Here is a 57,671-nt window from a genome sequence, read left to right on the forward strand (position 1 = left end):
TGAATTAGCAGAAGAACGGCGTGCGCCTATTGAGCGCTTTATTGACCGTTTCAGTCGAATTTATACTCCGGCAATTATGTTTCTCTCGGCGCTGGTGATGTTGGTTCCACCTTTGGCGTTCGCCGAGCCTTGGGAGACCTGGATTTACCGTGGCCTGACACTATTGCTCATTGGTTGCCCATGCGCACTGGTTATTTCCACACCGGCGGCGATTACCTCGGCATTAGCGGCGGCAACTCGCCGTGGGGCATTGATTAAAGGGGGCGCGGCATTAGAGCAACTTGGCCGAATTCAAACCGTCGCCTTCGACAAAACTGGCACTCTCACTGAGGGTAAACCGAAAGTTACCGATATCCTGCCCGCATCTGGCGTGAGTGAAAGTCGCCTGTTAGCCATGGCCGCAGCGGTCGAGGCTGGGTCACATCACCCATTGGCTATCGCTATTATGCAATCAGCTAAACAGGGTAGCACGCAAATGCTACCGCTAGCGGAAGATCGCCGAGCCCTGGCAGGGGTGGGCGTTGAAGGTGTGGTTAACGGCCTAATTGTTCGCGTCAGCGCGCCAGGGAAAATATCACCGGCATTATTGACTGCCGAGTGGCAAGCTCAGCTCGATCTGTTGGAAAGCAGCGGTAAAACCGCGGTCGCGGTGCTGGAAGATGAGAAACTCATCGGCTTATTGGCACTGCGAGACACTTTACGTGCCGATGCCAAACAAGCTATTGATTCGCTGAAAACGTTAGGTATTCAAGGTGTCATGCTCACTGGCGATAACCCACGAGCCGCAGCGGCAATTGCCAGTGAATTGGGGATTGATTACCGCGCCGGATTGCTGCCCGCCGATAAAGTACAAGCGGTTATGGCACTCAATGAGGCGCAACCAACCCTGATGGTTGGCGACGGTATTAATGATGCTCCGGCCATGAAAGCCGCCAGCATTGGTATTGCCATGGGTAGCGGCACGGATGTCGCCTTGGAAACCGCCGACGCCGCACTGACCCATAATCGGCTTACCGGACTGGCCGAAATCATTCTGCTATCACGAGCAGCTAACGCTAATATTCGCCAAAATATTACTATTGCCCTAGGGCTAAAAGGGATTTTTCTGGTGACCACATTGCTCGGCTTAACCGGTTTGTGGCTAGCGGTATTAGCTGATTCCGGTGCTACCGCCTTGGTCACCGCCAATGCCTTGAGGTTACTGCGCAAAAGAGAGGTTTGAGTCTCAGGGCAAAAGCGGCGGATTACTCGGCTTTTGCCCCTTTTTTAACCAGATACCGATAGGGAGTCTGTGTGGTGTCTTGCGCCAGCAACTGGTGATCCATAAAGCGACAAAAACCGGGGATATCACGAGTGGTGGCGGGGTCGTCAGCAATAATTAGCAGCGTTTGGCCATCTTCCATATGCCGGACAGTTTTACGCACCATCATCACTGGCTCCGGGCAGCGCAATCCCAATGCATCAAGGGTTTTATCCGGATTGGCAAAAATATCGGTCATTACGGTTCTCTTGTCAGTCAGTAGCAATATAAAAGAGGTTCGATAGTTTACTCTGCTGTTTTTCAGGTGCAAGCCGCGCTAACGTTTGCGTTAAAATTAACCATTGCATTCGTTGCGCAAACGCGTATTATGCCGCGCGTCGCAGAAATTGCGGCACATTCTGTTTGGGTTCCCTCACCCCAATAACCAAAAAGGTCACATTTATGTTTTCGTTTACTGCCCAACAGCGGATGACCGCTTTGGTATGGCTGTCGCTATTCCATATTGTCATCATTACCTCCAGTAACTATCTGGTGCAATTACCGATCGCTATCTTCGGTTTTCACACCACTTGGGGGGCTTTTACCTTTCCGTTTATCTTCTTAGCCACTGACCTAACAGTGCGAATTTTTGGTGCCCCTCTGGCGCGCCGGATTATTTTGTCGGTCATGGTGCCTGCGCTGCTCATTTCGTACCTTATTTCAGCCCTGTTTTATCAGGGAAGTTGGCAAGGATTCCCGGCGTTAACCAGCTTTAATTTGGTTGTGGCGCGCATTGCAGTGGCTAGCTTTATGGCCTATGTGCTTGGACAAATTCTTGATGTTCAAGTATTTAACCGCCTACGTCAGCGCAGTGCTTGGTGGGTCGCCCCGACTGCGGCGATGTTCTTCGGCAATATCAGTGACACCATGGCGTTCTTCTTTATTGCGTTCTATCGCAGCACTGACCCGTTTATGGCGGCAAACTGGGTGGAAATCGCCTTAGTAGATTATAGCTTCAAGCTACTGATCTGCATGTTATTCTTCCTGCCAGCCTATGGCGTGATGCTCAATGTGTTACTGAAATATTTTGCCCGGAAAACCAGTCAGCAAGCGCTAAATCAGATGAGTCCCGCTGAACAATAGATTGCTTTTGGCGTCTGAATAAGGTGCGATAAGACGATTAATCATCAATAAGGGATTCTCATGCATAAAATAACCAAGTTTCTCGCCGTCGGCCTGCTAGTTGCCGGATTAAGTGCCTGTGATGGTAACAGCAATAACAATGTAGGCCAGCCAGTCAGTCTGTTGGAAGGCAAAGTTGCTTTTAGCTTGCCAGCTGATTTATCAGACCAAAGCGGGAAAATGGGCAACCAAGCTAACAATATGCACGTTTATGCCAATAAAACTGGCGATAAAGCGGTTATCGTGATTTTAGGTGATAACACCGATGAAGGTTTGGATGTCCTGACTGAGCGCCTGGCTGAACAGCAGCGCGCCCGCGATGCCAATCTTCAGGTTGTGACGAATAAAGCGATTAAAGTTGATGGACAACCCTTCCAGCAACTGGACAGCATTATTACCAGTGGTGGTGATAAAGCCTATTCATCAGTATTGATGGGGAAGGTTGATAATCATTTGATAACAATGCAAATTACGCTGCCAGCTGAGAACCAGCAACAAGCGCAAACTGAAGCAGAGTCCATCATCAGTACCTTGAAACTGAAATAATCGACCTCAATAGCGCGCGGCTAAACCGCGCGCTGTCTGCATCATCCGATAAGGGATTGTGCCAGCAACGTAATCGGATGCTCACATTTCTTACTCGTCGACATCTCAATCTGCCATTTGCAGGTTTCGCAGTCGGTAATCACCAGATCAACACCACTCTCCTCAATCTGCTGGAATAATGTTGCCCCAATTCCTTGAGCTGTTGCGTAGTTCTCTGATTTAAAACCATAAGTCCCAGCAATCCCGCAACATTGGGAATCTAAGACCACCAGCTCAATACCTGGAATACGCTGCAACAATGCCAAGGTATAAGCCGTCCAACCCATTTTCTCCATATGGCAAGGAGTGTGATAAGCAATGCGCAATGGTTTGTTTTCTTTAGAGAATAAAGGTTTTAGCGGTAACTCTCGTCCTTGATCCAATAAGCGGTAAATGTAGCGAGTCGCCAGTTCTACTCTGTCACGCACTGGGGCAGTATCCACATCCAACAAATGTGGATACTCATCTCTCAAGGTAAAAGTACAGCTTGAAGAGGTGGCTACCACCGGGATATCCCGACCAATTACCGCATCAGTCAGTGACTCAAGATTCACTCGCGCCTGTTTTTTTGCCTGCTCGATAAATCCATTCGCAATCAGCGGCACACCACAGCATTTTTCCCGCTTAAGTAATTGGACACCAATGTTCATCGCGTTGAATACGCTGACTAAATCCTTGCCTAGCTGCGGATGGTTATAGTTAACAAAGCAACCATGGAAAAAGGCTACTTGTTCAGCATATTGCTGCTGTTTTTGCGCTTGTTTGTGATACCAGCGGCGGAAGGTGCCAAATGAGTATTTAGGTAATTCGCGCCGATGGTCAATTTTCAGTGCTTTATCCAGCAAGACCCGCACCGGTTTTAAACCCGTAACCGCATTAATCACCGGGGCAAAAGGTGTCGATAACGTGCCCATGATGTCGGTATGGCTGAGAATAGCATCGCGCAGTTTGGGTTTGTGGCTGCTGTAACTGGCTTTCGCGCGCTGGATGATGTCACCGATTTTCACATCTGACGGGCATGCTACTTCGCAGCGTTTGCAGTTAGTGCAGTATTTCAAGGCATCGTCATACAGTGCCGGATCTTTCAGGCGCAGACGCTCACCATCAGGACCGGCCTGTTTTGGCCCCGGATAAAGCGGATTAACCTTGGCTACCGGGCAATAAGTGGTGCAAACCGTACATTTTATGCAGCTTTCAAAACTGTTATCACGTGCCAAATGCTTATCCTGAATGTCTCCGTCCTGTGGTAACCATGTCATAGTGTCACCTCCATAGCGCTGACAATTTGCTCTGCAACGAACAGGGCGCTGGTCAGAGAAACTCCGGCCCCGCAGCCTTGTTGCAGCGGATCGTAACCACCCAGTACTGCGCCAATAACATGCAAATTATCCAGTGCAATGCCGCCACGTAGCGCCCGGAGTCGGTTATCGGTATTCACGCCAAACTGCAAATAAGGTTGTGGCGCAAACATATTGCTGTGGCTCCAATCGGCACGGTTTGGCAGCGATAAAATATCCAGATCCAATATGGGCTCATAGACATGCTCAAAGGTCGCCACCAACCCATTACTGAAGAAGCTGCCACTGGCCAGAACCATCTGGGCAGCACGCAATGGAATATCCCCGTGGTTACGGCTATAAAGTCCGGTAATTCGGTTCCCCACCAGTTCGGCACGTAATACCGCATCCCCCGGCATCACAATGCCGCCAAGTTGCTGAAAACGCTGGCGCAGGGCTTGATGCAGGCGCATACCAAGTAACGACGGTGGTAATGTCGGTAGCAGTTGAATGGGTTTACCCACGGCGGCTCGTAGCGCTTCCAGTGGCGCTGACTCATCCAGACCAATACAGGCAGGCAGTAAAATCATTTCCGCCGCGGATGACAAACGCGCTAACTCGTCGGCCAGCGGTTGCAGATTTTCTGGTTGGTCCAATACGCGGGCAATGTTTACCGCACGGAATTCACTGGGGTTATCCCGCAGGCGATCCAATGCAGGCAGATGCAGATAGTCCGGAGTGGCCTCGACACCTTGCTCTTGCAAGGCACTGGCGACCATTTGTGGCTGAAAATCGAGGAACCCCTCAATACCAATCACCGCGACGTTGTGCCATGGCAGTGGGCCTTCCAGTGGTGCAACCGGGATATCCACCGGGCTGAGCCAGGTGGGGCGGCAACTGCCCAATGGGGTAAGGCGTAAATGATTTTTAGCCGCACTGCCAACCAGCTCCAGACCACATCGTTGTAATAGGGATTCCGCTTGTTGCGCCAGTTCCCCCACCTGCCCGATTTGCCCCATCTTGCTGTAAGGATGTTCGGGCGCTAATTCAACTAATGCTTCAAGCGCGCTGAGGGGTTGGCTAACCGCCCGCCCGTCCGGTAATTTTGCCAATAGATCCAAGGAACCGGAGGAAAAATGCAGCGCATTTTGACCGGCGCTGACGATGGCACAATATTTACCTTGCTCAGCCAGACGAATACCGCAGGCCAGCCCCGCTAACCCACCACCGATGATAATCACATCAAATTTCATCTGGTTTCTCCTGAAGATTGGCCGCACGCGGGGTATCATCCAGACCGCAAAGCCCTTGATAAACCCAATGAGTAAACTCACTTTCCCGTAAAGCATCACCCCAAGCTATCGGGCGCACACCTTTCCAGCGCTCATTAAGGAATTGCACCAGCTGTTCACGGGATTGTTGCGGTGTCGTCACCTTAAAACGGCTGAGTAAACCTGCCGCCCGGCAAGCACAAAGCTCCCCCTGACAGGTGCCCATACCAACACGAGTGCGGCGGCGCAAATCCAATAGGTTATTAACTGAAAGAGATTCAATGGCATAGCGCACTTCACCGGCCGTCACCGCCTCACACTCACACACCAAGCTGTTATCCAGACGATTACCCGCCAACAATTGTGTCGCGCGGTCGCCATGGCGATAAACCGCCGAGCCGCGAATACTGGCTGGCAAGGAAATCACTTTGCTGAGAGTCTGTTCTGCTGACTGCTGTGAACCGGGCAGTGGTTCTTGCGCTGTGGTACAGGCTGCCGTCACGCCAAGCTTTTCACAGACTTTGTCTGTCGCCCATTGCGCCATCAGCCGGTAAGTCATCAATTTACCGCCAGTGATGGTAATGAAGCCCTCCAGCCCATCCCGGCTGGCGTGGTCCAGCAGTACAATGCCACGGCTGACATTTCGCCCCGAAGGGTCATCATCACTGGCAACCAAAGGTCTAACCCCAGCATATGCGCGTAAAATGCGCGTTTGCGCCAGTTGTGGTGATAATTTTGATCCTTCGCGAATTAAGGTGTCCACCTCTTGTGGCGTGACAACCATGTTATCTATCTGATCGTATTCAATATGTGTGGAGGTGGTGCCGATCAGTGAGATGGTATCGCCTGGCACCAGAATGTCGGCATCCGCCGGTTTACGGCAGCGGTTGATCACCATGTTATTGATCCGATGGCCCAGGATCAGCAGCGCACCTTTGGCTGGGAACATGCGGATCCGCAGATCGGCGTATTCCGCAATATGTTGCCCCCAGATCCCGGCAGCATTTACCACGATCTGTGCATGAATATCATATTGTCGCTGATTCTTATGATCGAAAACGCGCACACCAGTGACGCGATCCCCCTGGCGTAATAACCCGATAACCTCATGATAAGTCAATACATTAGCGCCGTGCTCGCGGGCATCCAGCATATTGGCAGCGGTTAAGCGGAAGGGGTCAACAGTACCGTCCGGGACTCGGACCGCAGCGATGAGTGAGGGATTGGCGGCGGGCTCTAGGCGCAAAGCCTGCTTCGGATCAATAGCTTGCGCTGCTATTCCGGCTTCCTGACAGCGGGCAATAAATTGCTCCTGATAATCCAGAGAGTCTTCCGGCAAGGTGATAAACAAACCATCCGTTTGCTCAATACAATGGCGGGCAATACGTTTCAGAATTCGGTTTTCTTCAATACATTCACGGGCGGACTCACCATCAGTTACGGCATAGCGCGCACCACTGTGTAATAAGCCATGGTTACGGCCGGTAGCCCCGGTGGCAATGTCATGCCTTTCCAGCAGTGTACAAACCAAACCGCGCCGGGCGCAGTCTCGGGCGATCCCCGCCCCGGTTGCGCCACCACCAATGATGATGACATCCGTTTCTGTGTAAGGAGAACTGTTCGTCATGAAAGACCCCACATTATCAGACAGCCGTCTGGCGGCTAGTTATGAGTCTATTGAGCCACAGTCTTTATGGTTATTGTTTGATAAGGAACAAAAACGAACTAAAAACGAAAACGAAATGGTGTTTAAAAACCATGATTGTGATCAAAGTCACAGGTAATTTATGATTACAGGTTTCAAAATGTTAACCAATCGCTCAAAATTGCCGCCGCTTTCATATAACTGTAACAAATGCGCCATCACTCACAGATAAGTAGCAAGAATTTATCTAGCATGGCGCTCGTTATGGAACATAAACGACAGTAGCTTCGCTGTTTAGCTACCGGACGCCGTTTAACTACCGGATAGATACCAGGCTATACCGGAGTCAAAAACAACAAAAAAGCCATCGGAGGCACTCATGTTGAGTATTTTTAAGCCCGCGCCACATGTGGCACGGCTTCCCGCAGACCAGGTTGATCCCACCTACCGCCGCTTACGCTGGCAAATCTTCATGGGTATCTTCTTCGGTTACGCTGCCTACTATCTGGTACGTAAAAACTTTACTCTGGCCATGCCGTATTTGATCGAACAAGGATTCTCTCGCGGGGATCTCGGCTTCGCATTATCCGGTATTTCAATCGCTTACGGTTTCTCAAAGTTCATCATGGGTTCGGTTTCTGACCGTTCCAACCCACGAGTATTCCTCTCCGCCGGTTTGATTCTCTCTGCGGCCGTGATGCTGTTTATGGGCTTTGTACCCTGGGCAACATCCAGTATCGCCGTAATGTTCGTGCTGCTGTTCTTGTGCGGCTGGTTCCAGGGTATGGGGTGGCCGCCATGTGGCCGTACCATGGTGCACTGGTGGTCGAAGAAAGAACGTGGCGGGATTGTTTCTGTCTGGAACTGCGCCCATAACGTGGGTGGTGGTTTGCCACCATTGCTGTTCCTCCTCGGGATGGCTTGGTTTAACGACTGGAAAGCGGCGCTATACATGCCAGCTTTCGGTGCCATTTTAGTGGCATTAATTGTCTTTGGTCTGATGCGTGATACTCCTCAATCCGTGGGCTTACCGCCAATTGAAGAGTACAAAAACGATTATCCAGATGACTACAGCAAAGAAGCAGAAGAAGAGCTAACCGCCAAGCAAATCTTCATGCAGTATGTGTTCCCGAATAAATTGCTGTGGTATATCGCCATTGCTAACGTTTTTGTTTATTTGTTGCGTTACGGCATCCTCGACTGGTCACCGACCTACCTGAAAGAAGTGAAACACTTCGCACTGGATAAATCGTCATGGGCTTATTTCCTGTATGAATACGCTGGTATTCCAGGGACGCTGCTGTGCGGTTGGATGTCCGACAAAGTGTTTAAAGGCAACCGTGGTGCCACCGGTGTGTTCTTTATGACGTTAGTGACTATCGCCACCATTATTTACTGGCTGAACCCGGTCGGTAATCCAGGTATCGATATGGCTTGTATGATCACTATCGGCTTCCTGATTTATGGTCCAGTCATGTTGATTGGCTTACATGCCCTTGAATTAGCGCCGAAAAAAGCAGCAGGTACCGCGGCAGGCTTCACCGGTCTGTTCGGTTATCTGGGCGGCTCGGTCGCAGCCAGTGCCATCGTAGGTTATACCGTTGACTACTTCGGTTGGGACGGTGGCTTTATGGTGATGATTGGCGGCAGCATCTTGGCTGTGCTGTTGCTGCTCGTGGTGATGTTTAGCGAGAAAAAACATCACGAAGAGATGGCGAGAAAGCAAGACTTATAAGTCTGGCTAGTTAAGTTGTTCTATAGGCTGTGTCGTTATCTATGGATGTATAGCGCCACAGCCTTCATTCTCTACCCAATAGATTTCAAGATGCAGGAAGGCGGCAAACGAATGAATCCCGATGAGCTTACATCAGTAAGTGACTCGGATGAGTGAGAGCAACCAACGCAGCTGCGTCTTGAAAGGCTACGAGTAAATGGAGCACAATCAATGCTAATTCATATAAAAACCCTGGCAGCGAGCATCATTTTGGCATCTTCGGTAGCGGGTATGGCGCACGCGGCAGAGTCATCTTCCTCGGACAAATCCACAGTCACCAAACCTTCAGCAGACAAAGTCGTGATCGCGCATCGTGGCGCCAGTGGCTATTTGCCCGAACATACACTGCCAGCCAAAGCTATGGCTTATGCGCAGGGTGCTGATTATCTTGAACAAGATCTGGTGATGACCAAAGATAATGAGCTAGTGGTTCTGCATGACCATTATCTGGATCGGGTGACGGATGTTGCCGAGCGCTTCCCGGATCGCGCACGTAAAGATGGTCGCTATTACGCCATTGATTTTACGCTGCCGGAAATCAAGTCACTGAAATTTACCGAAGGATTTGATATTGGTAAAGATGGTAAAAAAGTGCAGAGCTTCCCGGGTCGTTTCCCGATGGGCAAATCTGACTTCCGGGTACATACTTTCCAGGAAGAGATTGAATTCGTTCAGGGGCTGAATCATTCGACCGGTAAAAATATCGGTATCTACCCTGAAATCAAAGCGCCTTGGTTCCATCAGCAAGAAGGGAAAGATATTTCCACCAAGGTGTTGGAAGTGCTCAAGCAGTATGGTTACACCACCAAAGCCGACAAAGTTTATCTGCAATGCTTTGATGCGAATGAATTAAAACGTATCAAAAATGTGCTGGAACCGAAGATGGGCATGGACCTGAAATTGGTTCAACTGGTGGCCTATACCGACTGGAACGAAACCTACGAGCAAAAACCTGATGGCAAATGGGTTAATTACAGCTACGACTGGATGTTCAAACCAGGCGCAATGAAGCAAGTCGCGCAATATGCTGACGGCATTGGCCCTGACTACCATATGCTGATTGTCGAAAGCTCCACGCCAGATAACATCAAGCTGACCAATATGGTGAAAGAAGCTCATGCCAGCAATATGATGGTTCATCCGTACACCATCCGTGCTGACAAGCTGCCTAAATACGCCACTGACGTTAATCAGCTGTTCGATATTATTTACAATCAGGCGCAAGTTGACGGTGTGTTTACTGACTTCCCCGATAAAGGCGTGCAGTTCCTGCAAAAACAGGGGCAGCATCAATAAGTTGATGGCCTGACATTAACGAGAATAAGAAAATGGCGCACTGATAATTAAGTGCGCCATTTTTTCTCATAAATGAAAAGTCAGTTACTTATCAGTACCTAAAAACATTTTGCGCAGATAGTGCGGCACCGCATCATCAACATTCGAGCCAATCACTTCCAGATTCGGCAACATATCTTTCAGGCGCTGATGAGCATCACGCATGATGCAGCCTTTGCCAGACATGGACAGCATTTCCAAGTCATTCATCCCATCACCAAACGCGATACATTCTTTCAGTGAATAACCAATGATCTTGGCAACTTGTTCAAGTGCATGGCCCTTAGAGACACCTCCGCCCATCACTTCCAGACAAGTTGGGAAGGAGAAACTGACATTAACCCGATCGCCCCAACGTGCATTGATGGCTTCTTCTAAAATCAATAACTTGTCGTGATCTTCGCAAGTGAAATAGACCTTACACACCCCTTCGGTCGGCAGCAGAGCGGGTTCGAACACTTGGTAGTTGAACACAGATTCACGGAAAAACTCTTTCTGCGCCGGGCTTTCACGGTTCATATACCATTCATCGTTCAAATAGACGTTGGTTAAGATATCCGGATTATGGTGTTCAATATTGTACAAATCACGGGCGATATCAGCATCAAGGTTATGGCTGAAAATCAGTTCCCCTGCGGTGTTGTGCACACGCGCGCCATTGGAGGTGATCATAAAGGCACTGATCTCCAGGCTATCGCGGATCTGCGCCACATCGATATGATGGCGGCCAGTTGCAAATACAAAGTGCACATCACGTTGCGTCAGCAACTTAAGTGTTTCTTTGGCATACGGCGTCAGGATGTGGTCGGGTGACAGTAAGGTGCCATCTAAATCGGAAGCAACAACATGATACATAGCGGTATGTTCTAACCTCTGGTGACGTCGGGGTCTAATGGCCGACTGATTGTTTTATGCTGCAAGAAGGGTGAGGTTGCGCAAAAAAACGCAATATGGCGCTTAGCGCCTCGGCACGCAGCTGGTCCTGCTCGAACAGGATCTCATGGCGTGCCCCTTGAATGACCATAGGTTGCCCCCCTTCGCAAGGGTGCCCCGCCAGAGTCATAGCCTGAGAAAAAGCATTGTGGGCCGGGTTATGGACTACCCGATCCTCACTGGCCTGCAATAGCAGAACCGGCGTGGTGATTTTGTCTGCTTCGGCGATAATTTGCTCCCCCACCAGCAGACTTTCACGGATCCAGTGATATGTTGGCCCGCCGACTCGGATTTCCGGCGTATCAGCATATTGACGCAAATAGCGGCGATAGCGCTCGCGACTGTGGGTCAGCATATTGACCAGATAGGGCAATGGCCGCCACTGACCAGTTCCGATAGCGTAATAATCCCGCAACTTTTGGTGCCCTTCGGCCCAATCGACAATCCGGTGGGCCAGCCAACCCGGCATCGGCAAATGAATACCAAACATCGGCGCACAAAGTGCAACAGCATCAAAGGCGTTAGGTTCTCTGGCCAGAAAACGCGTCAGAATGGCGCCGCCCATGGAATGGGCCAAAGCAAAACGCTGCTGATAACGGCTATTCGTGATTTCACGCTGCACTAACTGCGCAAAATCCTCAATATAATCATCGAATTTGATCACATGGCCGCGATTGTGATCCTCAAGCATGCGCCCGGATTTACCCTGCCCACGATGATCCAGCACAATAACATCATAGCCTTGCTGGAAAAGATCATAGGCCACTTCAGGATATTTAACGTAACTTTCAATGCGGCCGGGCACCACAACCACTACACGAGTATGTTGCGGGGCACAAAAGCGGACATAGCGGATAGGAATATTATCGACTCCCATAAACTCGTCTTCATCGCGCTGCTGCCAGAAATCTAGCAATGGGCCGTTAACAAAGGCAGCAAACTGCTCTTCACGGGTCAACCAGCTAGTCATATGATTATCTAACGGCATAACGTCGCTCGCTGTTCAGTGAACAAATAGTCATTCTGTGAGCCATAGCACAACTATTAGCAATAGAGTATTGTGGCATAAATTTGCGCATTCCGGGAGCTTTGCCGATGACCTTAGACTGGTGGTTAACTTATTTGCTGACAACACTTATCCTCAGTCTGTCCCCCGGCTCTGGTGCCATTAACACCATGAGTACCGCTATCAGCCATGGTACCCGTGGGGTGGTTGCCTCAATTTGCGGATTACAGCTTGGGTTAGCGGTACATATTGTGCTGGTTGGTGTCGGTCTTGGCGCACTGATTTCACAATCGCTATTGGCATTTGAAATATTAAAATGGCTCGGCGCGGCTTACCTAATCTGGCTCGGTATCCAGCAATGGCGTGCCGCCGGTGCGCTGGATCTGCATGCATTAGCCAACAGTATGCCTCGGCGCAAACTCTTTAAACGCGCGGTATTTGTTAACCTGACCAACCCGAAAAGCATTGTGTTCCTGGCCGCATTATTCCCGCAATTTGTGCTGCCAAATCAACCACAAGTGGCGCAATATCTGATTCTCGGCTGTACCAGTGTGATTGTCGATATCATCGTGATGATTGGCTACGCCACTCTTGCCACACGAATTGCTGGCTGGATTAAATCACCACATCAAATGAAATTACTGAACCGGATATTTGGCGGCTTATTTATGCTGGTTGGCGCATTATTGGCAACCGCCAGAAAAGTATAGAGTTTGTGGTCCCAACCGGACAAAACGGTTGGGATTATCCATTAGCGGGACAAAATCAGATGAATGCCAAAACCGGTGAATAACACCCCAGCCAAGCCATCAATCCATTTGGACAACCGCTGATAGCCACGGCGCATCACTGGTAACGCAAATATGCAGGCGACCACGCTGAACCAGACGAACGTTTCCCCAACAATCAAGACAAACAGTCCCCAGCGCGCGCCCGCGCTAACATCATCACCGACAAACAATGAAAATACGCTACCGAAATAGATAACGGCTTTGGGATTCGAGAGGTTGGTCAGAAAGCCGCGCAGGAAAGTCCGGCCACGCGCGGGCAGCACAACCTGTACTTCAGTTTCTGTGGTATCACGTTTGCTGCGGGCAGATTTTAGCAACTGCCAGCCCATCCAGCACAGATACAAGCCGCCACCGACCATAATAATCTGATGCAACCACGCCATTTTCTGCAAGATCAGATTCAGCCCCATCAGCGCGACACCGGCCCAGATAACAATACCGAGTGAAATCCCCACCACCCCCATCATCGCCTCGCCACGTGAACGACTGACAGCAGTTTGGGAGACAAAGAAGAAATCAGGCCCCGGGCTCATCAGAGCCACTAGGTGTACCAGTGCGACCGTCAGAAATAGCATTAGCATGGATAGGTTCTCATCGACCCTGCGGGCTTGAAACCGCAGCGGCGTTAGTCATCATTATTGTCTACATGGTCACGGATCATGGCCATAAAGGGTGCGCCAAAGCGCTCCAGCTTGCGCTGCCCGACACCATTGACACTCAGTAGCTCGCTGGCAGTAATTGGCATCTGCTCAGCCATCTCCAGCAACGTGGCATCGTTAAACACCACATAAGGCGGAATATTGCCTTCGTCGGCGATAGATTTGCGTAACTTACGTAATTTGGCGAATAACTTGCGATCGTAATTGCCACCATAAGATTTTTGATTGGCACTGCTGCGCACTTTCAGGCTCTGAATACGTGGCACCGCCAATTGCAGTGGCAATTCAGCGCGCAATACCGGGCGCGCCGCTTCCGTCAATTGTAAGGCGGAGAACATTGCAATATTCTGGCTCAATAATCCGAGGTGAATAAGCTGGCGCAATACACTGACCCAGTGTTCATGACTTTGTTCGCGACCAATGCCATACACTGATAGCTTGTCATGACCAAATTCACGAATGCGCTGGTTATTGGCCCCACGCAGCACCTCAACGATATACCCCAGACCAAAGCGCTGTCCAACCCGATAAACACACGACAGCGCTTTTTGTGCATCAGCTAACCCATCGTAGCGCTTGGGCGGATCAAGGCAGATATCGCAGTTGCCGCATGATTGCTGTTTGCCCTCGCCAAAATAGTTGAGCAAAACCAACCGGCGGCAGGTTTGCGCTTCAGCGAAAGCCCCCATCGCATTGAGTTTATGCCGCTCAATATCCTGTTGCGCACCCGCGGGCTTCTCTTCCAGACAGCGGCGTAACCATGCCATATCTGCCGGGTCATACAGCAGCATGGCCTCGGCGGGTAAGCCATCACGCCCGGCACGGCCGGTTTCCTGATAGTAAGACTCGATAGTACGCGGAATATCAAAATGCACCACAAAGCGGACGTTGGGTTTATTAATCCCCATACCGAAGGCTACGGTGGCCACCACGACTTGCAAGTCATCGCGCTGAAAAGCCTCTTGCACTTGTGCGCGACGCTCATTATCCAACCCGGCGTGATAAGCAGCAACACTCAGGCCACGGCTTTGCAAACGGGCGGTGGTGTCTTCCACTTTTGCCCGGCTATTGCAGTAAATAATGCCACTTTTGCCGCGTTGGTCCTGCACAAAACGCCACAGTTGATCGAGCGGTTTAAACTTCTCGACCAGGGTGTAGCGGATATTGGGGCGGTCAAAGCTACTGACCTGAATCAATGGCTGATCCAGATTGAGCAAGCGCACGATATCACCGCGCGTCGCTTCATCCGCCGTGGCGGTCAGTGCAATAACCGGCAAATCAGGAAAACGTTGTTTTAACTGACCAAGAGCACGGTATTCCGGGCGGAAATCATGCCCCCATTGAGAGATACAGTGGGCTTCATCCACGGCCAATAGCGCAGGTCGCCACTGATGCAGTTGATCAAGAAAGCTCTCCATTACCAGACGTTCTGGCGCGATGTACAGCAGCTTAATCTGGCCGCTGCGACACCCATCCATCACCGCCAATTGCTGTTCGCGGTTTTGCGACGAGTTTAAGCACCCCGCCCCCACGCCATAGGCCAGCAGTTGGTCAACCTGGTCTTTCATCAACGAGATTAAAGGAGAAACCACCAGTGTCAGCCCATCCGTCACCAGTGCCGGAATCTGATAACACAAGGATTTACCCCCACCCGTTGGCATCACTACCAGGCAATCTTGTCCTGATAGGGTGGCGTTGATAATTTCCTGTTGTCCGGGCCGGAATTGCTGATAGCCAAAAGTATCGCGCAATACTTGCTGTGCCAGTAATTCCCTATTTATCACTGCTGCGGTTGACACACTCTTCCCCAACTATTAGATCTGCACAGGCCGGTTAGCCGGCCTGTGTCTGAAACTTTTCTAACGCCGGATGACGTTAAAGGACATCATTCAACATGATACCCACACCCACCCGTGTTTGCCTAAAGTTATAGTCAATCATTGACTCACCATAGCCACTGAACACTTGGGTATAGAAACGGACATGTTTAGTGATTGGGTAGCTCCAGCCCATTTCAGCGCCGCCGTAACCGGTATTCCAGTTATAGCGCCCATCAAGACTGAATACGCTGTCACCCAAGGCATAACCGACTTTCAGACGATAATAACCCATGTATTTATTGATATCTGGGTTGTCATCTTTTGCGTCACTTTCAGGAATACGATACCAAGGCTTCAGGTCAATTTCCAAGTTACCGCGCTGAGCCATCAAACGAGTATAAACACGATCCCAGCTACGTGAAGTTGGGTCGGCTTTACCATTCGACTGGTGGTTATAACCAAATTCGACCTCACGAAAAGTCCAACCCGCTAACTCATAATCGGTTGCCCACGCCAGGAATATCTGTGGTTCGTAGTTGGTTTCACGGAATGGCGAGGACTCGTCGCTGTTAGATGCCTGCCACCAAGAGCGCTGGGTATAAGACGCCCCCAGTAATGAATTATCACCCGCAATACCACGCCAGATAGGGAAGCCCAAACTCAGTTGGAACTTAACTTCATCTTTCTTCGCATTTTCAGCCCAATCATAAGAGCTGATCGCATCTTTATTGATATCGCTGGTGTAGGTATATAGCAGATAGTTAGTTTCATACGGATAAAGCAGGAATGGATTATCGTGATCCTGCAACATTGCCGCGATAATACTGCCACGCACCGCTGGTGCATCGTGAATCTTCTCAACCGTCGCAACATCTGCCTGTGCCAAGGTTGGCGCCAGTAATAGCGCTATTAATATCTGCCAAAATCTACCCATAACTCCCCCATCCCCTTACGAATTATTTCTATTTGTAATGAAAACAGCTCATTCTACACACAAATGTTATCTTGGATTAGTGTTGTTTATATTTATGATTTAACGACTGGAAAACAACAAAATAGGAGCATAAAATAAACAACTCATTAACTTGTGGGATAATTGCCCATAAATAGTCACTAAGAGAACAGACTGCAATGTCAGTTACACCGTTAACGCTGGAAGGTGCTCGTCAAGTCATCGGGGAAATCTTTGTCTATCACATGCCTTTTAATCGTGAATTAGGCCTAAAATTAACCCGCTTCGAGCAAGATTACGCTGAAATTACTTTTGATAATAATGACAAATTAGTCGGTAATATCGCACAAAGGATCCTGCATGGCGGGGTTATCGCCGCAGTACTGGATGTCGCTGCCGGTTTGGTGTGTGTCGGTAACAGCCTGGTTCGTCATGAGCCCTTGATTCAAGAACAACTGCAAATGAAGCTAGCTAAAATGGGCACTATCGACCTACGAGTCGATTATTTGCGCCCGGGCCGTGGCGAGCATTTCATCGCCAGCAGCAGTATTTTACGTAGCGGTAATAAGGTCTCAGTTGCCAGAGTTGAGCTGCATAATGAAAAGCAAATTCATATCGCCAGCGCCACAGCGACCTATCTGGTGGGGTAATTAGACTTTAAGCGGTGATGATTAGTCGCTCGAAGTTAAGTACACTCACCGCATCTCCTTTCTTGTTCCGAGCCACACCATGGATAAACAACAAACTCGTCAGGGCATTTTCTTTGCTCTGGCTGCCTATTTTATTTGGGGTATTGCCCCTGCTTATTTCAAGCTAATCCAACAGGTGCCGGCTGATGAAATCTTGACTCATCGCATTATCTGGTCATTTTTCTTTATGCTGATACTGCTGACTGTCAGCCGTAATTGGCCACAAGTTCGCAGTGCCTGTAGAAATCGTAAGCGCCTACTTTTACTGGCAGTGACCGCCGTATTGATTGCCTGTAACTGGCTATTGTTTATCTGGGCGGTGAACCATAACCATATGCTGGAAGCCAGCTTAGGTTACTTTATAAACCCGCTGGTCAATGTGCTATTTGGCATGCTGTTTCTGGGTGAGCGTTTTCGCCGTATGCAGTGGGTCGCGGTAGCACTGGCTTTTGGTGGTGTATTAATTCAGCTGTGGCAGTTTGGCTCACTCCCCGTTATCGGCTTAGGTCTGGCGATTACTTTTGCCCTATATGGCCTGATACGTAAAAAACTGGGAATTGATGCCCAAACCGGGATGTTGGTGGAAACCATGTGGTTGCTGCCCATCGCGGCGGTCTATCTGTTCTTTGTTGCCGACAGCCCAACCAGCCATCTGAGCGCCAATACCTGGTCGCTGAATGTATTGCTCGCCGCTGCCGGGGTGATAACCACTATCCCGCTGCTATTCTTCACCGCTGCGGCCACTCGTTTACGGCTATCGACATTGGGCTTCTTCCAGTATCTGGGGCCGACATTGATGTTTATTCTGGCGGTGACCTTCTACGGCGAGACTATCGGCAACGATAAAATGGTGACTTTCGCCTTTATCTGGGCGGCATTGTTACTGTTCACGCTAGATGCGCTCTATACCCAACGCAAGCTGCGGGCCTAACCATCACAATCCCCCCACAACTGGAGTTGCAGCTAACCCCTGCAACTCCAAGCCCCAAGACTAGAGCCAGTTTTTGCGCTTGAAATAGAGGTACGGAGCCAGGCCAGCAATAATCATCAAGCTAATTGCTCCCGGATAACCAAATGACCAGCGCAGCTCTGGCATGAATTCAAAGTTCATCCCATAACTAGAAGCCACCAGTGTTGGCGGCAGGAAGACCACCGAGACAACTGAGAAGATCTTGATGATGCGGTTCTGCTCGATGTTGATAAAACCCATCGCAGCCTGCATCAGGAAGTTAACTTTCTGGAACAAGGATTCATTGTGTGGCAACAGCGATTCGATATCGCGTAGGACTTCACGCGCCTGTTCCAACTGGCCGCTGGGCAAACGCGCCTTACGTACCAGAAAATTCAGCGCCCGCTGGGTATCCATCAGACACAGTCGCACTTTCCAGCCGATATCTTCCTGCTCCGCCAAGGTCGACAGCGCGGCATCATATTCATCACCTTGCTGGCCTTCCATGATAACCCGGCTTAATGCTTCCAAATCGCTGTAAATATTCTCGATTTCATCAGCCAGCTGTTCAATTTTAGTCTCAAACAGATCCAGCAGCAGCTCATAGGCATTGCCATCAACCAGTGTCTGGTTGCGCGCGCGCATACGGTACAAACGAAATGCCGGTAATTCACGTTCACGCAGGGTATAAAGGCGACCATCACGGATAGTAAATGCCACGGTTGAGTTACCGGCGTGATCTTCGGCATCTTCATAATAGAAGAAGGAGTGAATATGTAGGCCATCTTCATCTTCAAAGAAGCGTGCGGAGGCCTCGATGTCATCTAGCTCTGGCCGAGTCGCCAGACTTTGCCCTAGTTCAGACTGGACGCGTTCCCGCTCCCCCTCTTCTGGCTCGACTAAATCGACCCAAATTGAGGTAGTCAGGTCATCTGATTCATCCAGCTCCAAACGGGATAAGCGATTGTTACTTAATTTAAATGCGCTCAGCATGTGCCAAAACTCCCTTGCGGTGTGGATAGGGGAAACGCATTGAAGCACAGAAACAGGTGAGTATTGAAATACCGTTTGTTTCAGACCATAAGGAGATCTGACTCACAGCGACGGTTTAGCGGGGTCGCTGACAACCACGAAGGCTATCAGCAAAGATGAGGATAGCCTTAGAAGTTGCACCATATGAACAGGTTATTGAGCCAGTATCTACTGGGTGTGTCCAAGGCGAATGTCCTCATCAAGAATAGTGCGCGCATGTTACGCCGAGAAGAAAAAGACTGTCAACCGGTTAAAAGTTGCTACTCCACAGCCCAAATGAGAAAGCACGACATTTGGATGATGAGAGTAAAAAAAACCGAAGCCAACTTCGGCCTCGGTTTTGCGTATCCTGCGTATTCATTTAACCAATAATCAGGTGAAATTCACAAACAGGCTTTCCCTTTGGTATTGGCAAAATATCAACGCTTTATGTTTTTAAACTGTTTAGTAGTGTCGGTCAGTGCAATCTCTGTCGGCAGTCGTTCCATAGAACTGGCACCGTAGAAACCATCACATTGCGGGCAATTATCCATGATGTATTGCGCATCTTCAGGCGTCGAAATTGGCCCGCCGTGGCACAGGACAATAATATCCTCACGCACGGCTTTCGCCGCCGCCGCCCACTCATTAATCAATGGCACGCAGTCAGCCAGCTTCAGTGCAGTATCAGCACCAATGTTACCGCCGGTCGTCAGCCCCATATGAGGAACAATAATATCGGCTCCTGCTTGGGTCATAGCAACGGCATCTGCGGCACTGAAGACATAAGGTGTCGTCAGCAAATCTTTCTCATGGGCCAGGCGGATCATATCAACTTCCAAGCCATAACCCATGCCGGTCTCTTCAAGGTTGGCGCGGAAGTTACCGTCAATTAAGCCGACAGTAGGGAAGTTCTGCACACCAGAGAAGCCCAAGTCTTTCAAATGGTCCAAAAAGTGATCGAACTGACAGAATGGGTCGGTCCCATTAACCCCGGCCAGCACCGGTGTTTTCTTGACGACTGGCAGCACTTCTTTAGCCATATCGACCACAATTTCATTCGCATTACCGTACGCCAGCAGCCCTGCTAGCGAACCACGGCCCGCCATACGATAGCGGCCAGAGTTATAGATAACGATTAAATCAATACCGCCAGCCTCTTCGCATTTAGCTGACAACCCTGTACCCGCACCGCCGCCGATAATCGGCTCACGGCGGGCAATCATTTCCCGGAATTTAGCCAATATGGCCTGGCGTTGAAATTTTGGCATATGTTTCTCCACAAATTAAATGGCCCTAAACCCGTCATACTTCAAACTGCATGTGCGTTGGCTGCCTTCGCTCACCCCAGTCACTGACTCGTGTAAGCTCCTGGGGATTTACTCAGTTGCCGCCTTCCTGCAACTCGAATTATTTAGGGTTGGATGGGCTCTTTGCTATTTCTTTAAAGTTTTCTACCGCAGCCTGAGCAAATTCCGGGTCGTTAATATTGAACGGATAATGCACCAAGCGGCGTTTTTCGGTTTGAATAACAGTCTCTTCCAGTGTCTGAATAAAAGCTTTTAACGCCTTTTCATCCCAGAATGGCTGGCCGGGCGCATCCAGTGCAGAGAAACCGCCTTCTGGAATTAAGAAGCGGACTTCGCCTTGGCAGCGATTTAACTTCTCGCCAATCCAGCGTGCCATTTGGATGTTCTCTTGCTCGGTGGTGCGCATCAGCGTGACTTGTGCATTATGTTTATAGAACAAGCGATCCGCATATTTCGCCGGAATCGTTGCCGGGCTACCAAAATTGACCATATCCAAAGCACCACAGGAGCCAACATAAGGGATATTGGTATGAGCAATGGCATCGAACCGTTCTGGGCCGCAGGCCAATACCCCATCAAATAACAAATCGCAAACTTCAGTAGTAGTCAGATCCAGCGCCCCGGCCAATAAACCACTTTCGGCCAGTTTCTCCATGGCCTTGCCGCCGCTCCCGGTGGCGTGAAAAACCAGACAATCATATTCTGACGATAATGCTGCACTGACTGCTTGAATACAGGGGGTGGTCACGCCAAACATCGTCAGCCCCAGCGCCGGTTTGTCATCCGTGGCTGTCTCTGCTTTCGCAAAGTAAACCGCACCGGCAATTTGATGGGCGGCATTACTCAATACCCGGCGAGAAATGCGGTTAAGTCCGGCAATATCAGTGACTGAGTACATCATGGCGATATCACTCGCGCCGATATAACCGGAAACATCACCCGAAGCCATGGTAGAAACCATCAGTTTAGGAATACCGATGGGCAAACTTTGCATCGCGGGAGTTATCAGTGCCGTACCGCCAGATCCCCCCAGACCTAACAGCGCAGCGACATCTTCACGGCTATTGATAAAGCACTCAAAAGCCTGCGCCATCGCGCTTATTGCTCGCCCTCGATCACCACAGAAAACCGCCTGACGCCCATCTGGGTGATAGCTCGCCACGGTCTCGGCCGAAATATCCGCACCACCGACCTGCTGACCTTCTTTCGTCGATAAATCAACCGTGACTGTCGTCAAGCCGGTTGCTTTAATCAATGCACTGACATACGCCAGCTCTTCGCCTTTGGTATCTGTCGTGGTAGCAATATAAATATGACGAGGCATCTGAACATCCTTCTATGAATGCGCGAACAACTCACTTGTATGGGAAGTTTGTTTTCTTTTACTGCCGAACAATGAAGCGAGTTGGTTAAGATAGAATCATATTGAGACTGTCGTATCATTTACGCAAAGATCATAGCCCAAATATGAGACGACAGTCTCAAAATTAGTTTGAATGCGGCGTGCTTTCATGGCGATTTGTGCAAACGGTTTGTTATAGTGAGCACAAATACGATCTGTAGCCCTGGAGTGACCGTGAATAATCAGGATAAACAGGAAAGCTCCTCTCCATCATTGACCACCATTAGGGCCAGAACCCGGCGGTTACTTATCGATACCGCGATGTCGATGTATGAACAAGGCGCGTTTCCATCAATCACCGAAGTGGCAAATGCCGCCCAACTTTCCCGTGCTACGGCTTATCGCTATTTCCCGACACAGAGTGCGCTGGTCTCTGCGATGGTTGATGAAAGCCTTGGCCCGATTTTGTCATGGCAGCCGACTCAACCCGATGCACGCCAACGCATTGCTGAATTACTCTCATTTGCTTATCCGCGCATGTTGCAACACGAAGGTGTGTTGCGGGCCGCTCTGCATCTCTCGTTACAACAATGGGCTGATAATCGTAACCACCCCAATAATGAAGAAAAATTAGTTCGTGGTAACCGTAAGCGGCTGTTAAAGCTGGCTGTCGAGCCATTGGAAGGAAAGCTGGAGCCGGAAGCGCTGCAACGGGTGATCCACGCTTTTTCACTCATTTACGGGTCAGAAGTCTTTATGGTGCTGAAAGATATTTGGCATTTAGATGAGGCGGGAATTCAGGATGTCACTCAGTGGATGGGCAAAGCCATTTTATTGCAGGCAGAAACCGACGCACGTCTGGCTGTCCAGGATAAGAGCGAGGGCCGCTAATTCCGCGGCAGCCTTGAGTTATAAGCTTACTCGGGTAGGTGAATGCCGCTAACACCATTGCGGCGTCAAGGCCGCAGGGTAAGTTTAGACGGCTTCCAGACGTGCATATGCCGCCACTAGCCACTTAATGCCTTCACCGGGGAAAGCAATCTGCAACCGGCTGTGCTCACCGCTACCTTCCAGATTAACCACCGTGCCTTCACCGAATTTAGGATGGCGCACTCGCTGCCCCAATGAGAATCCGCTGTCATTTTCGTGCATCGGCGTCCCCATGCGGCGGTGATTGACCGGACGAGAGACTGTCGCGCGTAGCCGCACCTCCTCAACACACTCTTGCGGCAGTTCGCCGATGAAACGTGATGGGCGGTGATTGACTTCTTTGCCATACAGACGGCGGCTCTCAGCATAGCAGAGCGTCAGTTTCTGCATGGCGCGGGTAACGCCAACATAGGCCAACCGGCGCTCTTCCTCCAGACGCCCGCCTTCATCCAAGGACATCTGGCTTGGGAACATCCCCTCTTCCATACCCACTATGAATACCTGTGGGAACTCCAGACCCTTTGCTGAATGGAGCGTCATCAGTTGCACTGCATCCTGATAAGCATCGGCCTGCCCCTCTCCAGCCTCCAGCGCCGCATGAGAGAGAAACGCCTGTAGTGGCATCAGGTCTTGATCTTCGTCCTGATAGCTATATTGGCGGGTAGCATTGACCAGCTCTTCAAGGTTCTCAATACGTGCCTGGCCTTTTTCACCCTTCTCTTGCTCGTACATTGACCACAAACCAGAATCACGAATGACACGGTCGGTTTGCACGTGCAGCGGCATATCGGCGGTTTCATGGGACAGTGAGTCCACCAGCTCGACAAAACGTTGCAACGCAGAGGCGGCACGGCCTGCCAGCACTTTTTCCTGCAACATGGCGCGGGTTGATTGCCACAAGGTTAACTGGCGGTCACGGGCAGTCTGACGCACCACATCTAAGGTGCGATCGCCAATACCCCGCGTCGGCGTATTGACCACCCGCTCGAAGGCCGCATCATCATTGCGATTAGAAATCAGGCGCAAATAGGCCAATGCATCTTTAATTTCCTGACGTTCGAAGAAGCGCTGACCGCCATAAATACGGTACGGCATTGCAGTCTGCAATAAGGCCTCTTCCAGCACCCGCGATTGGGCGTTACTACGATACAAAATGGCACAATCATTCAGCGCGCCACCATTGTCTTGCCAAGCTTTAATGCGGTTAACCACGAAGCGGGCTTCATCCAGCTCATTAAAGGCGCAATAGAGCGAGATAGGCTCGCCTTCCGCCCCTTCCGTCCACAAGTTCTTACCCATGCGGCCATCATTATGGGCAATCAGGGCATTAGCGGCGGTCAGAATATTGCTGGTCGAGCGGTAATTCTGCTCCAGACGGATAGTTTCGGCACCGGGAAAATCTTTCAGGAAGCGCTGGATATTCTCTACTTGCGCCCCACGCCAGCCATAAATTGACTGGTCATCATCGCCGACGATCATCACATTGGAGCGCTCACCTGCCAGCAGGCGAATCCAGGCGTACTGGATGTTGTTGGTATCCTGGAACTCATCCACCAGAATATTGGTAAAACGTTCACGATAATGATTAAGAATATGCGGCTTGTTCAGCCACAGTTCGTGAGCGCGCAGCAGCAGCTCGGCAAAATCCACCAGCCCCGCTCGGTCACAGGCTTCCTGATAAGCTTGATAGATACGCAGCCAAGTGGCTTCGACCGGGTTACCGTAGCTTTCAATATGCTGCGGACGTAGCCCTTCATCTTTTTTGCCATTGATGTACCACATCGCCTGACGCGGTGGCCATTGCTTCTCATCTAAATTCAGAGCTTTAACCAAGCGCTTCAATAACCGCAGTTGGTCATCGCTATCAAGAATTTGGAAATCCTGCGGCAGATTGGCATCCATATGATGGGCGCGCAGCAACCGGTGCGCCAGCCCGTGGAAAGTACCAATCCACATCCCGCCCTGACTGGTTCCAATCAAGTGCTCAATGCGGTGGCGCATTTCAGCGGCAGCTTTATTGGTGAAGGTCACCGCGATAATGGAATAGGGAGAGGCGTTTTCGACCGACAATAGCCAGGCAATACGATGAACCAGCACGCGGGTTTTGCCACTGCCCGCACCGGCCAGTACCAACAGGTTGCAGCGTGGCGCAGCCACGGCTTCGCGTTGTTTTTCATTCAGGCTGTCGAGCAGATCAGAAACGTCCATAGGCACCGTTCATCGGGTAAGAGAAAATAGCTAAATCGCCGGTTATCCGACTATTTTACCAGCATTCCACTGTGAATTTATACAGAGTTATTGCAGAGGATTATAGCAATGCTGTCAGGGAAGCCAACTGCGAAATCTCAATATGTGGCAATAACCGGCTATCACGGGCAGTCATCAAGCTTTGTTGCCGATCGTTAATCCAGCACGCTTGCATGCCGCAACGTAGCGAACCGGCGACATCGGTGGTCAAATCATCACCAACATGCAAGATATGTTTCAGTGGAATATCCAGATGGTTCGCCGCTTTATGGTACATATCGCGGAAAGGTTTGGCGCGGCCATGAGGGCCAGAGCGCAACACAAACTGGAAATAAGTGTCCAGACCGCAAGCTTTAGGATCGGCATTGCCATTGGTAATCGCCACCAGCGGATAATGTTCGGCCAGCGCGCTCAAGGTGTCATGCGTGGCTGGCGGCACATAGATGCGGCTACGCCATACGGCGAAATTTTCCATGGCAGCATCAGCGCCACATTGTGCTTCTGACTTACTCAGGCCATGACGAATCAGGCCCAGCTCGATAGCATGCCAGCGCCACTGGGTGACATCGTGGTAAATATCAGGGTCTTGCGCCAGTAACTCACTGCGAAAACGTTGAAAATCTGTGGCTTGTAGCTGTGCCAAATTGGGATGGTACTGCTGTAAAAATGCCACAGACTCTTGCTCTGTACGGGCTATCACTGGCCGGTTGTCGTACAGGGTGTCATCCAAGTCGAAAGTAATGGCGGAAATCCGCTCCAGTGGACGATAAAAATGCATCAAGATTTGCCTCGTTTGGCCCGTGGATGAGCAGCATCATACACTGTTGCCAGATGTTGAAAGTCAAGATGGGTATAAATTTGTGTGGTGGTCAGATTGGCATGCCCCAGCAGCTCTTGCACTGCGCGCAGATCACCACTGGACTCCAGCATATGAGTCGCAAAAGAGTGGCGCAATTTGTGGGGATGAATATGGCTGCTGACTCCCTGCTTCACGCCCCATTCAGCAAAGCGTTTTTGTACATTACGCGCTGAAATTCGCTTACCGGTATTGGCCAAGAAAATGGCGTCATCTTGCGGTTCAAACAGCTCACGCAGCGCCAACCAATGTTCTAACCAAGTGACTGCTGTTTTGCCAATCGGGACTTTGCGCTCTTTGCTGCCTTTACCCATTACCCAGACTTCGCCGCTGGCTAAATCGACATGTTTGCAGTTCATGCCTACCAGTTCAGATAAACGCAAACCCGCGCCATACATCACTTCCAGCATCGCCCGGTCACGCACGGCCAAAGGGTCATTCAAATCGATATCCAGCAGTTTATCGACTTCATCGACATCAATATTTTTCGGCAAATGGCGGCCAGAGCGCGGGGTACTGATCCCTTTGGCTGGATTAGCTTGCAGTACACCCTGGCTGACCAACCAGTTAAGGAAACTGCGCAATGCCGAGAGCCGCAAAGCAAGGCTGGAAGAGTGCAAACCGGCACGTTTACTGCGGGAAACCAGTGAGCGAACCTGAGCGGCATCCAGCGTTTGCCAGTGCGCAAGGCCCATTTGCTCGCCTATCTCCATCAGTGCCTGTAGCTGACGCCGATAGCTGGTGATGGTCAATGGGCTGAGCTGACGCTCAACTTTGAGATAACGCAGGAAAGCCTCTACCTGCGGGGCAAGCGAGGCACTGAATTCGGTCATACCGGCTCTATCCAGCGCTCCAGCAAGCTCGGCAATAACGTTGATAACTGATTCAGCATCACGGTACCCATACCCTGCTGATAATGCTGTGTATCGCGGCTGCTAAAAATAATCACCCCTAAATCGCCGTCTTTACCCAACAATGACAGCGCCACGGACCCCACTTGCTTAGCTTGCGGCAATAGCAGCAACAGCTCCGGCCCGTTTAGGCTGCCCAGATAGTGCCGTTCATTGCCCAGACGCTGAATACGCATAGGTTCAAAAGCATGGCGAGACAGACCTAAATGGGTGAAATCAGACGGCGCGCCTATTTGCCAACGGTCAGTGAACAGCCGGACATTCGCCCCCGCCAGACCGAAATCTCGGGCCCAGCGCTGCAAACGGTTAAGCATATCTTGCAAGCTACTGGCGGCAGCAAGATTGCTCTGGAGTTGCAGTAAGCGGCTGAACAGCACTTCATTCAGGCCCGCCTGCTCCATCAGCAAAGTGATTTCTTCTTCCAACTGGCCTATCTGATTACGCTGACGCCCCAGTTGCCACTCTACCAGCGAGACTGTGCCTCTCACCGGATGAGGGATATGCATCTGTTCAACCAAACGCGCGTTGCGAATAAAGAAGTCGGGATTTTGCAATAAATACTGCATGACGGCATCGTCATCTAACTCGACACCGGCTAGCGCCTGCTCCTCATAACTTTTCATGTAACACCCGTTATAAATGGATAAATCCGTCGTAAACATGGGTCGCTGGCCCGGTCATATACAATGGGTGACCCGGCCCTTTCCAACTAATATGCAAACTGCCGCCGGGCAGTTCGACATCAACCTCTTCACCCAATAATTCTTGCTGAATCCCGACCGCAACTGCGGCGCAAGCCCCACTACCACAGGCTTGAGTTTCACCGGCACCACGTTCATACACTCGTAGGCGGATATGTTCCCGGCTCACCACCTGCATAAAACCGATATTGGCACGTTCTGGGAAGCGCTCATGGCTTTCTAATACTGGGCCCAGCAACGCAACATTGGCAACTGAAACATCATCGACCTGCATCACACAATGAGGATTGCCCATCGACACCACACCGCAGAGCACCGTGTGTTCTGCCGCGCGTAAAATGTAGGTTTTCTCAGCTTTTGCTGCACGAAAAGGAACGGTTTGCGGATCAAAATTGGGCTCACCCATATTAACGCAAACCAGTTCATCTTCTGTGACACTCAATATCATGCGGCCCGTTTGGGTGCTCACACTGATATCGCGCTTATTGGTCAACCCTTTCAGTCGGACAAAACGAGCAAAACAGCGCGCGCCATTGCCGCACTGAGAAACTTCGCTGCCATCGGCATTAAAAATACGGTAGTGAAAATCCAGCTCAGGATCATAAGGCGGCTCAACCACCAACATCTGATCAAAGCCCACGCCAGTGTGCCGGTCTGCTAATCGGCGGATTAACTCCGGCGAAAAGTAAACATTTTGAGTAACTGCATCGACAACCATAAAGTCGTTGCCAAGACCGTGCATTTTGGAGAACTGCATTTCATACTCCGCTGACTTTCATTTACCTGCTAAATATTCGGTACTGGCTAAATTCGGTACTGACTTTGTCTGGCTGCGATAGGAATAATCACTGAGGCCCGGCGATGCTCTGGTTCTGCGGATTCTGCTGATTACGCTCAATGTTGCCGCTATCTTGCTTGGTTGTTTCTACTTTTGGCTTATCCGATGGTGGGAAGTACAGTGGGCCTTTCAGACCACAACCGGAGAGCGCGAGCACCATCATTGCCGTTAACAGCCAACATAATTTATTTTTCATTTTTTAATGCCTGTAACCTGTTTTGATATCAATAAAGCGTTTTGACGCAGGTATTCGTATTAATGCCTGTAATTCTTGCGCCCAAGGTCTCTATAATCGCAGGTGGATCATGAAAAGCAATAGGAATTGAATATGAACGATAGCGAGTTTCATCAGTTAGCCGATCAATTGATGCTTTGCATTGAAGAGACACTGGATAGTTTTACCGGCGATAGTGATATCGATTATGAAACTAATGGCGGGGTGATGACCCTAACTTTCGAAAATGGCAGCAAGATTGTGATCAATCGCCAAGAGCCATTGCATCAGGTCTGGCTGGCGACTAAAACCGGCGGCTACCATTTTGATTACCGTGAAGGGCACTGGTATTGTTCACGCAGCGGCGAAGAGTTTTTCCACAAATTATCTGAAGCGGCCACCACCCAAGCGGGTGAAGCAGTGCATTTCGGCTAACCACACTAAACCATGCCAGCCCAATCACCGGCTGGCATGGCAACATCTGATATATAACCCCTGCTGCTGCCGAAACTAAATAAGGCAAATACCCGGTATATTGAATAGGAACACCATGGAATAATACCTCCAGAAACTCTTTACTTTCCCTACATATAATTATTTATAGGAATCAGTGTAAATGATATATCCTTCAAATCATATAAATCCGACTTTAAATTGTTATGATACTCAAAGTCATATTTTTAGCGACGCCGAAAAAATTAAAATAATAAATGAAGATATATCAAAATGTCATACAGAGTTAGAACGGAATTCGCTTAGAGCATTAAAAAGAGAGATAATAAAAGAACAATGCGAAAATAATACTGCTGGTAGAGTGACAGTTTATAATGGATGTAATCTTCAAGGTGTGGACCTAAGCAATCTTAATTTATCCGATATTGATTTCACAAATGCTGATCTTCGTTCTACCAATATGACGAACACCAATCTGAGTCATGCTATTCTTTACGGCGCAAAACTAACGGGCATACAGTGGAACAACACTAACATTATTGATACAAGAGTAGATCTGGATAATATCCGTCTACTTCCTCTCTCTGCTGAGGAACAATATGAAAAAATAGTAGAGTGTGTAGGGGAAATTAAAAGTAATAATACTCTTTACCAAGAGAATAATGCCATAAATGCATTCAGAGCCTCTTTGGATACAGAAAGCAAAATGCAAGCAAGATTATCTAAACTAGATAATAAACAATTACAGATTTTGCTTCCTTACTTATATGTTGAAGCCACCCACAAGCTAAATCCTATTATTGCCTATAACACGAAAGATGCTGGTTTTAAGGGCTGCAAGGAAGATGATAATGCCCTTATGATAAAAGGATATACCCTCTTACTTTCAGGGTTAAATGCTATCTACAATGACAAAAATAGCCACTATGAGGATAAAGTAAGAAGAGTGGGTTACAGTATAGAAAACCTTGCCGAGTTGTTAACTATCCAAGATGTCATAAACGTCAAATGTGGCAGCTCATTTATAACAATGAGCAACAGGATTTTTAATGTTAAGGACATCATAGATAACAAGATAGAGAATAAAATATTAACACTCGATACATTAAAATATGAATTAAATATTTTTACTCTTCATAATGATTCTTTAATAAAAATAAATGGAATAACGGATGATTCCGTTGAGAACAGAAGAAACGTAATTCACCAACTTGCACGTAAATTAGTGAATGCTCATGCTGAAGGTGATATTGCTGGGATATTTAAGTTAACATCAGATTTTCAATATCTGCATTTATTGCCAAATGCTAATGGCAGGGTTAGCCAAGTTATTCGGGATTGCTTTGCTCTTCACTTAGGTGAATTGCCTTTTTCAATGTTAACCAATATGTCTCATTATATGTACTTAAGTGAACCTGTTGATCAAAAACATTTAGAATTCATGCTGAAAAATTCACGTTCGGTACTCACTGCTATTGAAGAAAAAAGATTAACGACCAATATTTACAAAGAAATAATTGATAAACAAAAGCCTTTTATAGAAAAGAACTCAGCAACACACTTTGATACTGTTATGTTTTACTCTGAATATTATTGCAATGAAAATGCTAAAAATAATATATCAAAAGATGGAGAATTAATGCAGCACGATTTAGATTAAATTTATTGCCCATCAAACATAACCAATAACACTGTTTTTATTGGTTATGTTTTGTAGACATATCAATGTAACTGAAATTGTTGTGCGGGTGCACTGGCATCTTTATCAACAATATGCAGATGAGATAAGGTATTGCTGCGGAACGGAATTACCTGAGTCCGGCCATCTAACTGCACAATTTGATAGAATTGTGGCAAGTTGAAGTTGATAAAGCTGGAGCCGTAGGTAAAACGATCGTGAGAAGATGAATAGAAACGGCTAACATCCCGCACTAACTCCTCTTTACTGCCCTCACAATGGTGATAAACCTCAACCCGGTTGGTCTCATCCAGGATGTAAATATTAAAGCCTTTTTCATCTGCAGTACCCTCGAAGAAGAACTGAATAATCCCTTCGCTGGCAAAACCGTCAACCACCGGTGGCAGATGAATTTGATCAGTTTCGACCTGAATCGATAACCCATGCAGTTTATTATTGGAAATTGCACCATAGAATTCGACGGCATTTTCCAATTTCTGGACCGAGACACTCAGGCGCTCAAAGAACAGCCCCCAAGTCTGGCCGGACACCCGCACCGCTTTAAAACGGCCCGGTTCCTGACGGGTACTGGACAAGCGCAGATCAATACACTCAGAAACCAGTTGCTGAATACGGGTTCGAATCAAACCACGCAAATGCTGACTATAGCAGAACACATCCACCGACTCTGGCGGAGCCGCATCCTGATGCATTTTGCCTAAAATGGTTTTCAGTGCTTCTAATACCGCCTGCTCACCACTGAAATGCAAGGTTCGCACTTCGTTCCATGAGTTGCGGTACAACAAATCGATACTGCCAACCAGACACTGCTGCTGCTCGCCAAAACTGAAAACATCCAGTTTACGGAAATCAAAATGAACCACTTGATTGCGGAAAGCGGCGGTCGGGTCATTTTCCAGATTGACGATAATCGCTAAATGGCGAATTTCGCACGGGCTGTACAGCGCCTTCGGTGTCGGTGCGGGTAGCCGTAGCGGGAAGTGGTGAGAAATATCAGTCACCAACTCTTGCAGTTTCACGGTATCGCACAGATTGGCGCTTTTAATGTGCAACCGGGTCTTGCTGGTCAACAGGCCGTTGAAATAAGCCCACGACACCAATTTATTCAGATAACGATTATATTCCAGCGGCTGATGGCTGACGATAGCATCCATCGACGGCGCTTGATTATACAAATACCAGCCAGGCCGATTAGCTCGGCCCGCTGGAACATGAATAAAGGTCAAATGCTCTTCAGAAAGGTCGGGTGAAATCTGCGGGTTAACCAGTGTCACTTTACCCGGTAAAGCTTCAAATGCTGCGTACAGTTTACGGGTCAATACCCCGATATCCTGCGGGCTGGCGCTGACGCTTAAGTTGTTGCGGCGCGCAAAACGAATCAAGTTGCGATAACTTTGCATCATCGCATCCAATAACTCGTTATGTGCCTCACGCACACGTTCAATCTTCCAGTTAGCGCGGTTATCTAATACCGCCAAACTCTCGTCACTCCAGCCCCACTCACTGACCAATTGGCTGAGAATTTCACGTCGCCAACCCGCACTCGCTGGCGTGCGCGACAATTTTTCACACACTTTCAGATAGAAACAGCGGCGCACCAGGTTCAACCGAGTGGTGTCATTGATTTGAGTAAGATAGCGAGTGACGCGGTCGAGCATCATGCAGTAAGCATCAAGGCCAAACGCCACGATTTCACCGGCATGCAGGCGCTGTTTGATTTCCATCGCCAATAGTTGGGAGTTGGGGTATTCCCAAGAATAAGCTTCGAGCAGGACGGTTTTCAGTACCGCCTTATAAGGCGAATCGATACTTTTGTACAATTGCCACAAGCTGGCGCCGAAATACTCTTCCGCTGACAGGGTGCTCAAACCGCCTAGATCCAGCCATTCATTCGGCGTTAATACGCCCTGCGCGTAGAGCGACAGCACGTAATCATCGTAATTATTTTCTTCTTCGACCGGAACCATATTCCAAAGAATACGTTTCCCAGCCAGACGCACCGCACTGCGGTAAAATTCGTCCAGTAATAAAATATGTTGGGTTGAACCGCAATCTTCACCGCCCAAACTACCGCTGGCATTGTGGCGGAAGCGGTTTTCATCTATTAGGAAGAAACTCACTTCAACCCCCATTGATGCGGCCCATTTTTCCAGCAGGCTACATTTTTTTTGCAGGCGGTTACGTTCTTCAGAATCAAGCCAGGCTTGGTGACAGACCCAAATATCTAGATCGGATGTATGGCACTGACCAATAGATGAAGTGCTTCCCATAGAATAAACGCCGGTAATCGGCAATTCGCCGCCGACACTCTGCTGCAAAGGCTGGCCCCATTTGGCTTCAACCTCAGACAGATAATCCAGCTGTGTTTCATTAGGCGTGAAAAGGCAGATGCCATGGGGAACGTTACCATCAAGGTAACCCGGCATCAGCGGGTGATGACAATGTAATAGGGTCGGTAGCAGACTGTAGACCTTTTGGAAGGCTGGCCTCATGGCCGCCAAGGCGCGATCGACTCGTAATTGGTTGATCGCATCCAGTCGCTGTTTCAGTGTCTCGATGTAGAGGTACAAGACGTCTCGCCTGATTGTTCCGGTGCTTAGAAAGAAACCCGTGTTCCAGATTCGTTTATTGTTTGTTTGACCTTCACCCAAAGAATGTACATTTTGTTGAAGTGACCAAAAAACATTTTGTTTGAAGAATATTTAACGAATTATTGCTGGAAACGTGATCAATCTAACACCTTGCCGATTGACCGTAAAGAAAGTAAAGCTATCCCAACAATTATAATGCCTATCTATAGCCAAAGTCATCGGTATTGCAGTTTAGTCGCCCGTCAAAGGTATAAACCGCGTATCTCGCCGTGCATTTGTTACAATAGTTGCTTTCTTATGCTCTTACCCGCCCTGCACTTGTGGCTACCGCACTGACAGTATTCATCGGTCGATGGTAGGATGGGCCATAAAATATAAAACGGTAACAAGCAATGTTAGACAAAATTATTCGAATTGCTACGCGACAAAGCCCGCTCGCCTTATGGCAAGCACATTATGTTCAAGATTTATTGCAAGCCAATCACCCCGGCTTGCAAGTTGAATTGGTCCCGATGGTAACTCGTGGGGATATCATTCTGGACACGCCACTGGCAAAAGTTGGCGGTAAAGGCTTGTTCGTCAAAGAGTTAGAACTGGCATTATTGGAAGGTCGGGCGGATATTGCCGTGCACTCTATGAAAGATGTGCCCATTGCCTTCCCTGAGGGGCTGGGCTTGGTCACTATTTGTGAACGTGATGATCCACGCGATGCTTTCGTCTCGACAAATTATGCGCATTTGGACGACCTGCCCGCGGGTAGCATTGTCGGCACCTCGAGTCTGCGCCGCCAGTGTCAATTGCGTGAACGCCGTCCGGATCTGATTATTCGCGATCTGCGAGGTAACGTCGGCACTCGTCTTGCTAAACTGGATAATGGTGATTATCACGCGATTATTCTGGCTGTCGCAGGCCTCAAGCGCCTCGGTCTGGAAACTCGTATTCGCTCTGCAATGCCCGCCGAAGAGTCGCTGCCGGCGGTTGGTCAAGGTGCGGTCGGTATTGAATGCCGCCTGGATGATGATTTTACACGCCAGCTGCTGGTGCCATTGAATCACCGCGAAACTGAATTACGGGTTTGTGCCGAGCGGGCGATGAATACTCGTCTTGAAGGCGGTTGTCAGGTGCCAATTGGCAGTTATGCTGAGTTGGAAGGCGATATATTGTGGCTTCGCGCACTGGTGGGAGCACCCGACGGCAGTGAAATTATTCGTGGCGAACGCCGAGGCCCGGCTGAAAATGCAGAGCAAATGGGTATTGAACTGGCCGATGAGCTGCTATCTCGGGGCGCGCGGGAAATACTAGCTGAAGTTTATCAGGATAATGCGCCGCTATGACGATTCTGGTCACCCGCCCATCCCCTTCCGGAGAGCAGTTAGTCAGCCGCCTGCGTGCGCTGGGCCGGGTTGCCTATCATGCGCCATTGATTGATTTCTCACCCGGTGATGACCTACCCAAATTACCGGCATTACTGCAAGAAATGCAGGCTGGCGACTTGGTTTTTGCCCTATCACAGAATGCCATCCGCTATGCTAACCCGCTGTTAAAAAGAAATAACCTGTCATGGCCCGCGCGGTTATCTTATTATGCTATTGGACGTAACACTGCATTAGCACTACATACGGCCAGCCGCTTGCACGTCACTTTCCCACCAACGGGAGAGACCAGCGAGATGCTGCTGTCATTGCCCGACCTGCAAAAACTGTCCGGTAAAAAGGCACTGTTATTGCGCGGGAATGGTGGGCGCGAGCTACTGGGTGAAAGCTTGGCTGAACGGGGAGCAACCGTCACTTTTTGTGAATGTTATCAGCGCAGCCCGATCTTTTATGATGGCAGTGAACAGAGTGCGCACTGGCAACGCTCCGGCGTCGATATTCTGGTGGTAACCAGCGGCGAAATGTTGCAACAGATCTATACTTTAGTTCCTGATTATTATCGTTCTTCCTGGTTGCTACGCTGCCGCTTGGTGGTAGTGAGTGATCGCTTGGCTGCCTTAGCGGCCCAAATGGGCTGGAGTGATATCCGGGTAGCAGAGAATGCTGATAATGACGCGCTGATCCGCGCGCTACAAGAATTTCAATAAACCTGAAACCTGACTATGGGATGCCCAATATGACGGAACAAAATACCCCATCCGCACCAGTGGAAGAGACAACCACCGCGGCTGAGAGGCACCAACAGCCAGCACCAGAAGTCCGCCGGGAGAAACGAACCGGCCCCATTCTGGGTGCCATTGCTATTGCACTGGCCATCGCGCTAGGTGCCGGGCTTTATTATCACGGACACCAACAGGCTCAGTTACAAGATGCCGCAACGCTCGCGTTGCAAGAACAGTTGGCGGAACTTAAACAGAGCCAATTGCAAGAAAAGCAGCAGCTTGAGTCATTGTTGCAACAGCAGGGTAAAGCGCTGGAAGCCGCCGATCGCCAACAGACTTCGCTGATCCGCCAACTTAATGAGTTGCAGGAGAAAGTCGCCACGATTTCAGGTAGCGATGCTAAAACCTGGCTGCTGGCACAAGCTGATTTTCTGGTAAAAATGGCCGGGCGCAAACTGTGGAGTGATCAAGACGTCACCACCGCAGCGACCTTACTGAAAAGTGCTGATGCCAGTTTGGCAGACATGAATGACCCAAGCCTTATCGAGGTTCGCCGAGCATTGACCGAGGATATCAGTGCCCTTTCTGCGGTCAGTCAGGTCGATTTTGACGGCATCATCCTCAAACTTAACCAGTTATCGAATCAGGTGGATAACCTACGCCTGGCAGATAACAACATTGATGATTCACCCATGGATGCCAATAGCGACGAATTATCCAGCTCGCTATCTGAATGGCGTCAGAATCTAGCCAAAAGCTGGCACAGCTTTATAGCTGACTTTATTACTATTCGCCGCCGTGATAGTAGCGCGGAGCCGCTGTTGGCACCGAATCAGGACGTTTATTTGCGGGAAAATATTCGCTCCCGCCTGCTGGTTGCAGCACAAGCGGTGCCCCGCCACCAAGATGAAGTGTATAAACAGTCGCTGGAGACCATCTCCACCTGGATTCGCGCTTATTTTGATGTAAACGACCCGAGTACCAAGGCTTTCCTGGATGAACTGGAGAGTCTAAGTCAGCAATCAATCTCAATGGACGTGCCTGATCAATTGAAGAGCCAGCCAATGCTGGAAAAATTGATGCAAACCCGGGTCCGTAACTTACTGGCACAAGCGCCAGTTGCTGCTCAGGGGGAATAAGTATGCTGCGAGTGTTACTGTTATTCCTCATTCTGACCGCCGGAATAGTGCTGGGTCCAATGCTCGCCGGGCATCAGGGCTATGTGCTGATCCAAACCGACAACTATAACGTTGAAACTAGTGTGACCGGCTTGGTCATCATGCTGATATTGGTATTGGTAGCCTTCCTGATCATTGAATGGATACTGCGCCGTATTTTCCGTACCGGTGCGCGCACCCGAGGCTGGTTTATGGGCCGCAAACGTACCCGCGCCCGCAAGCAGACCAAAGCGGCATTGATTAAACTGGCCGAAGGTGATTTCAAACAAGTTGAGAAGTTACTGACCCGCAATGCCGACCATGCTGAGCAGCCAATGGTGAACTACTTACTGGCGGCTGAAGCCGCTCAGCAACGTGGTGATGAATTCCGCACTAATCAATATCTCGAGCGCGCGGCAGAAGTCGCCGATACTGAGCAGTTGCCAGTGGATATTACCCGAGTGCGAATTCAACTGGCGCAAGGGCATGTCCACGCGGCACGCCACGGTGTTGACCGTCTATTAGATCAGGCACCGCGCCATCCTGAAGTGCTGCGTCTGGCCGAACTTGCTTACTTGCGTTCTGGAGCTTACAGCTCACTGTTGGAAATTCTACCGGCAATGGGCAAGGTTCAGGTACATACCCCGGATGAGATTGCCGCCCTGGAGCAGCAAGCCTATATCGGCATTATGAATCAGTGTATGGCGGAAGAAGGCAGTGATGGCCTGAAACGTTGGTGGAAAGATCAAAGCCGTAAAGTACGCAATGAGATCCCGCTGCAAGTCGCGTTGGCTGAGCATTTGATTGAATGTGATGATCACGATGTCGCCCAGCAGATCATTCTGGACAGTCTGAAACGCCAGTATGATGAGCGCTTGGTGCTGCTGATCCCGCGTCTCCAGTCTGGTAATCCAGATCCGTTAGAGAAATCATTGCGCCAGCAAATCAAACAGCATGGTGCAACACCGCTGCTCAACAGTACCTTGGGGCAGTTGATGCTCAAACACGGTGAATGGGAGAAAGCCTGTGAAGCCTTCAAAGCTGCGCTTGCACAGCGCCCAGACGGGTATGATTATGCATGGCTGGCAGATGCCTTGGATAAACTGCACCGCCCTGAGGATGCCGCACAGGCTCGCCGTGAAGGGTTACTGCTGACACTGAAGCAAAATGGCGAATCTCTTTGATTGCTAACCCGCGGTGAGCCAAGGAGTGACCGCACCTAAGGGCACGTTTCTCCTTGGTTCAACTTAAACTGCAATATAAAGGCTCCTTCGGGGGCCTTTATGTTATTTACTTTTTGCAAAAAAAAACGCTTGCCGATATGGGCAAGCGTCTAAAATTTTCAGGTCTACAGACAACAATGTCGGTGCCTCACTCAACGTTATGCCCGGTATGTGATGAAGATATTCAACATCGTTTACATGGACAATAGGCACCCTAAAATCGGCTCTGCATCATCCCCGGGTTTATGAAGCACAATTGGTTATAAAAACCAGGCTGTCATAATAAGTGGGATGAGCATCTACATAATAGATATTGCACTTAGCGTGCCAAATCGCATCTTACACAGGAGTTTCACTCAACTAAACATCAACAGACTTTTAATTGGCTGATAAATAATAATTTTATTTTTACTTTTCCCCACCACCCTAGGCACCTCACCTGCGGTACTAAGACATCGACATCTAGAGTGATCTGTCGCTACAAAACGACGTTATAACTGACCGATTATTTTCTTAATATTTATCAGTTGGTTATATGTCACCTATCAGAGACAAAGTATTCATCCTTTGTCGCAAAAAGCCAACACCCACACTTTGGCCCAATAAACCGCAGCTTTGCTCATGCCATCAGGCCAATTTGATCAAAGGGTGCCAATATGGCTTGCGGCTGTCAGGATTTTGGGTTGGCAAGAGATTGCGGATAGACGTTCACAAGAATAGAAGCCCCAACAGGCATACCGCGTAAATCACGGTGATGGAGACAAAATGCAGACGAAAAAAAACCCCGCATTGCGGGGTTTCTTCTGAAATTGGTCGGCGAGAGAGGATTCGAACCTCCGACCCACTGGTCCCAAACCAGTTGCGCTACCAAGCTGCGCTACTCGCCGATTTCTTACTGTTCACTCTACATGGTCTCTCGACCTATGTCCATGTAAATCTTAATAAAATCTACATGTTTTGTGTGGTGCGAAGGGAGGGACTTGAACCCTCACGTCCGTAAGGACACTAACACCTGAAGCTAGCGCGTCTACCAATTCCGCCACCATCGCATGTTCCACAAAAATTTGGGGTGGCTAATGGGACTCGAACCCACGACAACTGGAATCACAATCCAGGGCTCTACCAACTGAGCTATAGCCACCATCACTTCATACAGCTTACTTCGTCCTACGCGGCAATCTTACCACCGCAGCTCTTGCACACAAAATTAATGGTGCGCCCGACAGGATTCGAACCTGAGACCTCTGCCTCCGGAGGGCAGCGCTCTATCCAGCTGAGCTACGGGCGCTTAGCGCCGTTGCGGGTGGGGATACTACGGTTTTAATGCTTGGCTGTCTAGTGCTTTTTTAGAAGAAATGATGCGTTTGCTTACGCTTTGCTCACTCTGCCACAAAAGTCAGCTATTACTAGCCCCCACTCCGCCTTGTTCGCTGGTTTTATAGCCGTTTTGCTTCGAGCGGAGCCTTTTTATGCATTCCCAGCGCAAAATAGCATGCCGTCACCAATCCAAGGAAAATAATCCCGACTAATAAAGATAAGCGGGTATCCGGGTTAATCCCCATGCCGACCAAGACACAAATCAGGAAAGCGATAGTGAGGTAGTTTACATACGGGAACATGATGGATTTAAACGGATGCTGCTTCAAGGCCTCTTTATGTGCCTGACGAAAACGCAGCTGGCTCACCAACACCACAAACCACGGTACCATGCCCGGTAATACGCTGGCACTGTAAACGTAAACAAACACCTGCTGTGGATTAGGAATAATGTAATTGAGGCTAGACCCCACCAACAGGCAGATGATCGTAACGGCAATACAATAAACCGGAACACCACTGGCCGACAGTTTTGTCAGGCAAGCGGGTAGCTGGCGATTCTTCGCCAAGGCATACAGCATGCGCCCACCGCTATACATACCGCTATTACACCCCGACAGGGCGGCGGTAAGTACCACAAAGTTGATAATCCCTGCGGCTGAAACTATCCCGATCTTGGCAAAGGTCAGGACAAACGGGCTGCCTGTGGTCCCAATACCGTCCCACGGGAAGATAGTGACGATGACAAAAATGGCCCCGACATAGAAAATCAGGATACGCCAGAGAATATTATTGATGGCGCGCTTCAATGTCACTTTAGGATTCCGGGCTTCACCTGCAGTAATCCCCACCAGCTCCACCCCTTGATAAGACGCCACCACAATACACAGCGCAAACATGAAGCCTTTCCAGCCCCCAGCAAAGAAGCCGCCATGAGCCGTCAGGTTATCAAAACCAATAGCTTGACCATGATTACCAAAGCCAAAGAAGATTACCCCCAGCCCCACCAGAATCATCACAATGATGGTTGTCACTTTGATCATCGCAAACCAGAACTCCAGCTCGCCATACAATCTGACTGCGGCCAGGTTAGCCAGCGCCACGACGGCGACCCCGGCAATGGCGGGTAACCACTGCGGTATCTCTGGAAACCAGAACTGGACATATACCCCAATAGCGGTGATTTCAGAGATTCCCACGGCTATCCACATAAACCAATAGCCCCAAGCGGTCAGATAGCCGAAATAGGGACTGAGATACTTATGTGCATACACGGCGAAAGAGCCCGCAACTGGCTCCAGATACAGCATTTCACCCATTGAGCGCATAATGAAGAACACAAACAAACCGGCAATAATATAAGCCAGTAATACTGACGGCCCAGCCCACTTCAATGTACTGGCAGAGCCCATAAACAACCCGACACCAATAGTTCCACCCAATGCTATTAGTTCGATATGCCGGGCTTCCAGCCCTCGGTGTAATCCTTTTTTCTCTTCGTTATCTGCCATATATCCTCTGTAAACTTACTGGTGTGTGTCCGTTCCGGATTCCCGGTTGTTTTTATTAATAGAATGCCGCGATGCAAAAAAGCCGAATTAAGGTATCCAGCCTAATAATTAATACATTAGCGATTGCAGGCTAAAGCATAGGGAAACAGCTCATAATAAAAAGCAATAATGTCCATAAAACCCTAGCCGGCGCGTATCGTTCCGTATCTGAGCTAGATTAGCAAACAAGAAACTAAAACTTTATGGAATAAAAATATAAAAATTGATTCCAAAATGGAATTAAGACGGGTTGGTATTGATCGAGGAAATAGCTAGAGGAAGTTTTATAACAGCAGGGCCAGAGTGGCCCTGCTGTGGGCACATTATTACAGACGACCGCTGTAATAATAGCCAACAAACTTGAGCAGTTTGAACTGACGGCGAATGCGGCTTGGCTGAGCCAGCAGGCGATAAAGCCACTCCAGCCCCAGATTCTGCCATACCTTAGGTGCACGTTTAACATGGCCGGTAAAGACGTCGTAAGTACCGCCTACGCCCATATACAGCGCATTCGGGTGTATTTTACGGCAGTCACGCATAAACATTTCCTGCTTAGGCGACCCCATGGCCACAGTGACTATCGCCGCCCCACTGGCCGCGATCCGAGCAAACAGAGCGTCACGTTGCTCGGGAGTAAAATAACCGTCCTGACTTCCCACCAGATTGACATTCCATTGCGCGCGCAGTTTAGCTTCGGTTTCTGCCAGAACGTCAGGTTTGCCACCGACTAAAAATACCGGCGTCCCTTGCTGGCCCGCGCGCTGCATCAGAGCTTCCCATAAGTCAGCTCCCGCAACCCTTGAGAGCTTCGCCTGCGGGTATTTACGCCGAATAGCTCGCACCATACTGATACCATCGGCATACAGATATTCCGCCTCACAGATCAGTTCACGCAGCGCGGCATCATCTTCAGCTTTCAGCAGCTTTTCTGCATTCATTGCCACCAATGTACCGGTCTTCACCGGACCACTGCTCAGCAGATGATCCAGCGTCTGGGCCATGTCTCGAAAACCCCAGATGTCGAAGCCACGGACATTATATTTAGCAATGTCGGTTTCTTTAGCAATCTCAGTCTCTTTTGGAGTAGCAGTATTCGGTTCCATTACGATCCTTACAGTTGGCTGCCCACTTGAGGCCCAGATAGACTCTTAGATTTACCAACGCCGCGCTGTACCCGCTGCGTTATCAAACCCGCCGTATCGAACAACCAATACAACAATTTTGCCAGTACCAGACAGGCACCAAAAATCACGCAGAAAAACACCACGCGCGAGACAAAGGAATCTAATCCTTCTCGTGCCAACACGATGATGTTAAATACCGCCCCAAAACAGAAACTTTGCAGAATGGCCGCTTTGTAGCGATTAGTTTCTGCTTTACCTTGCTCGTACAGCCAATCAAACCATTTAATGATTAACCCCACCACGATGGCGCCCAGCGGGATGAACAACACGCCGCCCATTACCACCAAAGATCCAATCAGGGTGGGTGAGATGGCAAGCCCAGAGTGATTATCCAGCACATCCCAAGTGAAGTAATTGGCGGTATTCAGTACCAAATCAGGACGAGCAGGCCACAGGGAACTGGGAATAAACACATAGAAATCACGGATAATCGGTGCTAACCCTTGAAAATCTATTTTGTCGTAATTTTGCAGCAGCAAGCCCAGATTTTCCCACGGCGAGAACGTATCTCGCGTGAGGTACAGGAAGGTATAAAACGCCTCTGCGCCATTAACATCCAAACCATAGCGCTTTAGGGCCAACCAGAACATGCCGACAATCCCAAAGACACCAGCTGCCGCCAGCATCCACAGGGTTATCCAACCACGGACAATACCAATAAACAGGAATAATGAGAACGCGATGATGATATTCGCGCGAGTCCCGCCGACGATAACGTAGGTCAGGATGCCAAACGCGACGGTGCTGGCCAGAAAGAAGAACCAGGCGCGCATATCCTGTTTCAGGAAATAGACCACTAACATCGCCGGGATGAAGAAGTAGAAAAAGCGCTTCAGAGCAACACCAGAGACATCACTGGAGAAGATTTTGCTGTAAGAATCCAGCTTAAATAGCAGGAAACCATTTTGCATGAAGAAGATACCGACGGTACCGATGGCCACCAGCGCCAACAGTATCCAGGTCAGATTGGTTTCCACCCGATTCATGGTGAATATCGGCGCCCGTGGCTGGCTGCGCGGCTTACGCAAGCGAGTCTTATAACTCACATAGTAAATAGCGTAGAACGCCGTGGCAGAGAGCATGGCATACAGTAAGTACTCAACCGGCACCACCTCGACCCCAAACTGGAACACCAACATGCAGGTGAGTGGGAAACCAAAATAGAACGTCAGCAAGTAGAGCATGGAAAACAGCACATTGAAGTTAAAGCGAACACGCCGAAACTCCTGATACGTCAACGTCAGGATAAAAATCACTGCCATCAGATAGACACAGAAAAGACCGCCAAATTGGCCCAGCGTCATGGGTGTTCTCCTGCGGCAAGTGCCAGCGCTTGTTGCCAGCCCTCAATATAATTAGGATTAAAGAATGCAATAGCGTGCTTATCCAATCCGGCTAATTGGCGTTGTGCTTCACGAATCAAAGGCTCGTCTAATGAATCGCCATAGAAAAGCACGGGAATATGCTGCTCGGCTAAATCTTGCCAGAACGGATTCTTGCGGCTTAGGACAAAAGGCACCCCAAACTGGGTTAATAAGCACAGAGTGCCGATACCTTGCTGGCGATTGAAAATAAAGTAGCCCAAATCACATTCACGCAAGATATTCAAATAATCATCAAACGGGATCTGCTCCGTCAGAATGCGCAAATTCTCTGGTGCAAACAGCGCCAGGCCAGCTTGCCTAACTTGCTCAATATACAGCTGATTGTTAGCCGGATACCCCATCGGTAAAATCACGCGGGCATCAGGACCAAATTGCTGATGAATCGCCTTTAGTGCTTCAATGTGGCGGTTGGTGGTATCGCCAGAGTTGCCAACCAGAATCGTCATTGGCCCAGCAAGAGGCTTTTCAATATTGATACCCGTTAATGTCGGGTCCATACGCGTTGGGAAATAGAGCAGTGATGCTGGCACCCGCGGATGACGTTGTTGGAAATGAATTAAATCGCCACGCGTGGCGAAAACATGGCCGACGCGCCCTTGCGCCATGCGGCGCAGGATGTAAAACAGGCGAAACTTCCAGTTTTTGGCATCTTCATATAAATCAGCCCCCCAAACATGCCAGTAGACTTGGTGCCGTTTGATTTTCCCACTCAGCAAGGCTAGCCACAAAGTGGCATTAAATTGCCCATGCCAGAAGAATCGAGTGCTGCGGTCAGCTTGCGCACGGGCAATAACTGCCTCAGCTAAAGTTTTCTTATTGCTGTGCGTCTCGATATCTAACTGAGGGAATGATGAAAAAGCCGCTGTCTCTTTGGCCGCAACCATAAAATGCCGCACCTGCTCTGCTGGCACACGAGTGGCCAGCACGTCATTAAAGAAGCGCAGCACAGTTAGATTATGGTGCGGGATATCAGATCCCAGTACATGAATCAGGGTTGTCATTTTTTTCTACTGTAAAGAGTGTTTACGGTGATGAATGTCTACGATACATAAGGAATACGCAGCTACAGAGTGCGAAATAAACGATATAAGTCGCCATATAGGCCTGTGCCGCGCCCAAGGAGCCATTCATTGGGATTAACCAATGGGCAAACCCAGTCAACAGTAAGAACTGGCTTACTTCCGTCAAAATATAAAAACGCAAAGAGGCTTTGGCGATAACCAAATAGCCGAATACATACGACCCGACTTTCAACACATCGCCCACTAACTGCCAGGCGAAGAGGTCACGCATTGCGGTGAACTGGTGAGAAAACAGCAGCCAGATCGCAAAGTCACGTAACAGCCAAACCATCAAGCTGGCGGTTGCCACTGCTGGCAAGACGAACTTCAATGAGCGCAGGATTTCACGAGAAATCGCCGCTTTATCTTTGAGTCTCGACAGCGTAGGGAGCAAATAGACGGTAAATGACGCTGTGATAAATTGTAGATAAGCATCTGAAATACTGCTCACCCCTTGCCAAATCCCGACGGCATCCCAGCCATAGCGGTCAGCCAGTAAGTTACGCATCATCACATACGCAACCGGCAAGGTCACCGACGTAATCAGCGCCATAATGGTAAACTTACCCAAATGGCTCGCCAAGGCTTTATCCCAGCTAAGTTTAAGATAACTTAAGGGAATAGTCTTGCGACGAATGAGCATTATTCCCGCAGGGATAACCACCAGCGCAGGAACCAATGCCAACCCTACCAAGGCACCAGGATAGCCCCCAATCTGGAAGCAGATATAATACGCCACCACACCAATCAGGCTGCCGCCGATCACCGCCAGCGCATTCCCCATGGCATCGCGATAACCTTTAAGGATGGCCAGAAACAGGTTGGCGTAAGCAATGCCCATCTGAATAAGTGCGACAGCCCGCACCACATTCTGGTAATCACTGTGACCAAATAGCGCCATGCTGACGGGCTTGGCCGCCAACAGGAAAATCAATGCCAGCAAAGTAGAGAACCCCAGCACTATCGCTGATGACGTCCCCAACACGGCCCGCAGACGTTCAGGTTGCTGATGATATTCAGCAACATACTTAGTAATACCGTTAAAGATACCTGCGCCAGAGAGCACGCCTAATACCGTAATTAGCTGGCGGAAGTTACCCGCCTGCCCAACACCACTGGGGCCAAAGGTCACCGCCAGCAGTTTAACCACTAACAACCCTACGCCGATCTTAATCAGCGTAGAGCCAGCAGTCCAAATCGATGCTTTTGCCAGAGACATATCAGGCGAAGAAACTGAGAACAGTATTAATGACCGTGCTCTGATTAACATCAGTCAGGTTATAGAAGATTGGCAAGCGAACCAGACGTTCACTTTCCTTAGTGGTAAAGCGGTCTTTGCCATCCATGCGGCCAAACTCTTCACCTGCCGGGCAAGCATGTAGCGGAATGTAGTGGAATACCGCCATAATCTCAGCTTCTTTTAAATAGCTGATGAAAGCTGAACGCTCTTCGATATCACGCAGTTTGATATAAAACATGTGCGCATTTTGTGCCAGATTGCCAGGAATGACCGGCAAATCAATGCGACCAGCATCCGCCAAGGGTTTGAAAGCATCATAGTAAGTGTGCCACAGCGCCAGACGACGTTGGTTAATTTGCTCTGCTGCTTCTAACTGGCCCCACAGGTAAGCGGCCTGTAAATCAGACATCAAATAGCTGGAACCAATATCACGCCAAGTATACTTATCTACCTGCCCGCGGAAGAACTGGCTACGGTTAGTCCCTTTCTCACGGATAATTTCTGCGCGATCAATCAATGACGGGTCATTAATAAGCGTCGCACCACCTTCGCCACCGGCGGTGTAGTTTTTGGTTTCATGGAAGCTGAAACAGCCAATATGGCCGATAGTCCCCAACGCCTTGCCTTTGTAAGTCGACATCACGCCCTGAGCAGCATCTTCGACCACAAACAAATTATGTTTTTTCGCCAGCGCCATGATGGTATCCATTTCACAGGCAACACCCGCATAGTGGACTGGCACGATAACTCTGGTTTTGTCGGTAATCGCCGCTTCAATCTTAGTTTCATCGATATTCATGGTATCTGGACGGATATCAACAAACACCATTTTCGCCCCACGCAATACAAAGGCATTGGCGGTAGAGACGAAGGTGAAACTTGGCATGATCACTTCATCGCCAGGCTTGATATCCAGCAGCAACGCAGCCATTTCCAGTGACGCAGTGCAAGACGGGGTCAGTAACACTTTCGGGCAATCGAAATGTTTCTCCATCCACTGCTGACAGCGGCGGGTAAACCCACCATCGCCGCATAATTTGCCACTGGTGATTGCTGCCTGCATGTAACCCAGTTCAGTGCCGACTACCGGTGGAGCGTTAAATGGAATCATTTCATCCCCTGCATAACCAATACGCGGTGCTCTCAATCGAGGCACCACTGCGAATATAAAGACGTAAAGCAGCAATATTGCTCATTTGTGTGGCCACATGTAACCGATGTAACCCGTGACTCTGGCACCACTGCTTTGCCGCCGACATTAATAATGAACCTATACCTTTACCCTGCGCATCTGGGAATACCGCCAACAGGCCAATACGTGCGCTACCATCTTGCAGATCACGTAATGTGACAAAACCCGCTGGCTGCCCCGACGAATCCATCACCAATAAACACTGATGGTCGAACGTACCTAGCACCGCCTTTTCAGCCCACAATGCATAAAATCGTCCACTGTCCTGTGGGTCATACCACGGGGCACGAAAACGACTCAATGCAAAAGCTGCGCCAGCCACACTGCGTAACAGCGGAATATCCTCTGCGGTTGCAACCCGATGTTGATAGGCTCCAGCATCAACCTTAAAGGAAGCATTTTCCGTGCCAATCGTATCTTCTACTGACAGCGACAGATCGACTTCCCCTTCAACTAGCTTGAAACCAAGCTGGCCAAGTGCGTCAATCAGATCAAGGCGATGGGTCGGAACTTTAGCTTGGGTAAGGGTAAAAGCATCCAACTCAGCCGGGCTAACTTGCGGGGCTGAGTCGGAGAAATGAAGTTTTGCACTCGGCCGTTGGAAAAACTCACTTTCCCAGGCCAGTGGCTCAATACTGGCGTGGACGGGCATGGAGCAAGTCCAATAGATATTTGCCGTAACCGGTTTTAGCCAATGCAGTTGCTGCGCGTCTTACGCCATCGTCATCCAGCCAGCCATTACGCCAGGAGATCTCTTCCAGACAAGCAATTTTGAAACCTTGACGCTTTTCAACAGTTTGTACAAAGGTACTGGCTTCAATCAGGCTGTCATGGGTTCCAGTATCCAGCCAGGCAAAACCACGCCCTAACAACTCAACTGTTAGCTCGCCGCGCTCTAAATACATCTGGTTGATGCTGGTAATTTCCAGTTCACCACGAGAAGAGGGTTTAACTTGCTTTGCGAAATCAACCACTTGATTATCATAGAAATAAAGCCCGGTCACTGCCCAGTTGGACTTCGGCTGACTAGGTTTCTCTTCAATAGATAACGCGCGGAAGTTGTCATCAAACTCCACCACACCAAAGCGTTCAGGGTCCATAACCTGATAACCGAAGACCGTGGCCCCCTGCTTGCGTGCAGCTACTGCTTTTAATTTCGGGCTAAAGCCTTGACCAAAATAGATATTATCGCCAAGCACCAAACAGCAAGGTTCATTACCAATAAACTCTTCACCGATGATAAATGCTTGTGCCAGCCCATCAGGGCTAGGTTGCGCTGCATAACTTAGCTTTATACCAAACTCATCGCCATTGCCCAGCAAACGCTGGAATGATGGCAAATCTTCCGGAGTCGAGATAATCAAAATATCGCGGATCCCTGCCAGCATCAGCACTGACAGCGGATAGTAGATCATCGGTTTGTCGTAGACGGGAAGCAGTTGCTTAGAGACGCCACGGGTGATGGGGTGCAACCTTGTGCCTGAGCCACCAGCCAGAATTATGCCTTTCATACTCACTCCTGAAACCATTGGGCAAGACGTTATTAAAATCAATCAATAACGTCATTCCGATGATTAATAGATTTTTTAGCCTACCGTAGGATAACCAGCAATAGGCAAGAACCTGCTGAATCAGTCACTCAGGCCCAAACGCTCACCGGCGTAAGAACCATCCTGAACACGGCGCCACCAAGATTCATTATTCAAATACCAGTCAATGGTTTTGCGAATGCCGCTGTCGAATGTTTCCTGTGGCTTCCAACCCAGTTCCCGTTCAATCTTACCCGCGTCGATAGCATAGCGCATATCGTGGCCCGGTCGGTCTTTGACATAGGTAATCAAGTCACGATAGTGAGCAATCCCGGCAGGTTTTTCAGGTACCAATTCATCCAATAAGGTGCAGATGGTCTCAACTACTTCAATATTCTTACGCTCATTGTGACCACCGATATTGTAAGTTTCACCCACCACGCCTTCAGTAACTACCTGATACAGCGCGCGCGCGTGATCTTCAACATACAACCAATCACGAACTTGCGCGCCATTGCCATAAACTGGCAGGGGTTTGCCTGCCAATGCATTCAAGATAACCAGTGGTATCAATTTCTCTGGGAAATGATACGGGCCATAGTTATTCGAGCAATTGGTTACCAAGGTGGGTAAACCATAAGTTCGCAACCAAGCGCGCACTAAATGGTCACTGGATGCCTTAGAGGCTGAATAGGGGCTACTTGGCGCATAAGGCGTCGTTTCAGTAAAGAGATCATCAGTACCGTGCAGATCGCCATAAACTTCATCTGTCGAGATATGGTGGAAGCGAAACGTCAGTTTTGCCTCAGCGCTCAGTTGTTGCCAGTAATGACGCGCCGCCTCTAACATCTGGTAAGTGCCCACGACGTTAGTTTCGATAAAAGCAGCCGGGCCATCAATAGAACGGTCAACATGGCTTTCTGCCGCCAAATGCATCACAACATCCGGCTGATATTGCGCAAAAACTCGGTCCAGCTCAGTACGATCACAGATATCAACTTGTTCAAAAGCGTAGCGCTCACTTTTCGCGACTACAGCCAGTGACTCCAAATTGCCCGCGTAGGTAAGTTTATCAACCACCACCACGCTATCTGAGGTGCCATTGATAATATGTCTTACCACTGCGGAGCCAATAAAACCGGCCCCGCCTGTGACTAGAATACGTCTCAACGCCATACTCCTTTGGTGTCCACAATCCACGATTGCTTCACATCTTCCGGTTTAATGGCCTTAAATTGACTGTGATCTACCAACATCACTAACACATCAGCTTGCTGCAAGGCTGTTGCTGTGTCTTTCAGAGTCACGTGACCCGCCAGAGACTTCGGCAATTGCTCTACATTGGGTTCAACCACCAATGTTTCACCGGTATGCCATTCAGCAATCAAATGAGCGATTTCAACCGCTGGGCTTTCACGCAGATCATCAATATTGGGCTTAAATGCCAAGCCGAAGCAGGCAATTTTCACTTCAGATGCACGTTTGTTAGTCGCCGCCAGACAATCCGCCACCGCGGCTTTAACTCGGTCAACAACCCACAGTGGTTTGCCATCATTCACCAGACGTGCGGTGTGAATCAGGCGGGCCAACTGTGGGTTTTGAGAAACGATAAACCATGGGTCAACAGCGATACAATGACCACCAACACCCGGCCCTGGCTGCAAGATATTCACCCGAGGATGACGGTTCGCCAGGCGAATCAGCTCCCATACATTGATGCCTTGCTCATCACAAATCAGTGATAGCTCATTGGCAAAAGCAATGTTAACGTCGCGGAAGCTGTTTTCAGTCAACTTACACATTTCAGCGGTGCGGGAGTTAGTCACCACACACTCACCTTCGAGGAAGATTTTGTACAGCTCACTAGCACGGGCAGAACATTTTGGCGTCATACCACCGATAACACGGTCATTTTGAATCAGCTCGACCATCACCTGACCCGGCAACACACGTTCAGGGCAGTAGGCGATATTGATATCGGCATCTTCACCCGCTTGTTGCGGGAAACTCAAATCAGGGCGAGCTTCAGCCAACCATTGCGCCATTTGTTCAGTCGCGCCGACCGGAGAAGTCGACTCCAGAATCACTAAATCGCCTTTTCTCAGCACCGGGGCGATAGATTTAGCGGCTGATTCGACGAAAACCATATCTGGCTCATGATCGCCTTTAAATGGGGTCGGGACGGCAATAAGAAACGCATCTGCTGCCAGTGGTTTGGTTACTGCTTGTAGGTAACCCCCTTCGACAGCAATCTTCACCACTTTATCTAAATCCGGCTCCACGATATGGATAGCACCGCGATTAATGGTTTCAACTGCATGGGCGTTGACATCAACACCAATCACTTTCTTCTTGCGCGACGCGAAAGCAGCAGCAGTTGGCAGGCCAATATACCCAAGACCGATAACAGAAATAGTTTCAAAACTCATAGCGTCACCTGATGATTCTTTAAAGCTTCAAGGATGCGTTGACAGGCGTGCCCGTCACCGTAAGGATTATGCGCCCGTGTCATTTGATGATAGGCAGTTTCATCAGTCAGTAAGCGGGTCACTGCATCGACAATTTTATTAATATTAGTGCCAACCAACAAAACTGTACCGGAATCGACAGCTTCCGGGCGCTCTGTGGTATCGCGCATGACCAGTACCGGCTTACCTAATGAAGGTGCCTCTTCCTGAATACCACCGGAATCCGTCAAGATCAGATACGCGTGGTTCATCAGGTAAACAAATGGCAGATAATCTTGCGGGTCGATCAGAATGATATTATCAATCCCTTTCAAGATGCGGTTAACCGGCTCACTGACATTCGGATTAAGATGTACTGGATAAACCACCTGAACGTCAGGGTGTTTACGCGCAATTTCAGCCAATGCACTACAGATCCGCTCAAACCCGCCACCAAAACTCTCACGGCGGTGGCCAGTGACCAGAATCATCTTTTTATTGGCATCAAGGAATGGGTAACGTTGGTCCAAACTTGCTCGCAAATCTGCATTGTTCATCACTCGATCACGAACCCAGAACAGCGCATCAATCACGGTATTACCCGTGACAAAAATACGGTTCTCCGGCACCATTTCACGTAACAGATTTTGCCGCGAGTTTTCCGTCGGCGCAAAATGGTACATGGCAAGATGGCCCGTCAGTTGACGGTTGGCTTCTTCCGGCCACGGAGAATAGAGATTCCCAGTGCGTAAGCCTGCTTCGACATGGCCAACAGGGATACGGTGATAGAATGCCGCGAGGCTGGTCGACAGAGTTGTCGTGGTATCACCGTGTACCAAGATAACGTCTGGCTTAAACTCCGCCAGAACAGGCTTCAACCCTTCCAGAATACGGCAGGTTATTTCCGTTAATCCCTGTCCCGGTTTCATGATATTCAAATCATAATCCGGCTGAATCTCAAATAAACGCAGCACCTGATCCAACATCTCGCGATGTTGAGCAGTGACACAAACTCTTGATTCAAAGGCTTCATCCTGAGCCAAAGCATGCACCAGTGGAGCCATTTTAATGGCTTCAGGCCGGGTGCCAAAAACAGTCAACACTTTCACAGTGAATCTCTTTAAGGTCAGTTAGCCGCAGACGACGCCTGCAAGTTGGGCGCACAATGCGCCCATTAGCAATTAATATTCTTCTACAGTACGAACTTACGCTTGCGTACTGGTACGACGAACCAACACCACTCCAGCCCCAACTAATGCCCCAATGGCACCCCACATAATCAGCAGGAATACACGACGTGGGCTATCACGGGTTACCGGATCTTCTGGTGTACGTAAGTAACGATAAGCTTGGAATGTTTTATCCAGCGTTGGACCAATGTTCAATGTTGCCAGCATTGCACGGTTCTGATCGTAATCAATATCAAAACTTGGGCCGGTGGCCTGCAAGGTTTCCAGACGAGCTTCAAGCATCGGTTTACCTAACATAAACATTTTGGAGTCAGGTAACTGTTCAGCCGGGGTATCTGTTTGATTACGATTAATCCCTTGCTGACTCGCCACTTTCAATGCTTGCTGAACCGCAGCAACTTCACGGTTGTACACCGCTTGAGCTACCGCTTCTTGCCGCTGAACCTGTGCTTTCATTGACTGAGTCCGGGCTGCCCAAGCGCCCTGAATTTCGTCATTCAAATGGCTGGCTGCACGTTGGCTGGCAAACTCAATATAACTGCGCAGTAATTTATTTGAGTCACTGGCGGTTTCTGCCGTCAATTTAATACTGTCATTCAGTATTTTTTTGTCATCACGTGGCGTGAAAACAATATTGTTTATCAGCTCATCCAATAATGCGGCATCCGCTTTAGCATCACCTTCCAGACGCTGTTTGTAGTAATCACTTTGCAGCCAAAAATCACGACGGGTATCGTAGGCGGCTAACTGAGTAATAAACTCGCTGTAGGCTTCATCAGAAATACCTGGCTGCTCACTAGCCGCGCCACTATTAATGCGCGTATCCAAATTGCGCAAAAACTGCTGCTGAGAATAATAACCACCTAAATTATTGACAGTTGGCCTGTCTGTAATGGCTGTCGCACTCCACTGCTGTTTCACCAAATAGGAAACACCCAGCGCTATTGCAGCAAAAAGAATTGCCATACCGATAATCCATACCTTACCGCGCCAAAGCGTGCGGCACAGGCTACGGATGTCTAATTCGTTATCCACAGCAGGCTCATTATTGGTAGACCCTGTTTTATCAGTCGATATAGATTCTGGTTTCATCACTGCCTAAAAGCCTCTGGTTAAGATTCATGCTTATTTTGCGATGCACGGCGCATCCGACGTTTGAGACGTTTGATAAAACGCGCCACTCGCCATGCCCGTTTAATGCAGTAGCCATACAACAGAAATGCAAGCAAGAATAGTGCCAACATGACCCATTCGGGGACAAATGCCAGCCGTTCTCCGATAACACCTACTGCCGCCAACAACACCGCTGCCAGAGTGATTAAGACAAAAGCCTGCCGAGAAGTAAAACCGGCACGCATAATTAAATGATGGATATGCTGGCGATCGGGAGAGAAAGGACTCATACCCTTGCGTAAACGCCGATACATGATGGCAATCATATCCATCAATGGAATGGCAATAATCCACAATGCAGTCACCGGATTAATCGGATGGGCATTCCCTTGAGTACTTTGCAACAGCAACCAAATAGCCGTGAAACCAATCAGAGTACTACCAGCATCTCCCATAAAGACTTTATAGCGACGCCCTAGTAATCCAAGGTTCAGTAAGATATACGGCAAAATGGCGGCGATCATCGCAAAACACCACAGCGCTAATGCCATCTGTCCGCTTTGGTACAGCAAAATACCCATGGCTCCAAAGGAGACGCAAGACAGCCCACCCAGTAAGCCATCAATACCATCCACCATATTGAACGCATTTATCGCCGCCCATACCGCAAACAGTGTGACAACATAGCCGAACGGCCCTAACACCATTTCCCATGGGCCAAAAGCATGGCCTAAGCTGCGCAAATAAAGCCCGCCGATTACCATCATGGCAATACCGACCAGCGCCTGGATAAAAGCTCGGATTTTTACACTGATATCAAAGCGATCATCTAAAGCGCCGATAAACACCAATAAACCGGCGCAACCGAGGTATAAACGGAAATGGGGAACTTGCTGGTTAGTAATCAGAAAGGCAAAACAAATACCCGCAAACACGGATATTCCACCCACTAATGGGATCAAGCCTTGGTGGCGTTTACGATAATTAGGTTTATCGACTAATCCAATTTTCTTGGCAACTTTGCGAGCAGCAAATAAAAATGCCAGAGAAAACAGGAAAATAACAAATATTTCAGTACTCATTGTGAGTAAGTTCACGTTTAACCGCTCTCTGCAAAAAGATACGACAGCTTAGCATGTGGCTTGGCGTATACCACGCATTCCCCATGCTTTCAGTTATTTCTGAATATGATGACAGCCTTGCTTGTTATTCCCAACTCTATTTTTGGTATTTTCTCATTGGTAGTGAGAATAAGTCCAAAAATAGAGGTAAGTTCGATCTTTTTATCCATATGATGGATAACAAACCCGGCTATCGTATATTCCAAATGCAAAAAACGCCACGGCTGAGCGTGGCGTTTTAACAAAACAAGCTATACCCATCATCTTTCAGGCCGCAACATTATTAGCAGCCATCATTCACTCAAACCATCGAATTATCTCAACGCTTTGAGTTCACTCAGTTGCCACCTACCTGCGACTCAAAATCTATTGGGTATAAACTTACGAACGTCTCATGTTATCGAAGAACTGATCGTTGGTTTTTGCTGTTGCCAATTTGCTGATGAGGAACTCCATTGCATCGATTTCACCCATTGGATGAAGAATACGACGTAAGATCCACATTTTTTGCAGCTCTTCAGTGGTGGTCAACAGCTCTTCTTTACGAGTACCAGAACGGTTGAAATCAATCGCTGGGAACACACGTTTTTCGGCAATTTTGCGCGACAGATGCAGTTCCATGTTGCCGGTACCTTTAAATTCTTCATAGATAACTTCATCCATTTTAGAACCGGTATCAACCAATGCGGTGGCAATGATGGTCAGGCTACCGCCCTCTTCAACATTACGTGCGGCACCAAAGAAACGTTTAGGACGATGCAAGGCGTTAGCATCGACACCACCGGTCAATACTTTGCCTGAAGCAGGTACCACGGTGTTGTATGCACGGGCCAGACGGGTAATCGAATCCAGCAAAATGATAACGTCTTTTTTATGCTCAACCAGACGTTTAGCTTTCTCGATAACCATTTCGGCCACTTGCACGTGACGGGATGCTGGTTCGTCAAAAGTAGAAGCAATAACTTCACCTTTCACCAGACGTTGCATCTCGGTCACTTCTTCCGGACGCTCGTCAATCAGCAATACCATCAGTACGCAATCAGGGTGGTTATAAGCAATGCTGGTCGCAATGTTCTGCAACAGCATGGTTTTACCCGCTTTTGGCGGAGCCACAATCAGACCACGTTGGCCGCGACCGATTGGCGATGCCAAATCAAGTACACGAGCGGTTAAATCTTCAGTCGAACCATTACCGCGTTCCATGCGCAAACGAGAGTTGGCATGTAATGGGGTTAAGTTTTCGAACAGGATTTTGTTACGGGCGTTTTCCGGTTTGTCGTAGTTAACTTCGTTAACTTTCAACAATGCAAAATAACGCTCACCTTCTTTCGGTGGACGAATCTTACCGGCAACGGTATCACCAGTGCGGAGGTTGAAACGGCGAATTTGGCTTGGGGATACATAGATGTCGTCGGGACCGGCGAGGTAGGAGCTGTCTGCTGAACGGAGGAAACCAAATCCATCCTGCAATATCTCCAACACACCGTCACCGAAGATATCTTCTCCACTTTTCGCATGCTGCTTAAGAATAGAGAAAATAATATCTTGTTTACGCATCCGGGCCAGGTTTTCCAGCCCCATATTTTCGCCAAGTGTTATCAGATCAGAAACCGGCGTGTTCTTTAATTCGGTAAGATTCATAATGGTGGGTTCTTAAACTCGGGGTATGTCTCGAACTATGGTCGTGAATGGTATGGCAGCGTCATCCGTGCCTGTTTAACGGGACATTCAATCACCGGCCTTGGACAAACTACGCAAGTAATCACTTACGCGAGATTTGCGCGACACAACGGTATACAGATTGAAGGTGCCTTAGACTGATTTTGTAAAACACTAGACTGTCAAAAACCGATTGAGTTCATACATATTCTCAACACAAATTATTTCGACATAGAGTAAAACTTTAGATTCAAACTATTTAGATGCTACAGACTATTTCTTAGATACTAAAGAATAAGCTAGATGCTACAAACCCGGACTCAATACACAGGAATGTTCTATACGCAGTGAGGTAAACTTAACACGCTTCTTTGCAGGCGTCTAGCGGTCAGTGTGAGAAATCACAACTGCCGCTAGACACACCCGACGGCCTTGAAGCTACAGCGCTGTCAGCAGCTCTTACTCGCTCGAATCACCGACCACAATCAGCTTATCGGAACTTGCTTGTCTGCTGCCTTCCTGTAACGCCAATGACGTAGGGTGTAGGCGATTTAACGCCGCTTACAGATTTGCATCCAAGAATGCTTTGAGCTGACCTTTAGACAAGGCGCCAACCTTGGTGGCCACAACTTCACCGTCACGGAATAACAACAACGTAGGGATGCCACGGATACCATATTTTGGTGCCGTGCCCTGGTTTTCATCAATATTCAACTTAGTGATGGTCAGTCTGCCTTCGTACTCTTCAGCAATTTCATCCAAAATCGGAGCAATCATCTTGCACGGACCACACCATTCAGCCCAGAAATCGACCAGAACCAGGCCGCTGGCTTTCAGCACGTCAGTGTCGAAGCTGTCGTCACTCAGGTGAATAATTTTATCGCTCATGTTCTACTCCAAAGGATTGTGTCTACCTCGTTGGTGTAGCATTAACCAACAATAGGATGACTTTATTTCACCGGATACGCTTTCGTAAAGCAATAGTTAGCTGATATTCTACCACACTATGAGCAAAACACACTTGACCGAACAGAAGTTTTCCGACTTCGCCCTGCACCCGCTAGTTGTTGAAGCCCTTGAAAACAAAGGGTTTCAATATTGTACGCCTATTCAGGCGTTAGCATTGCCACTCACCCTATCCGGGCGTGATGTAGCGGGTCAGGCGCAAACAGGAACCGGCAAGACGCTGGCATTCTTAGCGTCTACTTTCCATTATTTGCTTTCTCACCCGGCAGAAGAGGGTCGCCAGACTAATCAACCACGCGCATTGATTATGGCACCAACGCGTGAATTAGCAGTGCAAATTCACTCCGATGCAGAATCACTTTCCCAGATGACTGGGCTGAAATTAGGCTTGGCTTATGGTGGTGACGGCTACGACAAACAGCTTAAAGTGCTGGAAAGTGGCGTTGATATTCTGATCGGCACCACTGGCCGTTTAATCGACTACGCAAAACAAAATTACATTAATCTTGGCGCAATTCAGGTTGTGGTCTTGGATGAAGCGGATCGGATGTACGATTTAGGCTTTATTAAAGATATCCGCTGGTTGTTCCGCCGCATGCCTTCTGTTGATAAGCGCTTAAACATGTTGTTCTCTGCCACTCTCTCGTACCGGGTACGTGAATTGGCATTCGAGCAGATGAATAACGCAGAATATGTTGAAGTGGAACCGTTACAAAAAACCGGCCACCGCATTCAGGAAGAGCTGTTCTATCCTTCAAATGAAGAAAAAATGCGTCTGCTTCAGACGTTGATTGAAGAAGAGTGGCCAGATCGCTGCATTATTTTTGCGAACACGAAACATCGCTGCGAAGAGATCTGGGGCCATTTGGCTGCTGATGGTCATCGTGTCGGTCTGTTGACCGGTGATGTCGCGCAGAAAAAACGTCTGCGTATTTTGGAAGATTTCACTAAAGGTGATTTGGATATTCTGGTTGCGACCGATGTTGCCGCCCGTGGTCTGCATATTCCACTGGTGACCCATGTCTTCAACT

Annotated in this window: 51 protein-coding genes and 4 tRNA genes (2 of these 55 cut by a window edge); 17 read left to right on the forward strand and 38 right to left on the reverse strand. The window is 49.0% G+C overall.

All coding sequences use genetic code 11. The features are described from left to right. Positions 1-1,222: the 3' portion of a zinc/cadmium/mercury/lead-transporting ATPase gene (locus tag FTA96_RS11040; RefSeq protein WP_145573830.1), read on the forward strand. Its footprint begins 1,103 nt before the window's first position; only the last 1,222 of its 2,325 coding nucleotides appear in the window; its start codon lies off the left edge, out of view; it ends in the stop codon at positions 1,220-1,222. Between the two features lie 22 nt (positions 1,223-1,244). Here the strand turns inward: FTA96_RS11040 and tusA are convergent, their stop codons facing one another. Then, the gene (tusA, locus tag FTA96_RS11045) at positions 1,245-1,499 is read right to left on the reverse strand and encodes a sulfurtransferase TusA (protein WP_050109716.1); all 255 of its coding nucleotides are present in this window, start codon (positions 1,497-1,499) and stop codon (positions 1,245-1,247) included. 203 nt (positions 1,500-1,702) lie between these two features. On the opposite strand from tusA, the gene FTA96_RS11050 reads away from it, so the two are divergent. Continuing rightward, positions 1,703-2,383 carry a 7-cyano-7-deazaguanine/7-aminomethyl-7-deazaguanine transporter gene (locus FTA96_RS11050; protein ID WP_050109714.1) on the forward strand — a complete coding sequence of 227 codons (681 nt, stop codon included), beginning with the start codon at positions 1,703-1,705 and terminating at the stop codon, positions 2,381-2,383. Positions 2,384-2,443: 60 nt separating this feature from the next. Continuing rightward, on the forward strand, positions 2,444-2,968 hold the full coding sequence (locus tag FTA96_RS11055; protein ID WP_050109712.1) for a DcrB family lipoprotein: 525 nt from the start codon (positions 2,444-2,446) through the stop codon (positions 2,966-2,968). A gap of 41 nt (positions 2,969-3,009) precedes the next feature. Here the strand turns inward: FTA96_RS11055 and glpC are convergent, their stop codons facing one another. The 3 genes from glpC to glpA are packed head-to-tail and all read right to left on the reverse strand — an operon-like array spanning position 3,010 to position 7,182. Then, on the reverse strand, positions 3,010-4,266 hold the full coding sequence (gene glpC / locus FTA96_RS11060) for an anaerobic glycerol-3-phosphate dehydrogenase subunit GlpC (RefSeq protein ID WP_050109710.1): 1,257 nt from the start codon (positions 4,264-4,266) through the stop codon (positions 3,010-3,012). Beyond that, the gene (gene glpB / locus FTA96_RS11065; RefSeq protein WP_145532716.1) at positions 4,263-5,537 is read right to left on the reverse strand and encodes a glycerol-3-phosphate dehydrogenase subunit GlpB; all 1,275 of its coding nucleotides are present in this window, start codon (positions 5,535-5,537) and stop codon (positions 4,263-4,265) included. The genes glpC and glpB overlap by 4 nt, the downstream gene beginning before the upstream one ends. Continuing rightward, entirely contained in the window at positions 5,527-7,182 is a 1,656-nt protein-coding gene (gene glpA, locus FTA96_RS11070) for an anaerobic glycerol-3-phosphate dehydrogenase subunit A (protein WP_145573832.1), read from the reverse strand. Before glpA ends, glpB begins: the two co-directional genes overlap by 11 nt. Between glpA and FTA96_RS23270 the strand changes: the two genes are divergently transcribed. The 3 genes from FTA96_RS23270 to glpQ all read left to right on the forward strand — a co-directional run bounded on the left by FTA96_RS23270 (position 7,181) and on the right by glpQ (position 10,270). Continuing rightward, a complete protein-coding gene (locus FTA96_RS23270) occupies positions 7,181-7,339 on the forward strand; it encodes a hypothetical protein (RefSeq protein ID WP_186372873.1) in 159 nt (52 codons plus the stop codon). The two genes, glpA and FTA96_RS23270, sit on opposite strands and share 2 nt — an antisense overlap. Before the next feature lie 240 nt (positions 7,340-7,579). Continuing rightward, entirely contained in the window at positions 7,580-8,935 is a 1,356-nt protein-coding gene (gene glpT, locus FTA96_RS11075; protein ID WP_004710164.1) for a glycerol-3-phosphate transporter, read from the forward strand. Between the two features lie 210 nt (positions 8,936-9,145). Next, a complete protein-coding gene (gene glpQ, locus FTA96_RS11080) occupies positions 9,146-10,270 on the forward strand; it encodes a glycerophosphodiester phosphodiesterase (protein WP_145573834.1) in 1,125 nt (374 codons plus the stop codon). Positions 10,271-10,354: 84 nt separating this feature from the next. On the opposite strand, the gene yigL is transcribed toward glpQ, so the two are convergent. Together yigL and pldB are read right to left on the reverse strand one after the other, a co-directional pair. Next, positions 10,355-11,164 carry a sugar/pyridoxal phosphate phosphatase YigL gene (gene yigL / locus FTA96_RS11085; RefSeq protein WP_004710162.1) on the reverse strand — a complete coding sequence of 270 codons (810 nt, stop codon included), beginning with the start codon at positions 11,162-11,164 and terminating at the stop codon, positions 10,355-10,357. Between the two features lie 34 nt (positions 11,165-11,198). Then, entirely contained in the window at positions 11,199-12,230 is a 1,032-nt protein-coding gene (gene pldB, locus FTA96_RS11090; RefSeq protein ID WP_050123895.1) for a lysophospholipase L2, read from the reverse strand. A gap of 107 nt (positions 12,231-12,337) precedes the next feature. On the opposite strand from pldB, the gene rhtB reads away from it, so the two are divergent. Continuing rightward, positions 12,338-12,958, forward strand: coding sequence for a homoserine/homoserine lactone efflux protein (gene rhtB, locus FTA96_RS11095; RefSeq protein WP_050109702.1), 621 nt, complete (start codon positions 12,338-12,340; stop codon positions 12,956-12,958). A 41-nt stretch (positions 12,959-12,999) separates the two neighbouring features. Here the strand turns inward: rhtB and rhtC are convergent, their stop codons facing one another. The 3 genes from rhtC to pldA all read right to left on the reverse strand — a co-directional run bounded on the left by rhtC (position 13,000) and on the right by pldA (position 16,452). Beyond that, positions 13,000-13,620: a threonine export protein RhtC gene (gene rhtC, locus FTA96_RS11100; RefSeq protein ID WP_050109700.1), complete on the reverse strand. Its 621-nt coding sequence runs from the start codon at positions 13,618-13,620 to the stop codon at positions 13,000-13,002. Between the two features lie 44 nt (positions 13,621-13,664). Next, a complete protein-coding gene (gene recQ / locus FTA96_RS11105) occupies positions 13,665-15,497 on the reverse strand; it encodes an ATP-dependent DNA helicase RecQ (protein WP_050135695.1) in 1,833 nt (610 codons plus the stop codon). A gap of 76 nt (positions 15,498-15,573) precedes the next feature. After that, positions 15,574-16,452 (reverse strand): phospholipase A, encoded by an 879-nt coding sequence (gene pldA / locus FTA96_RS11110; RefSeq protein ID WP_050123898.1) that lies wholly within the window; start codon positions 16,450-16,452, stop codon positions 15,574-15,576. Between the two features lie 197 nt (positions 16,453-16,649). Here pldA and FTA96_RS11115 point away from each other — a divergent pair, with 197 nt between their 5' ends. Both FTA96_RS11115 and rarD read left to right on the forward strand, forming a co-directional pair. Further along, the gene (locus tag FTA96_RS11115) at positions 16,650-17,120 is read left to right on the forward strand and encodes a thioesterase family protein (protein WP_050109696.1); all 471 of its coding nucleotides are present in this window, start codon (positions 16,650-16,652) and stop codon (positions 17,118-17,120) included. Positions 17,121-17,199: 79 nt separating this feature from the next. Further along, positions 17,200-18,090 (forward strand): EamA family transporter RarD, encoded by an 891-nt coding sequence (gene rarD / locus FTA96_RS11120; RefSeq protein ID WP_050135693.1) that lies wholly within the window; start codon positions 17,200-17,202, stop codon positions 18,088-18,090. A gap of 60 nt (positions 18,091-18,150) precedes the next feature. On the opposite strand, the gene corA is transcribed toward rarD, so the two are convergent. The 3 genes from corA to FTA96_RS11140 form a co-directional block, all read right to left on the reverse strand. Next, the gene (corA, locus tag FTA96_RS11125; protein WP_050109694.1) at positions 18,151-19,101 is read right to left on the reverse strand and encodes a magnesium/cobalt transporter CorA; all 951 of its coding nucleotides are present in this window, start codon (positions 19,099-19,101) and stop codon (positions 18,151-18,153) included. Positions 19,102-19,559: 458 nt separating this feature from the next. Then, positions 19,560-20,390, reverse strand: a complete 831-nt coding sequence (locus FTA96_RS11135; protein WP_032911361.1) for a phosphoenolpyruvate hydrolase family protein — start codon at positions 20,388-20,390, stop codon at positions 19,560-19,562. 139 nt (positions 20,391-20,529) lie between these two features. Continuing rightward, the gene (locus FTA96_RS11140; protein ID WP_050109692.1) at positions 20,530-21,753 is read right to left on the reverse strand and encodes a Tm-1-like ATP-binding domain-containing protein; all 1,224 of its coding nucleotides are present in this window, start codon (positions 21,751-21,753) and stop codon (positions 20,530-20,532) included. 252 nt (positions 21,754-22,005) lie between these two features. Here FTA96_RS11140 and FTA96_RS11145 point away from each other — a divergent pair, with 252 nt between their 5' ends. Then, a complete protein-coding gene (locus FTA96_RS11145) occupies positions 22,006-22,662 on the forward strand; it encodes a TetR/AcrR family transcriptional regulator (RefSeq protein WP_050109691.1) in 657 nt (218 codons plus the stop codon). A gap of 84 nt (positions 22,663-22,746) precedes the next feature. Here FTA96_RS11145 and uvrD read toward each other — a convergent pair whose 3' ends face one another. The 6 genes from uvrD to lptM form a co-directional block, all read right to left on the reverse strand. Then, the gene (gene uvrD / locus FTA96_RS11150) at positions 22,747-24,909 is read right to left on the reverse strand and encodes a DNA helicase II (protein WP_050109690.1); all 2,163 of its coding nucleotides are present in this window, start codon (positions 24,907-24,909) and stop codon (positions 22,747-22,749) included. 100 nt (positions 24,910-25,009) lie between these two features. Beyond that, a complete protein-coding gene (gene yigB / locus FTA96_RS11155; RefSeq protein ID WP_050123902.1) occupies positions 25,010-25,726 on the reverse strand; it encodes a 5-amino-6-(5-phospho-D-ribitylamino)uracil phosphatase YigB in 717 nt (238 codons plus the stop codon). After that, positions 25,726-26,637 carry a tyrosine recombinase XerC gene (gene xerC, locus FTA96_RS11160; protein ID WP_072089999.1) on the reverse strand — a complete coding sequence of 304 codons (912 nt, stop codon included), beginning with the start codon at positions 26,635-26,637 and terminating at the stop codon, positions 25,726-25,728. Before xerC ends, yigB begins: the two co-directional genes overlap by 1 nt. Beyond that, positions 26,634-27,338 carry a DUF484 domain-containing protein gene (locus tag FTA96_RS11165; RefSeq protein ID WP_050109688.1) on the reverse strand — a complete coding sequence of 235 codons (705 nt, stop codon included), beginning with the start codon at positions 27,336-27,338 and terminating at the stop codon, positions 26,634-26,636. Before FTA96_RS11165 ends, xerC begins: the two co-directional genes overlap by 4 nt. Positions 27,339-27,348: 10 nt before the next feature. Then, on the reverse strand, positions 27,349-28,173 hold the full coding sequence (gene dapF / locus FTA96_RS11170; RefSeq protein ID WP_050123904.1) for a diaminopimelate epimerase: 825 nt from the start codon (positions 28,171-28,173) through the stop codon (positions 27,349-27,351). An 88-nt stretch (positions 28,174-28,261) separates the two neighbouring features. Further along, positions 28,262-28,450 (reverse strand): LPS translocon maturation chaperone LptM, encoded by a 189-nt coding sequence (gene lptM / locus FTA96_RS11175; RefSeq protein ID WP_050109686.1) that lies wholly within the window; start codon positions 28,448-28,450, stop codon positions 28,262-28,264. Positions 28,451-28,582: 132 nt separating this feature from the next. Between lptM and cyaY the strand changes: the two genes are divergently transcribed. Both cyaY and FTA96_RS11185 read left to right on the forward strand, forming a co-directional pair. Beyond that, the gene (gene cyaY / locus FTA96_RS11180; protein WP_145573836.1) at positions 28,583-28,903 is read left to right on the forward strand and encodes an iron donor protein CyaY; all 321 of its coding nucleotides are present in this window, start codon (positions 28,583-28,585) and stop codon (positions 28,901-28,903) included. Between the two features lie 181 nt (positions 28,904-29,084). Further along, positions 29,085-30,581 (forward strand): pentapeptide repeat-containing protein, encoded by a 1,497-nt coding sequence (locus FTA96_RS11185; protein ID WP_145573837.1) that lies wholly within the window; start codon positions 29,085-29,087, stop codon positions 30,579-30,581. A gap of 62 nt (positions 30,582-30,643) precedes the next feature. Here the strand turns inward: FTA96_RS11185 and FTA96_RS11190 are convergent, their stop codons facing one another. Beyond that, positions 30,644-33,190, reverse strand: a complete 2,547-nt coding sequence (locus FTA96_RS11190; RefSeq protein ID WP_050123906.1) for a class I adenylate cyclase — start codon at positions 33,188-33,190, stop codon at positions 30,644-30,646. Positions 33,191-33,603: 413 nt separating this feature from the next. Here FTA96_RS11190 and hemC point away from each other — a divergent pair, with 413 nt between their 5' ends. Genes hemC through hemY form a run of 4 tightly spaced genes read left to right on the forward strand, consistent with a single transcriptional unit; the run spans position 33,604 to position 37,647 of the window. Then, positions 33,604-34,545 (forward strand): hydroxymethylbilane synthase, encoded by a 942-nt coding sequence (gene hemC / locus FTA96_RS11200; RefSeq protein WP_050109682.1) that lies wholly within the window; start codon positions 33,604-33,606, stop codon positions 34,543-34,545. Next, complete coding sequence (gene hemD / locus FTA96_RS11205; protein ID WP_050123907.1) at positions 34,542-35,291, forward strand: uroporphyrinogen-III synthase; 750 nt, start codon at positions 34,542-34,544, stop codon at positions 35,289-35,291. Before hemC ends, hemD begins: the two co-directional genes overlap by 4 nt. 29 nt (positions 35,292-35,320) lie before the next feature. Next, a complete protein-coding gene (gene hemX, locus FTA96_RS11210; RefSeq protein WP_145573839.1) occupies positions 35,321-36,445 on the forward strand; it encodes a uroporphyrinogen-III C-methyltransferase in 1,125 nt (374 codons plus the stop codon). Between the two features lie 2 nt (positions 36,446-36,447). After that, positions 36,448-37,647, forward strand: coding sequence for a protoheme IX biogenesis protein HemY (hemY, locus tag FTA96_RS11215; RefSeq protein ID WP_050109679.1), 1,200 nt, complete (start codon positions 36,448-36,450; stop codon positions 37,645-37,647). 849 nt (positions 37,648-38,496) lie between these two features. Here the strand turns inward: hemY and FTA96_RS11220 are convergent. From FTA96_RS11220 to trxA, 19 genes are all read right to left on the reverse strand, one after another. Continuing rightward, positions 38,497-38,573: transfer RNA gene (locus FTA96_RS11220), tRNA-Pro, on the reverse strand. A gap of 75 nt (positions 38,574-38,648) precedes the next feature. After that, positions 38,649-38,735 (reverse strand) — tRNA-Leu (locus FTA96_RS11225). Positions 38,736-38,751: 16 nt separating this feature from the next. Continuing rightward, positions 38,752-38,827 (reverse strand) — tRNA-His (locus tag FTA96_RS11230). A 70-nt stretch (positions 38,828-38,897) separates the two neighbouring features. Next, positions 38,898-38,974, reverse strand: a tRNA-Arg gene (locus tag FTA96_RS11235). A 148-nt stretch (positions 38,975-39,122) separates the two neighbouring features. After that, positions 39,123-40,514 carry a bifunctional threonine/serine APC transporter ThrP gene (thrP, locus tag FTA96_RS11240; protein WP_050110895.1) on the reverse strand — a complete coding sequence of 464 codons (1,392 nt, stop codon included), beginning with the start codon at positions 40,512-40,514 and terminating at the stop codon, positions 39,123-39,125. Between the two features lie 365 nt (positions 40,515-40,879). Beyond that, a complete protein-coding gene (gene wecG, locus FTA96_RS11245; RefSeq protein ID WP_145573840.1) occupies positions 40,880-41,656 on the reverse strand; it encodes a lipopolysaccharide N-acetylmannosaminouronosyltransferase in 777 nt (258 codons plus the stop codon). An 8-nt stretch (positions 41,657-41,664) separates the two neighbouring features. Continuing rightward, the gene (wzyE, locus tag FTA96_RS11250; protein ID WP_050110892.1) at positions 41,665-43,041 is read right to left on the reverse strand and encodes an ECA oligosaccharide polymerase; all 1,377 of its coding nucleotides are present in this window, start codon (positions 43,039-43,041) and stop codon (positions 41,665-41,667) included. Continuing rightward, positions 43,038-44,123, reverse strand: coding sequence for a TDP-N-acetylfucosamine:lipid II N-acetylfucosaminyltransferase (locus FTA96_RS11255; RefSeq protein WP_050123911.1), 1,086 nt, complete (start codon positions 44,121-44,123; stop codon positions 43,038-43,040). Before FTA96_RS11255 ends, wzyE begins: the two co-directional genes overlap by 4 nt. A 22-nt stretch (positions 44,124-44,145) precedes the next feature. Beyond that, a complete protein-coding gene (gene wzxE, locus FTA96_RS11260) occupies positions 44,146-45,402 on the reverse strand; it encodes a lipid III flippase WzxE (protein WP_050110888.1) in 1,257 nt (418 codons plus the stop codon). Position 45,403: 1 nt separating this feature from the next. Beyond that, positions 45,404-46,534, reverse strand: coding sequence for a dTDP-4-amino-4,6-dideoxygalactose transaminase (gene rffA, locus FTA96_RS11265; protein WP_145538056.1), 1,131 nt, complete (start codon positions 46,532-46,534; stop codon positions 45,404-45,406). Between the two features lies 1 nt (position 46,535). Beyond that, the gene (rffC, locus tag FTA96_RS11270) at positions 46,536-47,267 is read right to left on the reverse strand and encodes a dTDP-4-amino-4,6-dideoxy-D-galactose acyltransferase (protein ID WP_050110885.1); all 732 of its coding nucleotides are present in this window, start codon (positions 47,265-47,267) and stop codon (positions 46,536-46,538) included. After that, entirely contained in the window at positions 47,245-48,126 is an 882-nt protein-coding gene (gene rfbA / locus FTA96_RS11275) for a glucose-1-phosphate thymidylyltransferase RfbA (protein ID WP_050147129.1), read from the reverse strand. The genes rffC and rfbA overlap by 23 nt, the downstream gene beginning before the upstream one ends. A 120-nt stretch (positions 48,127-48,246) precedes the next feature. Further along, the gene (gene rffG, locus FTA96_RS11280; protein ID WP_172667344.1) at positions 48,247-49,320 is read right to left on the reverse strand and encodes a dTDP-glucose 4,6-dehydratase; all 1,074 of its coding nucleotides are present in this window, start codon (positions 49,318-49,320) and stop codon (positions 48,247-48,249) included. Further along, a complete protein-coding gene (wecC, locus tag FTA96_RS11285; RefSeq protein WP_145573841.1) occupies positions 49,311-50,573 on the reverse strand; it encodes a UDP-N-acetyl-D-mannosamine dehydrogenase in 1,263 nt (420 codons plus the stop codon). Before wecC ends, rffG begins: the two co-directional genes overlap by 10 nt. Continuing rightward, a complete protein-coding gene (gene wecB, locus FTA96_RS11290) occupies positions 50,570-51,700 on the reverse strand; it encodes a non-hydrolyzing UDP-N-acetylglucosamine 2-epimerase (protein ID WP_050110879.1) in 1,131 nt (376 codons plus the stop codon). Before wecB ends, wecC begins: the two co-directional genes overlap by 4 nt. Before the next feature lie 96 nt (positions 51,701-51,796). After that, positions 51,797-52,873 carry an ECA polysaccharide chain length modulation protein gene (gene wzzE, locus FTA96_RS11295; RefSeq protein WP_050123917.1) on the reverse strand — a complete coding sequence of 359 codons (1,077 nt, stop codon included), beginning with the start codon at positions 52,871-52,873 and terminating at the stop codon, positions 51,797-51,799. A gap of 20 nt (positions 52,874-52,893) precedes the next feature. Then, on the reverse strand, positions 52,894-53,991 hold the full coding sequence (wecA, locus tag FTA96_RS11300) for a UDP-N-acetylglucosamine--undecaprenyl-phosphate N-acetylglucosaminephosphotransferase (protein WP_145573843.1): 1,098 nt from the start codon (positions 53,989-53,991) through the stop codon (positions 52,894-52,896). Positions 53,992-54,396: 405 nt separating this feature from the next. After that, positions 54,397-55,656 carry a transcription termination factor Rho gene (rho, locus tag FTA96_RS11305; protein ID WP_004704159.1) on the reverse strand — a complete coding sequence of 420 codons (1,260 nt, stop codon included), beginning with the start codon at positions 55,654-55,656 and terminating at the stop codon, positions 54,397-54,399. 579 nt (positions 55,657-56,235) lie between these two features. Further along, entirely contained in the window at positions 56,236-56,562 is a 327-nt protein-coding gene (gene trxA, locus FTA96_RS11310) for a thioredoxin TrxA (RefSeq protein ID WP_004710101.1), read from the reverse strand. A 118-nt stretch (positions 56,563-56,680) separates the two neighbouring features. Between trxA and rhlB the strand changes: the two genes are divergently transcribed. Next, a protein-coding gene (gene rhlB, locus FTA96_RS11315) for an ATP-dependent RNA helicase RhlB (RefSeq protein WP_050110871.1) crosses the window boundary here: on the forward strand, positions 56,681-57,671 show its 5' portion. The gene runs 296 nt beyond the window's last position; the window shows 991 of its 1,287 coding nt (coding positions 1-991); it begins with the start codon at positions 56,681-56,683; the stop codon falls past the right edge of the window.

Source organism: Yersinia alsatica, from assembly GCF_902170305.1.
GTDB lineage: Bacteria > Pseudomonadota > Gammaproteobacteria > Enterobacterales > Enterobacteriaceae > Yersinia > Yersinia alsatica.

Bases quoted from the DNA above. Each gene is read 5' to 3' on its own strand.
- FTA96_RS11050 (WP_050109714.1), top strand. From the start codon at position 1,703: ATGTTTTCGTTTACTGCCCAACAGCGGATGACCGCTTTGGTATGGCTG.
- xerC (WP_072089999.1), bottom strand. From the start codon at position 26,637: ATGACCGAATTCAGTGCCTCGCTTGCCCCGCAGGTAGAGGCTTTCCTG.
- FTA96_RS11115 (WP_050109696.1), top strand. From the start codon at position 16,650: ATGTCAGTTACACCGTTAACGCTGGAAGGTGCTCGTCAAGTCATCGGG.
- glpC (WP_050109710.1), bottom strand. From the start codon at position 4,266: ATGACATGGTTACCACAGGACGGAGACATTCAGGATAAGCATTTGGCA.
- wecC (WP_145573841.1), bottom strand. From the start codon at position 50,573: ATGAGTTTTGAAACTATTTCTGTTATCGGTCTTGGGTATATTGGCCTG.
- lptM (WP_050109686.1), bottom strand. From the start codon at position 28,450: ATGAAAAATAAATTATGTTGGCTGTTAACGGCAATGATGGTGCTCGCG.
- pldB (WP_050123895.1), bottom strand. From the start codon at position 12,230: ATGCCGTTAGATAATCATATGACTAGCTGGTTGACCCGTGAAGAGCAG.
- FTA96_RS11255 (WP_050123911.1), bottom strand. From the start codon at position 44,123: ATGACAACCCTGATTCATGTACTGGGATCTGATATCCCGCACCATAAT.
- wecG (WP_145573840.1), bottom strand. From the start codon at position 41,656: ATGGAACCGAATACTGCTACTCCAAAAGAGACTGAGATTGCTAAAGAA.
- tusA (WP_050109716.1), bottom strand. From the start codon at position 1,499: ATGACCGATATTTTTGCCAATCCGGATAAAACCCTTGATGCATTGGGA.
- FTA96_RS23270 (WP_186372873.1), top strand. From the start codon at position 7,181: ATGAAAGACCCCACATTATCAGACAGCCGTCTGGCGGCTAGTTATGAG.
- uvrD (WP_050109690.1), bottom strand. From the start codon at position 24,909: ATGGACGTTTCTGATCTGCTCGACAGCCTGAATGAAAAACAACGCGAA.
- hemY (WP_050109679.1), top strand. From the start codon at position 36,448: ATGCTGCGAGTGTTACTGTTATTCCTCATTCTGACCGCCGGAATAGTG.
- FTA96_RS11165 (WP_050109688.1), bottom strand. From the start codon at position 27,338: ATGAAAAGTTATGAGGAGCAGGCGCTAGCCGGTGTCGAGTTAGATGAC.
- wzyE (WP_050110892.1), bottom strand. From the start codon at position 43,041: ATGACGCTGGGCCAATTTGGCGGTCTTTTCTGTGTCTATCTGATGGCA.
- yigB (WP_050123902.1), bottom strand. From the start codon at position 25,726: ATGCATTTTTATCGTCCACTGGAGCGGATTTCCGCCATTACTTTCGAC.
- hemD (WP_050123907.1), top strand. From the start codon at position 34,542: ATGACGATTCTGGTCACCCGCCCATCCCCTTCCGGAGAGCAGTTAGTC.
- glpB (WP_145532716.1), bottom strand. From the start codon at position 5,537: ATGAAATTTGATGTGATTATCATCGGTGGTGGGTTAGCGGGGCTGGCC.
- FTA96_RS11140 (WP_050109692.1), bottom strand. From the start codon at position 21,753: ATGCCTCGTCATATTTATATTGCTACCACGACAGATACCAAAGGCGAA.
- wzxE (WP_050110888.1), bottom strand. From the start codon at position 45,402: ATGTCTCTGGCAAAAGCATCGATTTGGACTGCTGGCTCTACGCTGATT.
- wzzE (WP_050123917.1), bottom strand. From the start codon at position 52,873: ATGAAACCAGAATCTATATCGACTGATAAAACAGGGTCTACCAATAAT.
- trxA (WP_004710101.1), bottom strand. From the start codon at position 56,562: ATGAGCGATAAAATTATTCACCTGAGTGACGACAGCTTCGACACTGAC.
- yigL (WP_004710162.1), bottom strand. From the start codon at position 11,164: ATGTATCATGTTGTTGCTTCCGATTTAGATGGCACCTTACTGTCACCC.
- FTA96_RS11135 (WP_032911361.1), bottom strand. From the start codon at position 20,390: ATGCCAAAATTTCAACGCCAGGCCATATTGGCTAAATTCCGGGAAATG.
- corA (WP_050109694.1), bottom strand. From the start codon at position 19,101: ATGCTGAGCGCATTTAAATTAAGTAACAATCGCTTATCCCGTTTGGAG.
- FTA96_RS11185 (WP_145573837.1), top strand. From the start codon at position 29,085: ATGATATATCCTTCAAATCATATAAATCCGACTTTAAATTGTTATGAT.
- pldA (WP_050123898.1), bottom strand. From the start codon at position 16,452: ATGGGTAGATTTTGGCAGATATTAATAGCGCTATTACTGGCGCCAACC.
- hemC (WP_050109682.1), top strand. From the start codon at position 33,604: ATGTTAGACAAAATTATTCGAATTGCTACGCGACAAAGCCCGCTCGCC.
- glpA (WP_145573832.1), bottom strand. From the start codon at position 7,182: ATGACGAACAGTTCTCCTTACACAGAAACGGATGTCATCATCATTGGT.
- rffA (WP_145538056.1), bottom strand. From the start codon at position 46,534: ATGATTCCATTTAACGCTCCACCGGTAGTCGGCACTGAACTGGGTTAC.
- rho (WP_004704159.1), bottom strand. From the start codon at position 55,656: ATGAATCTTACCGAATTAAAGAACACGCCGGTTTCTGATCTGATAACA.
- rffG (WP_172667344.1), bottom strand. From the start codon at position 49,320: ATGGCGTTGAGACGTATTCTAGTCACAGGCGGGGCCGGTTTTATTGGC.
- glpQ (WP_145573834.1), top strand. From the start codon at position 9,146: ATGCTAATTCATATAAAAACCCTGGCAGCGAGCATCATTTTGGCATCT.
- glpT (WP_004710164.1), top strand. From the start codon at position 7,580: ATGTTGAGTATTTTTAAGCCCGCGCCACATGTGGCACGGCTTCCCGCA.
- rhtB (WP_050109702.1), top strand. From the start codon at position 12,338: ATGACCTTAGACTGGTGGTTAACTTATTTGCTGACAACACTTATCCTC.
- cyaY (WP_145573836.1), top strand. From the start codon at position 28,583: ATGAACGATAGCGAGTTTCATCAGTTAGCCGATCAATTGATGCTTTGC.
- dapF (WP_050123904.1), bottom strand. From the start codon at position 28,173: ATGCAGTTCTCCAAAATGCACGGTCTTGGCAACGACTTTATGGTTGTC.
- thrP (WP_050110895.1), bottom strand. From the start codon at position 40,514: ATGGCAGATAACGAAGAGAAAAAAGGATTACACCGAGGGCTGGAAGCC.
- rfbA (WP_050147129.1), bottom strand. From the start codon at position 48,126: ATGAAAGGCATAATTCTGGCTGGTGGCTCAGGCACAAGGTTGCACCCC.
- rarD (WP_050135693.1), top strand. From the start codon at position 17,200: ATGGATAAACAACAAACTCGTCAGGGCATTTTCTTTGCTCTGGCTGCC.
- rhtC (WP_050109700.1), bottom strand. From the start codon at position 13,620: ATGCTAATGCTATTTCTGACGGTCGCACTGGTACACCTAGTGGCTCTG.
- FTA96_RS11055 (WP_050109712.1), top strand. From the start codon at position 2,444: ATGCATAAAATAACCAAGTTTCTCGCCGTCGGCCTGCTAGTTGCCGGA.
- rffC (WP_050110885.1), bottom strand. From the start codon at position 47,267: ATGCCCGTCCACGCCAGTATTGAGCCACTGGCCTGGGAAAGTGAGTTT.
- hemX (WP_145573839.1), top strand. From the start codon at position 35,321: ATGACGGAACAAAATACCCCATCCGCACCAGTGGAAGAGACAACCACC.